Here is a 56,608-nt window from a genome sequence, read left to right as displayed (position 1 = left end):
CCCATTCGGGGGACTCGGTGAAGCTGGTCGAGGAGACGTGCATGGCCAGCAGCGGGGTGCCGCTCATGAGGAGTCGACGCAACCCGTCTCGGGCACTGGCCGTGGGCACCTCCCCGCCGTCGCGGGGAAGACCGAGGTTCACGACGAGCAGGTCGGGAGCGGGCGGATCCGAGCTCAGAGTGGAATCGACATCGGTGGCGACAGTTGATGCGAATCCCTCTTCCTCGAGGAGCCGCACCAGCTGAGCGGTGGTTTCCGCGAAGGGATGCCAGGGGTCTGCGTAGCGTCCGACGCCGTTGAGGACGAGGGCGGTGAGTGGGGCGGGCATGTCCCGGAGTGTAGGTGACGCTCGCGCGGAGGGGTCGAGGTGTGTTTGCATTCGGGTGTTCTTGTTCGAATGAGTCCGTTTGGAGTACGCCATGGTCGCCGCCGCCCGTCGGGATGTCATTCTGCGTGAACTGGAGCTGCGCGGTTCCATCACCAACGCCGCATTGGCGGCGAGGCTCGGCGTCTCGCAGATGACCTTGCGACGCGATCTGATCGCGCTGGAATCGAACGGGTTGCTGGTGCGGGTGCACGGCGGAGCGCTCTCACCGGGAGTCGCAGTCCAGCAGGAGCGCGCCGATCCGCGCGCATCACGCGCGAGCGAACGCCCCGTGGCGACCATCGGGATGATCGTGCCCACGAGCGCGTACTACTTTCCGGAAGTGATCAGAGGGGCGAGCCAAGCCGCCCGTGAGCTGAACTGTCGACTGGTGGTGGGCGCGACAAGCTATTCCGAGGCGGAGGAGCTGCGCCAGGCGCAGCGCCTCATCGATCGAGGCGTGGATGCTCTCCTGATCACGCCGCACGACACGATCCACGAGGACTCGCCTCTGCTTGAGCTCCTGGAGCGCGCGCCGGTCCCGATCGTGGTCGTGGAGCGCTCGATCGACGAGGCGATGGCTGGCCGATTGGAGTGGGTGCGCTCAGACCACAGCTATGGCGCGGAGATCGCCGTGCGGCACCTCGTGGATGAAGGACACGAACGGATTGCCCTCGCCGCCCGCCCCGTTGCCACGGCCACCGGACTGAACATCGGGTACCAGCGGGCGATGCGCGCAACAGGGAACAAGGCCGGCCGGATGCGGCGGGAGCTCCCCCATCCCCCGGCCGGCCAGAACGTGCTCATCTCCGAGCTCACGCAGCTGCTGGACGACTGCCTCGCCCAGGGCGTGACCGCGGCGATCATTCTCGGCGACGCGGATTCGATGGCGTTCACGGACCTCGTCATCGAACGAGGTCTGCGAGTGCCCGAGGACTTCGGGGTGATCGCCTACGACGACGAGATCTCGGCCCTCGCGGCAGTGCCACTGACGGCGGTTGCGCCGCCCAAGCACGAGCTCGGCCACACGGCGCTCCGCCTGGTCATGGACCGCCTTCGCCTGGGCGATGAGCGAGCGCGTTCTGTTGTGCGCATGATCCTCCTACCGAGTCTCATAGTCCGGGAGTCGACGCTTCGCACCAGAGATTCTGTGCGTTTGTGAGCGTTTGAGGGACGAACGCTTGGCGCGTGGGGGTGGAGCATCGATGATCGATCCACACCACCGTTGTTGTCTCAGAGGAGTCCCTCATGCGTCTGCGTCGTCTCCCGATCCCCGCTGCCATCCTGGTCACGGCGATCGCTCTCACCGGCTGCGCGCCGACCGGTTCCGCGCCTGCTGCCCCACCGGCCGGTCCGGCCACCGGCGAGGTCACCTTCTGGTCCTCACTGAGCGGCATGGCGGATGTCGCGGCCGCCTTCAACGCGAGCCAGGACGACATCACCGTCTCGTTCGAAGAGATCCCCAATGGCGCGAACGGCGGGTACACGAAGCTGGCGGCAGCGATCACCTCCGGCACGGGCCCGGATGTCGTCGGCATCGAGTACGACCGACTGCCCGGGTTCGTCGCTTCCGGCCAGGTGCTCCCGCTGACCGACCTCGTCGATGAGGAGACGCGCTCCGCCTACGACGACCAGGTGGAGAACCTGGTCACGTTCGGCGACGACAGCTACGCCCTCCCGTACGACGCGCCGCCCCTCGTGAACTGGTACCGCCAGGACGTTCTCGACGCCGCCGGAGTTGCCGTTCCGACGACCTGGGAGGAGTTCGAGGCGGCGGCTCGTGCAGTGAAGGCGTGGAACCCCGACGCGTACCTCGCGAGCTTCTTCACGAACGAGCCACCGCTCGCCCCCTTGTCCTGGCAGGCCGGCGGGAAGTGGTTCTCCGCGGAGGACGACCACTGGAACGTCGCCGTGGACGACGCAGCGTCGGTGAAGGTGGCCGACTTCTGGCAGCGGCTGATCGATGAGGACCTGATCAAGAAGCAGCTCGGCTACAGCGATGAATGGACCGCGGACCTCGGCAACGGCACCGTGAACGGTTGGATCGGCGGCTCATGGAGCGCATCCGGGCTGAAGACGCGCACCGAGGCCGCTGGGCAGGCAGGCAAGTGGATCGCCGCGGCACCACCGACGTGGGACGGCGAACCGACCGGCGCGCTCAACGGGGGTACCGGCTTCGCGCTCGCAGAGACGAGCGAGAACACCGCGGCCGCTGCAGTGTTCCTCAAGTGGCTGGCGACAACCGAGGAAGCCGTGCAGGCCCGTGGCGCCGTGGGAACTGCGTACCTCGCCTACCCCGGCTTGAACGAGGTCGCCGAATCCGTCGCCCCCGTCGACTACTACGGCAACGACATCTACCAGGTCTTCGACGACGCGTCCGCGAACCTCGCCCCGTGGGCCTGGGGCCCCAGCTACGACATCACGAGCACTGAGCTGAAGGAAGGCGTCACCAGCGCCCCAACCCTCGCCGACGCGCTCAGCAGCACGCAAACGGGAACCGTCGAAGGTCTCGAGGGGCTCGGGCTGGACGTGACCGAATGACACTCCTCAAGCGCGTTCAACCCAGGGCGCCGCGCCGCACCGGAGTGTCGGGCACGGGCGGGCGCACCGCCGCGATCTTCCTGGTCCCGTTCTTCGCCCTCTTCCTGGTCACCATGATCGCCCCGGTCGTCTACGCGATCGGCATGAGCCTGTTCGCCGAGTCCCGCTCCGGCCTGGGCTTCGGTGAGACGACAACAGAGTTCGTGGGACTCGGGAACTACATCTCCGTCCTCTCGGACCAGAGCTTCATCGAAGGGTTCGGCCGGCTGGCCATCTACTGCGTGCTCTACGTTCCCGTCCTGCTGCTGGTCGCGCTGACGCTGGCGCTGCTGCTGGACGCGGGCGTCACCTACGCGAAGCGCACCTTCCAGCTCCTCCTGTTCCTGCCTCACGCGGTTCCCGGCGTGATCGCCGCACTCATCTGGGCCTACCTCTACACCCCCGGTGTCAGCCCGATCGTGAAGGCGCTCGCCTCCGGCGGGATCGAGATCAACTTCCTCTCGGTCGAGCTGGTCCTGCCGTCCATGGTCAACATCGCAGTGTGGGAATGGGCCGGATACAACGTCATCATCCTCTTCACGGCTCTGCAGGCAGTGTCCCGCGAAGTGCTCGAGGCAGCCCGCATCGACGGCGCCGGCGGGATCCGCACCGCCATCTCCATCAAGACGCCCCTCATCGCCCCAGCCCTGGGAGTTGCGCTGCTGTTCACCGTCATCGGCTCGCTGCAGCTCTTCACCGAGCCCCGCATCCTCTCCTCCGCCACGACCGCAGTGACCAGCACCTGGGTGCCCAACATGTGGGCCTACGACGCGGCCTTCAACCGCAACAACCTCCCAGAGGCGGCCGCGGCCTCCATCGTGCTCGCAGCGCTCGCTGGAGTCCTGTCCTGGGCCGTGACCCGATTCACCTCGAAGGAGCCCACATCATGACCGCGACGCTCGACTCCGTTGACGCACCGACCGTCTCGACCGAGCCGCCCACGGCTCCGCCACGTCGCCGTCGCGCGCGGCGCCGCTCCGGTGGCGCTGCACTCACGGTCAACGGCCTGCTGATCGTCGGCACCGCCTACATGGTGCTGCCCCTGCTCTGGCTCGTCTTCGCGGTCACCAAGGACGCCTCCGGCCTGTACTCCGGAGACGCGTTCTCCATCGGGAGCGACTTCTTCGCGAACATGTCGCGACTCCTCACGCAGGACGACGGCATCTTCCTCCGGTGGCTCGCGAACAGCATCCTCTACGCCGGTGCGGGGGCGATCATCGGAGGATTCGTCGCTCTGATGGCCGGCTACGCGTTCGACAAGTTCATCTTCAAGGGCAGCAGACCCCTCTACGCCCTGGTCCTCGTCGGTGTCCTCATCCCCAACACGGCAACCGTCATCCCGCTCTATCTCCTCGCCGCGTCCGTCGGCGCGACGAACACGATCTGGGCTGTGCTCATCCCCGCCTTCTGCAACCCGTTCAGCGTGTACCTCGCCCGCGTCTTCAGCGCCGGCTACCTCCCCAATGAAGTCCTCGAGGCGGCCCGGGTGGATGGGGCTGGCCCCATCCGCACCTTCCTGCAGATCGGGTTCCCGATGCTGCTCCCAGGTTTCGTGACCATCGCCCTGTTCCAGTTCGTTGGCGTGTGGAACAACTTCATGCTGCCGCTGATCATGCTGCAGGACCGAAGCCTCTTTCCCTCCAGCGTCGGCATCGCGCTCTGGCAGAGCCAGGTGCAGCAGAACCCGGATTTCTCCACCCTGGTCATCGCCGGCTCCTTCCTCTCCATCGTGCCCCTCGTGATCGCGTTCGTGATGCTGCAGCGCTTCTGGCGCGCTGGCCTCAGCGCCGGGAGTGTGAAGTGAGTCCCCGCAAACGCGTCGCCTTCGCGATGACCACGGCCGCACTGAACCGCGTCTTCCCACCCCGGCAGATCGATGCGATCGCTGAGACCGCCGACGTCCTCGGGCACATCGTCGAGTTCGAGTCCGACCGGGCTCGGGGCATCCTCGCGGACGTGGAGGTGCTGATCACCGGCTGGGGCTCTCCTCGCGTCGACACCCGCGTCCTCGCCGCCGCCCCGAACCTGGAGGCGATCCTGCACTCTGCCGGCACCATCAAGCCCTACGTGAGCGAAGCTGTCGTTCACAGCGGGATCAGGGTGAGCACTGCGGCGGCGGCGAACGCCGTGCCCGTCGCCGAGTACACCGTCGCGATGATCGTCTTGGCCGCGAAACGCGTCCTGCCCATGGCGCGTCACTACCGGGACGCTCGACGAGCGTTCGACGTCGAGAGCAGCTACCCCCAGCTGGGGGCGTTCGAGAAGCGCGTCGGAATCGTCGGCGCGTCCACGATCGGCCGTCTCGTGATCGAGCTCCTGCGCGCCTACCGCTTCGAGGTCGTCGTCTACGACCCGTATCTCAGCGACGACGACGCGGCGGACCTTGCGGTCACGAGCGTCGGGCTGGATGAGCTGCTCGCCACAAGCGACGTCGTCTCGGTCCACGCCCCGTCCCTCCCCAGCACGCACAATCTCATCGACGCCCGAGGCATCAACCTGATGCGCGCGGATGCGACGCTCATCAACACGGCGCGGGGCGAGATCATCGACCAGGATGCCCTGACCGCTCGCGTCGTCGCCGGCGAGCTGTACGCGATCCTGGATGTCACCGTCCCCTGGATCCTCGAGGCCGAGCACCCCCTCTACGTGGCGGAGCGTGCCCTGCTCACGCCCCACATCGCCGGTTCGTACGGCACTGAACTCGGTCGTCTCGCCGAGTCCGTGCGGGAAGAGCTGGCGCGCCTCTCCAGCGGTGACGATCTCGCACACGGTCTCACGGCGGCACGGTTCGCGGTCACCGCCTGAACCCCAACCCCAGCAACAGCCCCGCGGGGCGCCCTCTTGTACCCGACGTTCTCATTCAGGGAGTCCCCATGTCTCAGATCTCTCGCCGCACCGTCCTCACCGCTATCGGCACGACCGTCGCGTTGGCCGCCTTCGCGACCCCCTCCTACGCTGAGGATGCCGCCCCTCGCGCACCGAGGATCACCTCGCTCGGCCCCGCCATAGAGCAGTACGCGTTGATGAGCAGCGTGCTGCTGGACGGCGTCGCCTACATCGGATCCCGGAACCTGGAGACCACCGGCGTCATCGCGCTCGACATCGCATCAGGAAAGGTCATCGCCTCCACCACGGTCGGCAACGGGCACAGCATCCAAGCACTCGGGCTCGACCCGATTCGGCGCTTGCTGTACATCGGAGTTCTGCAGAAGTCGGCCGGCAGCCAACCCAATGTGTTCCGGTGGGACCTGGACAGCCCGAACAGTCCGGCGACCGCGATCGGCGCCATCGGCGATCGCGATGTGCGTGCCCTCGCGGTCGCGCCAGACGGAGTGCTCTTCGCTGTCGGCGGGGGCGGGACGACAGCCCCCGCGCTCTGGCAACACGACCCCGCGGTCGGAGGCCTCGTGAGTCTCGGCGTGCCGGATGCGAAGGTCACCCTGGCACGGACGGTCGCAGCGACCGACCAGACTGTCTACTTCGGCGCCGGGAGCACCCTCGGTGGCGGCGGCAGCACCAGCCGCGCCGCCCTGTACGCCTTCGATCGAGCCGCAGCCCAGTTCTCGAACATCACCCCAGCGGAGATGACGAACGACCCGAGCATTCGTGATCTCGCCGTCGTCGACGAGCAGCTGCTCGTCTCCACTGCCGGCGCCGCAGAATCGAGCAAGATCGCCCGTCTCGAGCTGGCGGATCCCACTTCCTACTCGCTGGCGGCCTCCATCGGCAAGGTCGCCAAGAACTTCGCTGTCCTCGACGACACCGTCTACTGCGCCAACGAGACGGGCATCCTCTCCTGGGACCCCTCAGGAACGACCGTGCGACAGCTCGATCTCAAGGGGCTGGATCTCGGGGAGATCTGGGGCTTGGACGCTCTCGACGGGGCCCTCGTCGCGACCTCCGGATACGCGATCGTCGCCGTGGTCACGCTGCCCGATGCAGCCACGCGCGTCATCGACCTCGGTGAGGCGGGTGCCCCCATCGGACCGCAGGCCTGCATGGGCATCGCCGTCGGCGCTGGATACGCCTACGTCGGCGGCAATGGCGGTGTAGCCCGGCACAACCTCAGGACGGGGGACGTCTTCAACCTCACGATCCCTGGCGAGGCGAAAGACGCCGAGGTCATCGACGGCGTCCTCTACACGGGCCAGTACAGCGGCCAGGGCATCTGGGCGCACGACCCTCGAACCGGCACCACGACCCGGCGCGTGGCCAGCTTCCCGGAAGCTCAGAATCGCCCCCTGGACACCACCTGGGATGCCTGCAACGAGCTGCTCCTCGTCGCCGCACAGGCGGACACCGAGGGCGGTGGCTCCCTGTGGACCTACCAGCCCGCCACAGGGGTCGCGAGCATCGCGGTCAACCCGATCGACGACATCCAGCTCGTGCGTGCCGTCGCAACCGCCGACGGTGTCGCGTACCTCGGCGGGGACAACGCCCAGAAGACCGGGCCGCGCGGCACCATCGTCGCCTGGGACCCCACGCTGCAGAGCGAGCTCTGGCGGGTGGAGACGAACCAGGCCAATGGCATCGCCGCGCTCGCCGTCCAGGGCGAGCACCTGTTCGCGATCACCATCAAGGGCACGCTGATCGTCATCGATCGCACTGAGCGTGCCATCGTGCACACGTCCGACCAGCGGTCCCTCACCCCGGGCTTCGCGGCGATGACCAATGCCGGCGGCAGCGTCTACGTCGTCACGGACACGACCCTGTTCCGCATCGACCCGCAGACATTCGCGATCACGGTCGTCGTCGCCGGCATCGATGGCGGCTGGTACAGCGGGCCGCACCTCGCGGCCGACAAGCACGGTGCCATCTACACGCTCCGCTCCCGCGAGCTCGTCCGCATCGAAGACCAAGCCCGGTGACCGCGCCGACTCTGCGCTTCGTCGGCCTCGATGTCGGCGGCACGAAGACCCACGTTGCTTTCGAGGACACCTCGGGGCTGCGCGGGGAGCTCGTCGTCTCTTCCACGGAGTGGCGACGGGGCTCCCTCTTCTCCGACACAGGCAACCTCAAGCGCCTTGCTGGCATCGTCCACGACCACGGGAGCGTGGACGCCGAGACCAGCGTCGCAGCTGGCCTGAACGGTGTCGACACTCCCGAACAAGCCCGCCGTGCCGAGCGCGAACTCTCCAGCGCACTCGGCACGGGGCTCATCACCGTCTCCAACGACGCGGAACTCCTTGGTCATGCCCTGGGTCCCGAGCCCTCCCTGCAGCTGATAGTGGGAACTGGAACCGTCCTGGTAGGACGTGACCAGTCCGGCGCTCCACTGCGCGCAATGGGGTACGGCTGGCGGTTCAACGACTTCGGCAGCGCACCAGCGCTCGTCCGTGAAGCGCTTCGTGAGCTGCACCGCCTCGCTGATCACACGACTACCGGCCCAGACCCTCTCGCTGAGCTGCTGCAGGCTGCATACGGAGCAACGAACCTCACCGAGCTCACACTCGCGATGTCCGACCGGGCCAGCCTGACCGAGTGGGGAGGCCACGCGCCTCTCATCTTCGAAGCCGCAGATCTGGGCTCCCCCAGCGCCATCAGGGTGATCGCTGATGCGGCCGACTACATCGCCGCCGCCGTGCACGCACTGCGGCAGCGGGGTGCAGTCGGCGAACGCATCGTGGCGGCGGGCGGTGTCATCACCAACCAGCCCCGGCTCCAGGGCGCACTCCGGGCTGCGCTCACAGCGATCGGGGAGCCGTTGCAGCTGCTTGTGCTCGAACGCCCGCCGGTCACCGGAGCGCTTGTCGTTGCCGGTCTTCGTCTCTGCGATCTGCGCAGGGCCCCTGATGTCCCAGCGCCCTGCGCCCCACTTCCGTGAGGTAAGCACCTCTTCGAGGCCGCTCGAAGACGAGGAGCGCCCCGACCGCCGCGACACCAGCCAGGAGCGCGACCGCGAGCGGGAACGAGCCCACCGCAGCCGCGAGAGCGACCCCCGCAACCGGGGCGAGCGCGATCGATGCCGTGATCGGGGCGCTGAACACCCCGTTGAGCGTGCCGAGCCGTTCGGTGCCCCAGCGCTCGACGACGGCGGTGGCCTGCACGAGCGTCAACGCACCGCGGGCCGCCCCGGCGAGCAGCGCGAGGAGAACGAGCACGGCGAACGGACCCGAGATGAGCGCGAACGCCACGAGCGTGAGGCTCGCGACAGCGCCCACGAGCAGTGCGCGCAGCGGCAGCGGAACGACGCGGTTGAGGACGGTGAAGAGCACGCGGCCTACGACCTGCCCCACGCCCACGAGCCCGAGCAGCAGGGCCGCCGCTCTCGCGTCGATGCCCCGCTCGGAGAGCAGCGGGATGAGGTTGAGGGACACGGCGTAGACGCTGAACGAGAGGAGCGTCACGCCGAGGCAGAGCCTGATGAAGCGACTGCTCCTGACAACGACCGGATTCTCCATCCGCTCCCCGTTCGGCACCTGTCGGGGCACGGGGTCGCGTCTCGGCAGCAGGAGCGCGTGCAGCGGGATCGTGACGACGGCGAGGAGAGCACCGAGCACGAGGTAGGTGCCGCGCCAGCCGACAACCTCGGCGAGCAGTGTCGCGCCCGGCACGTACAGCGTCGAGGCGAGGCCGGCAACGAGGGTGACCACCAGGAGAGGTCTTCCGGCGGCTGCTCCGTAGCGGAGCCCGATGACCGTGAAGGCGGCCTGGTAGAGCACGCCCGCCTGCGCGACGCCGACCACGACCCAGGCGACGACGAACATGGGGAAGGTGCTGGCTGTGGCCACGAGCACGACGCCAGCAGTGGCGAGTGCCGATGACCACGCCATGACAACGCGGCCCCCGAAGCGGTCGAGCAGACCCCCGAAGCCGACACCCACGCCGGCCGAGACGAGAAGACCCGCGGAGAAGGCGGCCATGACGCTGACGAGACTCCACCCGGTGTCGGCGACGATCTCGGCGGCGACCGCGGGGAGGACGTAGTAGAGCGTGCCCCAGCTGATGAGCTGCGTCACGCAAAGGGTGACCAGCACCGGATCCGGACGCCACCGCGTCTTCTGTACTTCCGAGCGCTGAGGAGACGGGGCAGCCGAGGCGCTCATCTGGGGGTGACCGCCGCCTTGACCTCACGGGTACGCCGCTCGCCACGCGGGGCAGTCCCCGCGCCGCACGATGTCGACAGATCTATGCCGACACGTATGGGGCCCCCGGTGGCAGCCAGCGCGACGCCGTCTCCGAGACGCTCGAGGGGGAAGGTGGCCTCGACGAGTTCCGCGAACGGCCACCGGTCGGCGCTGCCTTCGACGAACTCGAGAGCCGCCGCCAGGTCAGCCGACGTGTAGTTGTGGACGCCGCGGACGGTCACGAGACCCCGGACGAGGGATTCGGGGTCGAGGGCGACGGGCTCGGTGGGGAAGACGCTGCCGACGAGGACGACGGCACCGCCGATCTCGACGGCGTCGAGCGCGGCGGATACGGCGGCTCGCGACCCGGAGGCCTCGATGACGATGTCCGGACCAGGCAGGCCGAGCCCCGCCCAGGTCTCGGCCGCGGCGCCGGGAACACCGGGATCGATGGCCGCGTGCGCGCCGAAGCGCGCGACGAGGTCCCGCCGTTTGTCGTCCGGGTCAGCGACGACGACCGTACAGCCTCGGTCGCGCGCGAGCGCCGCGACGGTGAGGCCGATGAGCCCGGCCCCGGAGACCAGCACCGCGGGCGAGTCGACCTCGACGACGCGGAGCGCGGCGCGCATCGCGGCGACCGCGGTCGCCGTGCCGCAGCTGACGGGGGCGAGGGCAGCAGCCGGCGTCGTCTCGTCGACGGCGACGATGCCCGTTCCCGACCGCAGATGCATGTGCGTCGCGAACCCGCCGCTCAGCTCCCACCTGGTGGTGAGGCGCTCGTGCCCGTACTTGAGCAGGCTCCGGCACTTCTGTGTCAGCCCTCGCGTGCAGCGGTCGCATTCGCCGCAGCTGGCCATCACCGACCAGACGATCCGAGCACCGGGCTCGAGGGCCTCCCCGTCGATGGTGCGGGCGCCGCCGTCACCGGTCGCGACGACCCTGCCCACGTACTCGTGGCCGAGCACTCCGGGCGCCGGGGACTGCCGGTGGCCGAGCATGGTGTGCACGTCGGAGCCGCAGATCGTCGCGAATTCGAGGGCCACGAGCACCTCGCCCGGCCCGAGCACGACGTCGGGCACGGCGACAGCCTCCAGCGGCCTCTCGACGCCGAGCCACACCATGGCCGTCGCGGCGGGCTGCAGGTGGATCCGAAGCGCAGACGGCTCTTCGACTCTCGGCGCCAAGGCCGACCTCACGATGCGGGCCGCTGGAACGCGGGCAGCTCGCGGAGCGCGGCGACGCTCTCGATGACGGCGTGGGCGCCACTCGCTTCGAGCGTCTCCTGGTCGTGGGCGCCGCTGAGCACGCCGACTGCGAGGCCGGCCCCCGCGTGAAGTCCCGATTGCACGTCGCTCGCGGTGTCTCCCACCACGGCGACGGCCGCGACGCTCGAGGTTCCGGTGCGCAGCACGGCGCTCAGCACGAGGTCGGGGGCGGGACGGCCACGGCCGACGTCTGCGGGCGACAGCGCGAGATCGACGAGCTGCTCCCAGCCGAGGGCTCGGAGGATCGCGTCGCGCGTGACCGGCGCGAAGCCTGTCGTCAACACGACCGAGAGACCGGAGCCTCGCAGGGACTCGATCGTCTCCCGCGCGCCCGGGATCTCCTCGACGCCTTCTTCCTCGACGAGCTCGGCGTAGGCGACCTCGAATGCGGCGGTCGCCTCCGCTGCGGCTGCGGTGTCTCCGTTCGCGAGGTGCGTGAAGACGTCGAGCTTCGATTGGCCCATCGTCTCGCGGACGTAGGCGAGCGCCTCGGGCCATGGGAGATGCGCGGCGACCCCCGTGCGGTTCGCGGCGCGCTCGAACGCGCGCTCCACGACGCCGTCGTCGAGCACGGTCGTTCCTGCCATGTCGAGCACCACGAGCTCGAGGGGCACGCGAACGGACGCGGCAGTCTGCGCCTGCGCGGAAGTGGTGAGGGTCGTCATCTCAGGCCTTTCGAAGGTGTTCGAGCGGACACGGCGTCCAGCTCGAGAGCAAGGTGGTGCTCGGCGAGGCCGAGCCCGGTGGTCATGCCGATGCCCGTGGTCGCCGCAATGGCGAGCACGCCCGGCTGCGGACGTTCGACGAGGAACTCGTCTGGTGCGGCCGCGTACACGCCCTGCCAGCGCTCCCGCACGCGCAGCGGCCCGATGTCGAGGAGCCGTTCGGCTTCGGCGAGCATGAGGTTCACGGCTGCCTCGGATTGGAAGGGCGACACCGTCACGCCACGCCAGTGCGTGTCGCCGACCAGCAGCGAGCCGTCTGGGAGCTGCGTGAACATCTGGTTGAGGTCGATCGCCGCGAGGTCCGGGCGTTCGCCGTGGAGGCGTTGGCGGACCGCCGAAGCCTCTGGGAGCCCGGCGAACCCGCGGTAGCGGATGAGCGACCAGCCGGTGAGGAGCGGGGCACCGAGCGGCCTCGCGAGCGGCGCATCCACTCGCAGCATGTCGAGCGCGCACCGTTCGACGGCGTTCTCCTCGGCGGCATCCGGGAGGAGCTGATCGATGTCGTGGTTGACGGCGACGACCACGAGCCCCGTGGCGATATCACCCCGGCTCGTCTCGACGACGCCGCTGCGGACGCGGCCGACGGCCGTGCGCATCCGGAACTCGACGCCCATGCTCTGCAGGCGCCGGATGATCGCGGCGACCGCGGAACGCGGATCGGTCTGCAGGTCTGCCGCCAGGAATGCGCCACCGGCCGCGACGCCGTGTCTCACCGGGGTGCGATCGGCGACCTCGGCCGCATCGAGCATCCGGATCTCCTCCCCGACGGGGAGTCGGTCGGCTTCACCGAGCGGAGAGCGCCTGGCAGCGTCGAGCAGCGCCAGTTCATCGTCGTGCCGAGCGACGACGACGGTGCCCGTCTCCCGAAGCCAGAACCCGGCATCGGTCGCGAGCTGCAGCCAGAGTTCCCGGGCCAGCACTCCGTACCGTCGGGCGTCGCCCGTCTGCGGCGTGAAGCACAGGTGCCCGAAGTTGCGGATGCTCGCACCGATCGGCTCGCTCGTGCGGTCGACGACGACAACCGACAGGCCTCGCTTGGCTGCAGCGTAGGCGGCACCGAGACCGACGATGCCGGAGCCGACGACGGTGACGTCGAAGCCGCGGCTCATCGGAACACCCGCCTCATCCACATCGCGAGGCCCTCGACCAGGAGCACGGTGACCAGGATCATGAGCACGATGGCCGTCACGAGCGGGTAGTTCGAGCCCTGTCCGGCGTTGAGGAGGTAGTAGCCGACGCCACCGCCTCCGACGATGCCGAGCAGCGTCGCCGCGCGGATGTTCGTGTCGAGCAGGTAGAAGGTGTGGCCGATGAGGGCGGGCATGCCCTGCGGCAGTGTCGCGCTGGCATAGGTCTGCAGGCGGGTCGCTCCGGTCGCTCGGAGTGCCGTCTCGGGGCCGCGGCGCACCTCCTCGAAGGAGTCGGCGATGAGCTTGCCAAGCAGGCCGATGCCGCCGATCGCCAGTGCGATCGTGCCCGCCTGCGTGCCGAGCCCCGTGATGATGATGAGCACGATCGCGAGGATCACCTCGGGGATGCCGCGGATGCCGACGAGCAGCAGGCGCATCCCTCCCTGCACGGTGCGGTTCGGCGCGACGTTCCGGGCCGCGAGGGAGCCGATGACGAGGGAGACCAGGAAGGTGAGGAGCGTTGCCGCGAACGCGATGGCGATCGTGTCGCGCATCGCCTCGAGCATGGTCGCGAGCTCGTAGACGCCGAACGACGGCGGCCAGAACTGCACGGCGATCTCGGGGATGCGGGCCCAGAATGTGAGGAAGTCGAGCCAGTTGATGTCGGCGAACGTGACGGCGGCCACCACGACGAGCGCTGCCACCCACCCCCAGACGACGTGGCTCACGCGGGTCGCGTTCCAGGGGCGGCGGATCGCTTCCGCCGGCGACCGGAAGCGCCGTGCGCCGCCGAGCTGGCCGCTCCGCGAGGTGCCTCGCGAGCCGCGCATCCGGTCGACGAGCCGGTCGATGGGGTTGCGGCTGCCTTCGTGACCGCCGAGCATCGCGGCGCGCACCAGGCTCGAGACCACCTCCATCGCGACGCAGAGGACGAAGATGACAAGCGCGATGCCGAGGCCCAGCGAGTAGTCGAGCGACTTGAAGGCGGTCGACATCTCGAGGCCGAGCCCCGCGACGCCGACGTAGCCGAGGATCACGGAGCCGCGAAGGTTGATGTCGTTGCGGTGGAGCACCGTCGCGACCCACGACGGCAGTACCTGGGGCAGCACTCCCGACGTGAACTCCTGCAGCTTGGAGCCACCGGCTGCGCGGATCGCGAGGCGCGGCCCCTCGTCGATCTGCTCGATCGCGTCGGCGAACATCTTCGAGATCATGCCGATCGAATGGATGCCGATCGCCAGAATTCCAGGAAGCGACCCGAGGGAGAACATGAGCACGAAGACCATGGCGAGGACCACGTCGGGAAGCGCGCGGGTGAAGACGCCGAGGAAGCGGGCGGCGGCGCGCCAGGACTGGCCTGGGGTCGTGTTCGCGGCCGCCAGGTACGCGACTGGAATCGAGACGACGGCGGCGAAGAGCGTGCCGCACAGCACCAGCCCCAGGGTGAGGCCCGTGAGCTCGAGCAGCTCGGGCCATTCCGGGAAGGCGAGTCCGCCGACGCGGGTGAAGAAGCGCTCGGTGTTGGACCAGCTCTCGAGCATCGCCGGCACGGAGATGTCGATCTCGATGAGCGCGGCGACCGCGATGCCCGCGAGCGCGAGGAGGGTGAGGACGGCGGCGATGCGCTCTGGGGTTCGGCGCTGGCGAGGAGCGCGAGCCTCGACTGCCGTCTGGTGAGGGGCGGATGTGCGCGGGGACGGGGGCGCAACGGTCGCGGTCATCGTGCCGCCTCCGCCGCGAGGAGTTCGTTCTGCACGGCCTCGAGCTCGGCGGTGCTGGTGGCGACCCGGCCGTAGATCTCCATGACCTCGGCCTTGGTGAGGCCTTCGACGGGGGTGTCCAGCACGACTGCCCCGTGGCGGAGCCCGACGATGCGGTCCGCCCAGGAGATGGCGAGGTCGACCTGGTGGAGGCTGCAGACCACGGTCAGGCCATCCGCGGCGGCGATCTCGCGGATGAGGCGCATGACCTGCTCGCTCGACTCGGGGTCGAGAGAGGCGACGGGCTCGTCGGCGAGGAGGATGTCCGGGCGCTGCATCAGGGCGCGCGCGATGGCGACGCGCTGCTGCTGGCCGCCGGAGAGCGTGTCAGCGCGCTGGTAGGCGCGGTCGAGCAGGCCGACCCGGTCGAGGTGGCCCAGCGCCTCCAGCTTCCTCGCCTTGGAGTAGCCGAACAGTCCGAGGCGCGGGCCGCGGATGGTGGCGAGCGCCCCGGTCAGCACGTTCTCGAGCACCGTGAGCGACGGCACGAGCTCGAACTGCTGGAAGATGAACCCCACCCTGCTGCGCAGCCGCCGGAGTGGGCGGCCGCGCAGTCGCGACACCTGATCGCCGAGGACGGTCACGTCTCCCGACGTGGGCTGCTCGAGCGCGTTCAGGTGGCGCAGCAGGGTGGATTTGCCGGACCCGGAGAGGCCGAGCAGCACGACCATCTCGCCGCGAGCGACCTCCAGGCTCACGCTATCGAGCGCGGTGGTCTCGCCGAAGCGCTTGGTGACGTCGGCAAGCGAGATCACTGGGGACGTGTTGTCAGCGGTGGTGCTCATGTCGGTGCTCATCTCGGGTCTCGGCTGATCAGACGGGGTCAGGCGTGGGTCAGCTCTGGCACTGCGTGGCGTTCGTCGCCTCGCAGATGTCGCGGACCGTGTCGTAGTACTGGTCGTCAACCGGCTTGGTCTCGAAGAAGACGCTGCGGAAGCCCTCGCTGTCTGCGCTCTCCACGCCGGCGGCGATGATGTCGTCGATCGTGACCTCGGAGAGGATGTCCCGGAGCTGCTGCTTCAGGTCGTCCGGCAGCTTGTCGGACTCGACGATGGGGGCACCGGGGACCATGGTCTCGGCGATGACCTTCACCTTGTCGGATTTCTCGACCTCGCTGTCTTCGGCGAAGCCTGCCTCGCACTCGACGCCTTCGCCCACCTTCTGCACGCTCACGTCGTGCTTGCCTGCCATGACGGGAGTGATGTCCGCTTCGGGGTCGATGCCTGCTTCGAGGAGGTTGTAGCTCGGGAAGAGGTAGCCGGAGGTGGAGGAGGGGTCGACGAAGCAGACCTTCTTGCCCGCGAGGTCTTCGATCGATGCGATGTCGCTGTCGACGGGCACGATGGCCTGCGAGTAGTAGCCGGGCTCCTGGCCCTCGGACGTCACGATGGAGGAGATCGGGGTGAGCTCGGCGCCGTTGTTCGTGGCGGTGACGTAGGTGAACCCGGAGAAGGACGCCACGTCGACCTTGCCGGCGATCGCGGCTTCGATGAGCGCCGCGTAGTCCGTGGACTCGTGGTACTCGACGGTCTTGCCCGTCTCGAGCGCGATGTAGTCCATGAGCGGCTGGTAGTTGGTCTCGGTGTCGACGGAGTCGGGGACGACGCCGAAGACGAGGGTGTTCGAGTCGACGGCGAAGCCGGAGGAGTCGGTGGATCCGGAGGCGTCTGCTGCGGGCGTGGAGCAGGCGGCGAGGCTGAGTGCGAGGATGCCGGCGCCTGCGAGGGCGATCGCGGGCTTGAGAGCGCGGGTCATGTGCTGTGCCTTTCGGGCGGGGTCTCGGAGCGGGACGTGAAGAGACTGCCAGAGACACCGCCAACCTGTATGCCTATCTTCGCACAATTCACGAGTTGTTCACCTATGTTGAAGACTTCGGCAACCAGGCTTCGCGAGAAAAGGCCTTTAAGAGCCCGGTTTCATGCTCCACCAGCACGCTGGAGGGCATGAGCAAGTAGTATGCCTATGTGACCGACGTTATGTACAAGCAGATCGCTGACGACCTCCGACGACGCATCGCCAGCGGTCAACTCGCACCCGGCGATGACGTCCCGTCCGAAGGGGAGCTCGCCGAGCGCTGGAGCACCTCCCGGGGCCCGGTCCGCAACGCGCTCGCGGCACTGCGCAGCGAGGGCCTCATCGAGACCGGCCGCGGTCGACCGGCCCGGGTCGTCGAGCGCAAAGCCCACCAGGCCGTCGACGTGTCCATCCCGTTCACGAAGTGGGCCAAGGAGATCGGCACCGTTCCTGGCGCCGAGACGCAGGAGGTGAGCCTGCGGCGTCCAGACCCAGCGCAGGCTGAGATCTTCGGGATCGACCCGTCCCAGCTTGTTGTGCACGTCCTTCGACTCCGCAGCCTCGACGGCCGGCCGACGATGCTCGAGCGCCTCACGTTCACGGAGGAAGTCGGACGCCACCTCTTCGAGGTCGACCTGAACACCGTGTCCATCACCGAGTTCCTCGACAGCCGCGGCTACGGCTACAACGACATCGACCACGAGATCGACGCGAAGGCCGCCGATGCACTGGACGCCAGGCTGCTGGAGATCGAGGAAGGATCCCCCGTCCTGCGCCTGCGCCGGGTGACGCGAGACAACGACGGCCGCGTCTTCGAGGTCTCCGACGACCGCTACCGGAGCGACATCGTGCGCTTCACGGTGTCAGCATCCGGCAGGTCGCAGCGGGGGACGCACTACGTGCGGCCGATCGCGTTCTGACCTTCGCCGGTCGGCATCCGAGGCCGCCGGTACTGCCATCTGCCGACCCCCTTGGGCCCGCCTGAACGGGCGCTGGCCTCACGCTTGTGTCAAGCGTGCTTGACGTGTATAACTATCTCGACAGTCAAGTTAGCTTTACACATGGGAGTGAGACATGGACACCGAGAGTTCTTCGTACACAGCGGACACTCGAAGCCGGTGGGGCCGAGTGAAGTTCGGTGGTCACTGGTCTGCACTCTGGCTGGCGATCCCCTCCGGCCTGCTCCTCGCCTGCGTCATCGCAACGATTCTGGTGCTGACCGGGTCCGCCGGCCCGCACCCACTCGTCGGGTGGTTTGCGACGGTACTGGTGTCGTTCTGGGCCTGTGCTGGCCTCGTGTGGGCGCTGTCCGTCGACCGAGACAGCCTCCGAGGAGCCACCCCGCGCCCCGAGCAGTCGGTGGAGTCGGCATGGATCGAACGCGCGACGAGCGGAGCGTTCGGCGACACCCTGCTCGTGACCGGACTCGGCACCGCGGTCATCGCGGTCGGGAACCTCGACATTCCAGCACTCCTGGCCCTGGTCGCCGTGATCGTCGTCGCGATGGGATCGGTGAGCATCCGGTATGGCCTCGAGCGAAGGCGAGGCTAGTTCGTGAAGAACGCGCTCCCCGACCTTCGCAAACAACGCGGGTGGTCGCAGCAGCGCCTCGCGGAGGAGCTCGGCGTCTCCCGCCAGACGGTCATCTCCATCGAGCGCGGCCGCTTCGACCCCTCGCTGCCCCTCGCGTTCCGCCTCGCGCGCGTCTTCGAGTGCCCGATCGAGAGCATCTTCGACGACGATGACGCCGACGGGGCCGACGACGCCGAGTGACGGGTCCCGCCTGACGACTCCCGCAGGCATCCGCGAGAAGGGCCGCGTCAGCCGTCGTCGCGCGAGCGTTCCGTCAGCCCGAGGAGGGCGATGACCTGCTCGGCGTGCGCGCGAGCAGCCGCCGCGCTCGGTGCGGGTGCCAGCCCGAGCAGGCGGCGGCGGTGCGGCTCACCGAGGAGCAGCCCGAACAGCGCCTCCGCCTCCACCTCCACCTCCACGAGACCACTCGCAGGAGAGAGGTGCTGCGCAAGCAGAGCCACGTACCCCCGTGGCCCGCTGGAGTAGAAGCCAGACGCGAGCTCCGGGAACTGCGCCGCTTCTCCGACCATGAGCCGGTGCAGGCCGACGGCGCTGTCCGAGTGCAGGACGAAGACGAGCCGCGCTGCCGTCTCGAGCAGTGACTCGGCGGTCGCCCCGTGGTTCACGAGGTCGCGAGCGCGGAACCGCTCGATCGCTGCAGTGAACACCTCTGCCTTGTCGCCGAAGTAGGTGTAGATCGTGCGCTTGGTGACCCGCGCCATTGCTGCGATCTCGTCAACGGTGACCTGGCCGTAGCCATTCGACACGAACAGCGCGACGGCGGCGTCCAGGATCTGGTCTCGGCGCTCCTCCCGCTCCTGGGCGGTCGGGCGGCCCCGCTTGCGGCTCGTGCTCGACACGGTCTCGCTCATCCCCAGTGCTCCCCACCTCGTGCCTCGCATGTCGACGCTCGACGACAACCATCCTATAATGAGACGTATTCGTTTCATTACACGCGTGGTCATCCCTCGCGGTCGATCGAGCCGAGCCCCAGAAGGGCCAGGCGAGAGGAGCTCCCAATGGCTGCACGCAGATCCACAACCCCGCGGAAGACAGCGTCGAATCCACCACCAGTGCACACGACAGCCCTCGACAGCGAGGGACTCGTCGAGTTCTACCGCCAGATGGTGCTGATCCGGCGGTTCGAGGAGCGCGCCGCCCGCTCGTACACGCAGGCGGAGATCGGTGGCTACTGCCACCTGAACCTCGGCGAGGAGGCGACGGTGGTTGGCCTGATGGCGGCGATGGAGTCCACCGACTACCTCTTCACGAACTACCGGGAGCACGGGTACGCGCTCGGTCGAGGCATCGCGCCAGGACGGATCATGGCAGAGCTCTACGGGCGCAGCGGCGGCGTATCGAAGGGGTGGGGCGGGTCGATGCACCTCTTCGACCTGGAGTCGCGCCTGCTCGGCGGGTACGGCATCGTCGGCGGGCAGGTGCCGCTCGCCACCGGTGCGGCCCTCGCGATCGACTACCGCAGCGGACAAGAGGCCGTGGTCTGCGTCATGGGAGACGGCACCACGAACATCGGGGCGTTTCACGAGTCGCTGAACATCGCCGCCTTGTGGGACCTGCCGGTCGTCTACGTGGTCGTCAACAACGGCCTCGGGATGGGCACCACGGTCGAGCGCGCCTCCGGCGAGCCCGAGCTGCACAAGCGGGCATCCTCGTACCGGATGGCGTCCGCCCGCGTTGACGGGAACGACCCCGTCGCCGTCCGGGACGCCGCGGCCAGCGCGCTCGCGAGCGCCCGGGCCGGCAAGCCGTTCCTGCTGGAGACGGTGAGCGAGCGCCTGAAGGGGCACTCGGTCGTCGACCCCGCGAAGTACCGCACCCGCGAGGAGGCCGAGGCCCTCAAGGCCGGTGACCCCATCGCCGCGTTCGCGGTTCGCCTCGCCGAGCGGGGACTCCTGACGGACGACGCGATCGCCGACATCGACGCTGCCGCCATGGCCGCCGTCGCCGAGGCCGTCGCGTTCGCCGAGGCGAGCCCGCACCCGTCGGTCGACACGCTCTTCGACTACACCTACGCCACGCCGGTTCCCAACGATTCCCGCAGGCTGCCCGGCCAACCGCTCTTCGAACCATCCCCCTCACCCACGATCGGAGCATCCGCATGAGCATGATGACCTACCGTCAGGCGCTCCATGACACCCTCCGCGCCGAGATGCTGCGAGACGAGAACGTGCTGCTCATCGGCGAGGAGATCGGCGTCTTCGAGGGCTCGTACAAGATCACCGCCGGCATGCTCGCGGAGTTCGGCGAGAAGCGCGTACGAGACACCCCCATCGCCGAGGAGGGGTTCACGGGAGCCGCCATCGGCGCTGCGATGCTCGGGCTGCGCCCGGTCGTGGAGATCATGACCATCAACTTCTCGCTGCTGGCCCTGGACCAGATCGTCAACCACGCCGCGAAGATCTACGGCATGTTCGGCGGTCAGGCCCGGGTCCCCCTCGTCATCCGCACCCCGGGCGGAGGCGGGCAGCAGCTCGGCGCCACGCACTCGCAGAACATCGAGCTGTATTACGCGTTCGTGCCAGGCATGAAGGTCGTCGCCCCGTCCAGCCCCGCTGACGCGAAAGCGCTGCTGCTGGCCGCGATCCGCGACGACGACCCCGTGCTGTTCCTCGAGAACCTCGCGCTCTACAACACCAAGGGCGAGGTGCCGGACGACGACACCCCCGCCGAGATCGGCCGGGCCGCCGTGACCCGCGAGGGTGCCGACATCACGGTGGTCGCTTACTCGCGCATGGCGGCCGTCGCCCTCGAAGTGGCCGAGCGGCTCGCCGAGACCGAGGGCATCGACGTGGAAGTGGTCGACCTCCGCAGCCTGCGCCCGCTCGACCGCGACACCGTCATCGCATCCGTGAAGAAGACCCACTGCGCCGTCGTCCTGGAAGACGACTGGCTCACCTACGGCATCGGCGCCGAGATCGCCGCGACCATCTCGGACGGCGCCTTCGACTGGCTGGACGCACCCGTGCGCCGGGTCGCGATGGCCGAGGTGCCCATGCCCTACTCCAAGCCGCTCGAGACCGCCGCGCTCCCCTCCGCGGACGACGCCGCCACCGCCATCCGGCAGACCCTCGCCGCGGTCTCCCGCCGCATCTAAGGACACCCCATGATCGATATCCTCATGCCCCGCCTCTCCGACACCATGCAGGAGGGCGCCATCGCCGCGTGGCACAAGCAGCCAGGCGACGCCGTCGCCGTTGGCGACCTGCTCGTCGAGATCGAGACCGACAAGGCCACCATGGAGTACGAGGCCTACGACGCCGGCGTCCTGCGCGACATCCTGGTCGCCGAAGGCGAGGTGGCAACCATCGGCACGGTCATCGCGCGCCTCGATGACGGCAACGACGACGCGCCCGCGAGCGCATCCGACGCTGCCGCGCCAGCGGAAGCAGATGCGGCTGGCGCGATGGGCGCACCCGACGCAGCGGCCGCGAGCGCGGACGCTCAGGCTTCGGAGGTCGCCTCCCAGGTCGAACCTCAGGGCGCAGTAGGACAGCGGCTGTTCGCGACGCCGCTCGCGCGCCGACTCGCTCGCGAGCACGAGATCGACCTGTCGGCTGTGCTGGGATCCGGCCCCGGCGGCCGGATCGTCCGCGCCGATATCGAGGATGCACGCGCACGTCAGGCCTCCCCCGAGGACACGGCCATCGCGTCGCCCGCTCGGTGCGCGTCGAGCCCGACGGCGGGCCAGGGCACCGGCGGCGCCACCAGCACCAGCACCAGCGCTTCCGATGCGCGACAGCCGACTGCCGTCCCGTTCGACAAGACCCGCGAAGTGATCGCTCGGCGCCTCAGCGAGAGCAGCAGCACGGTGCCACACTTCTTCGTCACGGCTGCGGCCGATGTCGAGGCCCTCATGGCGCTCCGCGCCGAGCTGAACGGCAGCCTCGAATCGACGGGGCGCCCGAAGATCAGCGTCAACGATCTCCTCGTGCGCGCATGCGCCATCGCGCTCCGCGAGCATCCGGGAGTCAACGCCTCCTACTCCCCGGAGGGCCGCGGAGAGACCCTGCTCCACGGGCGCGTCAACATCGGCATCGCCGTCGCCTCCCCGACTGGCCTCGTCGTGCCGGTGATCGGCGACGCCGACCTGAGCCCGGCGTCGCACATCGCGCGCGAGTCTCGGCGACTGGCCGGACTCGCCAAGGAACGCAAGCTCGGCCCCTCGGAGATGGCTGGCGGCACGTTCACGATCAGCAACCTCGGCATGTACGGCGTCGAGCAGTTCACCGCCATCATCAACCCGCCAGAGGGGGCGATCCTCGCGGTCGGCGCAGCGAGGCCAGAACCCGTCGCGGTCAACGGGGCGGTCGAGGTTCGCCACCGCCTGCGGTACACCCTCTCCGCCGATCACCGAATCATCGACGGAGCCCTTGCCGCAGCGTTCCTCGCCACGCTGACGGGGCTCCTCGAACGGCCCATGGACATCATCGCCTGAGCGCCTGGAATGGCGGTCGCGGGGGCGGTCGCACCCCCGCGACCCCGACCTGGTGATGGCGGTCCGGCTTCCCGGGCGGTGATCTCGTACTGTGGTGGGACCGTCGCTCGAACCGGAGAGCCCGGGCGACGCCCACTCCAGGTGGGAAGCTGAAGGAGGGACCACATGGGTCGACCGAGTCTTGTGCACGAGCGGCGCCCGCAGATCGTCGCGGCCGCGAAGCGAGTCATCGGGAAGTACGGGGTCGAGGGCGCGACCCAGGAGCGCATCGCCTCCGAGGCGCAGCTGAGCCGGGCGCACATCCGTCACTACGTCGGCAACCGCGACGAGCTCATCCAGCTCGTCTGGAACTCGACGATGGACCCGTACGCGCAGGAGATGCACGAACGGGTGCAGGCCGCGCGCTCCGGCCAGGGGCTCGAGGGGGTGCTCGACTTCCTCTTCGGCACCGGCGTCGAGGCGAGTCCAGACGATGCCGTCTTCGATGCGTTCCTGGCCTGGTCCCAGCACGATGAGCAGGTCAGGCGGCGCCTGCTCGACAGCTACGCGACCGTGGTCACCGAGGTTGCCGCGGCGATCAGGGCGACGTACCGGGAGATGGACGTCGCACGGAGCGAGGCGCTCGGCTACGCCATGCTGTGCCTCACCATCGGGTCCTCGAGCATGAGCGTGCTCCAGTTCCCCGACGCGCAGACCAGTCCGCTTCGCGACCTGGCCGCGTCGATGATCCAAGCGGCGGCGGCTGCCTGAGCGCCGCCGCTCGATCGTGGCTCAGCTGCGATCGGCGCTCGGCACCTCGAGACTGCGGGTGCTCTCGTCGTCGCCGACCTCGTCCTCCGATCGGATCTGCGCGGGCAGACGGCGGAAGCCCTTCGTCATGAAGCCGAGGTAGATCACGCCGATGATCAGCCAGGTGATGCCGAGCATCTTCGCTGAGGAATCGATGCTCACCCAGAGGGCGACATTGGTGGCGACGCCGATCAGCGGGAGGACGAGGTAGCGGATCACATCCATCCCTGAACGCCGGCGCAGGCGAACGAAGTAGTGGTTGATCACGGCGATGTTGACCATGATGAACCCCGTGATGGCGCCGAAGCTCGTGAGCGAGGTCGCCCCGAGGAGGTTGTCGGTGAAGAACACGGCGCCGAGCGCCGCGACGGAGACGAGCACGATGTTGTTGACCGGGGTTCCGAACCGCGGCGAGAGCTTGCCGAAGAACCGCTTCGGGAGCAGACCGTCGCGCCCCATGCCGTAGAGCACGCGGGAGACAGCGGCGACGGCGGCCATCGCGCAGAGGATGCTCGCGGCCTGATCGGCGACGAAGAACGTGATGTTCAGGGCTTCTCCCCCGATACGTGGCAGGAGCTCGAAGATGCCGGTATCCGGATCCTCGAACTCCGCGTACCCGGTGGGCCAGGCGATCTGCAGGAAGTAGGCGATCGTCGCGAAGCCGAGGCCCGCGCCGATGCACATGATCAGGATCGCTCGCGGGATCGTGACGGTCGGCTGGTGGGTCTCCTCCGCGAGCGTGGAGACGGCGTCGAAGCCGAGGAAGGAGACGGCGAGGATCGAGGCCGCCCACATCACGTTGCCGAAGTTGAACGTCTCGGGGTTGTAGATCGCCTCCGGCACGAAGAGGCCGCCAGCTCCACCGCCCTGCAGGACGTAGCTCGTGATGAGGCCGATGAGCACAACCGCGAAGATGATCTGCGCGGAGACGACGGCGATGTTGAGACGGCCGGAGACTCGTGCTCCGAGGATGTTCATGACCGCGCCGAAACCGGCCGCGAGCAGCACCCAGATGGCAGTCGGGATAGCGGGAACGTACTCCTCCATGTAGATCCCGAACAGCAGGTAGCAGATCATCGGGAGCAGCATGTAGTCGAGCAGGAACACCCAGCCGGTCGCGAAGCCGAGGTAGGGATGCACGCTCTTCTGCACGTAGGTGTACGCGGATCCGGCGACCGGGAAGGCCTTCACCATCTGCGCGTACGAGTACGCGGTGAAGAACATGACGACCAGCGTCACGAGGTACGCGAGGGCCATCATGCCCCCGCTGAGCTCGGTGGCGATGCCGTAGAAGTTGAAGATGGCCGTCGGGGCGAGGTAGGCAAGCCCGAACGCCAGGAGGTGACGCAGCTTGAGTGATCGAACGAACTGGGTGGCTTGACTCACGGGTGCTCCTCTGGGGGTCTCCGTCGACTGCACTGTCGCGTGGAGTGGGGCACGAAGCGTGCCTCTGGCGAATAGATTACCAACATTGCTAATTTATGCCAGACTGCATTTCCAAGTTGTTACGTCTCTACCCGCAAGGAGCGCTCATCGTGGACCTGATCTTGACGAACGGCAGATTCTTCACCGCCGACGAGGCCGCTCCGTGGGCGAGCGGAGCCGTCATCCGTGACGGCCGGATCGCGCAGATGCTCAGGGAGGAGGCCCCCCGCGCCCTCCCAGAGGAGGGGCTCCCCGTCTACGACCTGGGCGGACGACTCGTGCTGCCCGGTCTGATCGACGCCCACACGCATCCCAGCGGCGTCGCGAAGAGCGCCTGGCACGTCTCCCTTCCGCAGACGGACGACGTGGACGCGATCCTCGCCTTCATCCGCGAACACGGCGAGCGGCACCCCAAGGAGGAGGCGCCCTACCTCTTCTTCGAGTACTACCCGAGCACGCTGTTCGCGGGAGGCGCCCCGACGAAGGAGCTCCTCGACTCGGCGATCAGCGACCGCCCCGTGCTCTGCCAGGACTTCAGCGACCACGCGCACTGGGTCAACTCGAAGATGCTCGAGCTGCTCGAGGTCGACGAGCACACGCCAGACCCCGTGCCTGGCCTCGAGATGTTCGTCCGTGACGCACACGGCGTGCCGACGGGGCACATCCTCGAGTTCGCGCACCTCCGCTTCATCGACCGCCTGTACGACTCCATCGGGTGGCGCCCACCAGAGGAGCTGACCGCCGAGAGCCTGAAGCCGTTCTTCGAGTTCATGACGCGGCACGGCGTCACGTCCCTCTTCGAGGCGCTCATCGAGGACGAGGACGTGCTCCCCGCGCTCCGCGAGCTCCACCGACGCGGGGAGCTGCACACCAGGTACGAAGGCGCGGTTCGGTTCCGGACCCTCGCCGACCTCCCCGACGCGATCGAGCGAGCTCAGCGCCTCGACCGCGAGCACGGCACGGATCACATCCGCGTGCGAACGCTCAAGCTCTTCCTCGACGGCACGAACGAGAGCGGGAACAGCGCGGTCCTCGCTCCGCTGATCCACGACGACTCCGGTAGCCTCGGCGAGATGCAGATCGAGACCGACGAGCTCGTCAGCTGCCTGCTGCTGGCGAACGAGGCGGAGATCGACGTGCACATCCACATGGTCGGCGACCGCGCCTTCCGGGCTGGGTGCGATGCCGTCGCGGCCGCCAAGGAGTCGCTCGCCGAGACGGGCGGTGCCTGGCGGACGCAGGTGACGTTCGCGCACTGCGAGCTCATCGATCCGGCCGACATGCACCGGCCGGCCGAGCTCGGCATCATCGTGAACTGGACCAACCACTGGTCGGCGGGGTACTTCGGTGAGGAAGCGAAGAGCTACCTCGGGGACGAGCGATGGGATCGGATGTACGACTTCCGGGGCGTCCTGCAGGCCGGCGCCTCGATGACCTTCGCGAGCGACGTCGTGACGAACTTCGAGCTCCACCGGGGAAACCCGTTCTTCGGCATGCAGGTGGCCGCGACGCGGGTCGACCCGGAGCTGCCCCTCGATCCCGACCGCTACCCGGGGAGCGTTCGGCCGAGCCGCGAATCCCGCTTCGAGGTCACCGCACTGCTGCGCGGGCACACCATCGAGGCGGCTCGACAGCTCCGGATCGATGACAGAGTCGGGTCCCTCGAGGTCGGGAAGGACGCGAACATCGTTGTCCTCGACAGGGACCTCTTCGACGTGGAGCTCGACCAGCTCGGCCAGGTGAGCCCGTCGGCGGTCCTGTTCGAAGGAGAGCTGGCCTTCGGCTCGCTCACCTAGACCGATAGCGGTCTCCGTCCGCGAGGTCCTCAGCGAGATGTGCGCTTCGGAACGAGCAGAGTGATGAGGAGAACGGCGAGACCTGCGCCTCCGGCGACGAATCCCGCCATCTGGAGGATCCCGGCACCGATGTTCGCGTCGAGCGCGGTCGGGTCGGTGATGAGGACCGCCGAGGCGAGCGCGATGAATCCGATGGCAAGAAGAATCGTTCCGAGAAGTCGCATGCAGTGTTCCTTTGGTTGAAGCGCGGTTGGGTGTGGTCGTGATGCGTGCCTGGCTCAGCCCTCGTGGAGCGTGTACCCGACCCCGTAGACGGTGAGGAGCCTCGACGGCGTCTGAGGATCGGCCTCGATCTTGGCCCGGAGGTTCTTCACGTGGGTGTCGATCGTGCGGCCTCCGATCCAGCGATCTGTGCCGTGCAGGCGGTCGAGCAGGCGGGCGCGGCTGAGGACGATACCGGGGTGCAGGGCGAACTCCTCGAGCAGGTCGAACTCCGCGCGGGTGAGGTCGAGGAGCCGATCGGAAAGGGTGGCTCGACGCCGCTCCGGGTCGATCTCGAGGTCGCCGACGGCGACGACCCTCGTGGCCGGCGCCGTGCGGTGGACTCGCCGCAGAAGCGCTCGGACTCGGGCGACGAGCTCGCGCGGGCTGTACGGCTTGGCAAGGTAGTCATCGGCGCCGAGCTCGAGCCCGATGAGCAGATCGTTCTCGGTGGAGCGTGCGGTGAGCAGGAGTATCGGGAGCTCGAACTGCTCCTCGCGCAGCGTGCGGCAGACGGTGAGGCCATCGGCCCCGGGGAGCATCACGTCGAGGACAAGCAGGTCGGGCGCAGAGCGACGCACCTCGGCAAGCGCTTCGGCGCCGTCGGCCAGCACCGTCACGTCGTGCCCCTCGCGTTCGAGGTAGCGGCGGACGAGCTCGGACTGCAGCGCATCGTCCTCGACGATCAAGACTCTGGTCACGACCCAACCCTAAGCACGAGCCAGTCATGCGGTCTGGCTCTGCACTGAACGCTCACAAGTCCCTCACATCCGAGGACGAGCGTGGGTCACGGCCGCTCACGACACGAGGAGGACTCATGCTCCGCATCACCCACCGATCCCTGACCGCCGCAGCAGGCGCCATCGCGCTCGTCGGAGTGCTCGCCGCGTGCTCCGCGCCCTCAGCCGACCAGAGCCCTGAGGGTGGCACCGGCATCGCGACGTTGGAGACGGCCGCTCCGGCCCCGACCGAGGCCGCCGATGCGCTCATCGCGGAGTACGGCGAGCCGGTGCGCCTGCGGCTCGACATGTCGGATGAAGAGGAGGCGGACGCCTGGAAGGCGCGGGATCGCTGCCTCGAGGATCACACCGATGCACCGAAGGACGCCCCTGTGGGCGGCGGCGGAGACTCGGTCAGCGCCAGCGACGGTGGGGATCCGGCGAAGGCCGCCGAGGCCGAGGCCCTCTGCCTGCGCGTGGCGCCGCTGCCCCCGTGGGAGCTCGACGTGCAGAACCCGGATGCGCTGCGGTTCGCGCAGGGCGTGGTGGACTGCCTGCATGATCGCGGTGTCCGCGAGGTCGAGATCGCGGAAGCGGACCAGTTCGGCCGGATCAATATCGCCTTCGGCGGTGAGACGAACGATGCCACCTCGATCTCGCTCGGCATGCAGTACGTGGAGGCCTGCGTGGCATCCGAATCGGGTGGGAGCACTGCGTGACCCGGGGTCGCGGGCGCACCGCGCTCATCGTCACGCTCGCGGTCTGCTTCGCGCTCGCCGCGGGCGCCGGCGGTGCCGCCCTGGTGCTCCGGCCCGCGAATGACGCAGGCCCCGTGGAGGAGACAGCCGCGCCGGCCACCGCGGTCGTCGAGCGTGGCGAGCTCGTGCAGACCGCTCGCCTCGACGGTTCCGTCGGCTTCGGCGCCGCGGCCCCCGTGACGACGAAGGCGGACGGCATCATCACCTGGCTGCCCGAGGTCGGCGAAGTCCTCGATCGGGGGTCGGTGGCCCTGCGCGCGAACGAGCGCCCGGTGCCCGTGCTCATCGGCGAGGTCCCGCTCTACCGAGCGATCGACAAGCCGAAGATGGAGGGGGCCGATGTCAGCATGGTCGCGTCGAACCTGATGGACCTCGGCTATCTGTATCCCAGCGACATCGACACGTTCGAGACGGGGAAGCACTTCAAGCAGGCTGTGCGGGACTGGCAGGAGTCGCTCGGCGTCGAGCGCACCGGCATCCTCGGACCCGCCGACGTGGTCGTCCTGAGCGCGTCGAGTCGCGTCGCCGCCGTGAGCGCCCGCCTCGGCGACACTGCGGCTGGTCAGCCCTACACGGTGACGCTCACGACGCGCATCGTCGAGGCGTCCGTCCCGGCGCAGGACGCGGGGGTCATCGGCGCCGGTGCACGAGCCACGATCGAGCTGCCGGATGGACGCGTCGTCGACGGTTCCATCGACAGCGTGGACACGACCGGTGAGGGGGCCGAGGCGAAGGTCGACGCGATCGTCGCGATCGACGATCAGGCCGCCCTCGACGGCGTCGACGCTGCCGCCGTGACCGTCCGCATCGTCACCAGATCTGTGCAGGACGTGCTGATCGTCCCCGTGGCCTCGCTTGTTGCCCTCGCCGAAGGCGGGTACGCGTTGCAGGACGACCGGGGCGGACTGCACGGCGTCGAGATCGGTCTGATCGCGGACGACCGCGTCGAGGTCAGCGGCGAGGGAATCGACGCCGGCATGACGGTGGTGTCGGCACGATGACGACGACGCCTGCACTCGAGCTCGAGCGCGTCAGCCGCATCCACCCCGGCGGAGTCGTCGCCCTCGACGACGTCTCGCTGCAGATCGACCCCGGTGAGCTCACCGCGATCGTCGGACGCTCCGGCGCCGGCAAGTCGACGCTGCTCAACGTGCTCGGCACGCTCGACCGCCCCACGAGCGGTGCGGTTCGCATCGGCGGGACCGACACCCGAAATCTCACGGATCGCGGGCTCTCCACCCTGCGGGGCAGCACGATCGGGTTCGTCTTCCAGGGCTTCCACCTGAGCGACGGAGTGACCGCCGAGCAGAACGTCATGATGGCGCTCCTCTACAGCGGCGTTCCGAGGCGAGCGCGCCGCGATCTCGCCCGCGCGGCGCTCGAGCGCGTCGGGCTCGAGCACCGCATGGGGCACGCGGCGCAGGAGCTCTCCGGCGGCGAACGGCAGCGAGTCGCCATCGCCAGGGCGATCGTGACCGATCCGCTCGTCGTCCTCGCCGACGAACCGACCGGCGCCCTCGACACCGCGAACGGCGAACGCGTGCTCGGCCTGCTCGAGCGACTGCACGACGAGGGCACCACCGTCGTCGTCATCACCCACGACGTCGAGCTCGCCACGCGACTGCCGCGGCGCGTCGAGCTGAGAGACGGCCGCATCATCGCCGACACGAACACCGACACCACCACCGATGCCAGCGCCAAGGCGGTAGAGCATGCGTGAGCGCCGGAGACGTCTCGGCCTCCGAGACCTGCTCGAGGTGGGCACGGTCGGGCTTCGCACTCGGCCGCTGCGCGCCGTGCTGTCCACCATCGGCATCGCCATCGGCATCGCCACGCTGGTGACCGTCACCGCGGTGCCCGCGTCCTCGCAGGCCGCGCTCGACGAACAGCTCACCGCGCTCGGCGCGGACCTGCTGCGCGCCGACCCACGTGCAGGTGCCGACGGAGACCCCGTCCCGCTTCCGGCCGAGGCGCTCGGCATGCTGCAGCGCATCGGGGCCGTGACCGATGCCGCGACGGTCGGCAATGCCCACGCCCCCATTCGCAGCAACGAGCTCCGCGAGTACCCGGAGACCGGGTTGACGACGCTCGCCGTTCGCGGTGACCTCCCCGCGGTGCTCAGGGCGGAGGTGGCCTCCGGTCGCTGGCTGACCGAGAGCGACCTGCCCACAGCGGTGCTCGGCATCGACGCCGCTGAGCGGCTCGGCCTGTCCCAGCTCCCCGACCGTCCAGTCACGATCGACGTCGGCGGCGTCGCGTTCACCGTCATCGGAGTGCTCTCAGCGACGCCGCTCTCCGGCGACCTGCAGTCAGCTGTCCTCGTCGACGATGCTGCGGCGCAGCGCTGGCTCGGCTTCGATGGCGCACCGACGGTCGCCTACGTCACCGGTGACGAGGCGTCGATCGAGGCGCTGCGTCCGGTCGTCGCCGCGACCCTCTCCCCGGGGGCGAGCGGGCTCGTGCAGGTGAGTCAGCCCTCAGCCGTCCTCGCCGCGAAAGACGCCGCCCGTTCCAACTTCGATGGGCTGTTCCTCGCGCTCGCCGCGGTCGCGCTCGTGATCGGCGGCATCGGCATAGCGAACACGATGTTCGTCTCCGTGCTCGAGCGTCGCCGGGAGATCGGCCTGCGACGCGCGCTCGGCGCACACCGGGGGCAGATCCGGGCCCAGTTCCTCGTGGAGGCGATCCTCCTCTGCGCGCTGGGCGGCGCATCCGGAGTGCCGCTCGGGCTGCTCGGCACCGCAGCCTGGAGCGTCGTGCAGGGGTGGCCGCTGGTCGTTCCGGTGGAGACGATCGTGGCAGGTATGACAGCGGCGCTTGCGACAGGCGCTGTCGCCGGACTCGCCCCCTCGATCCGCGCCGCGCGACAGTCGCCGACGGCGGCCCTTGCCGCGACGTGAGCAGGCAGGGCGTCGACCGTGCGGATGCCATTCCGGGCAACAGCGATGAGAGCATGGCGGACGACATGAGCAGAAGCCGAAGAACCGGGGCCGCGGGCGCCCGACGTGTGCCCCGACTGCTCGCCCGCTACCTCGCGGCTGGAGTGCTGCTGGTCATCGCGTCGGCGGGCGGCACGATCTGGCTCGCGGAGACCTCCGAGTACCGCTACGACGAGCAGGCGTCCGGCGCCGCGCTCATGTGGGACGAGCAGGTGATCGACGAGCTCACGAACTGGGCTGGGAGCCACACCGACTGGAGCACCGTCGGGCCAACGCTGCTGCTCCTCAGCAACGAGACGGGGCGCCGCATCGCCGTCATCGACGCTGCGGGGACGGTCATCGCCGACACGGCGCCCGAGCTGCCCCGCCCAGCGAGCTCCACTCGGCTGCTCGACCCGCTCGAGCCTCTCTCCGACCCGGTGACGCTCGAGCCGCAGCTGCACGAGGGAATCACCGGGCCCTTCCTGCTCGATCAGACGCAGCGCGACCAGCTCACAGGGCAGGCGAGCGCGGTGGTGGAGTGCCTGGGTGACGCGCTCGTCGACACGACGGTGTGGGCGAGCGGTCGCCCCGTGGTCGTCGGCGGAAAAGACGCCCCAGATTGCGGCCGTGCGGCCCTGGACACGCCGCTGCCGAGCGAGCGGACCGCCCTCGACGAGCTCCGCGATCGCACGAACGCGTGCCTGCTCGCGGCAGATGCCCCTCTCGTCACCGACGTCGAGCTCGCCCTGCCCCCGTCGAACGACTCCGCGCGTCTCGCGCTGCGCGCCGTCCCGGCGAGCGGCGATACCGCAGACGAGTGCCTCCTGCAGGCGCGCATCGACCAGTCCGAGGCGACGACCGCGCCCGCGGTGCACGTGGTCCTCACCGACGAGCGAGGCGGCCCGCGGGGTCCGCTCGACGCGAGCCCAGGATCGATCGCCCGCTTCGGAGTCTTCATCGTGGTGCTGCTCGCGCTCCTGTCGGCAGCTGCCGCGCTCATCATCGGGCCGACCCTGCGGAGCGCGCGCCGACTCGAGACCGCCGTCGATCGCTTCAGCGCCGGTGACCGCGACGCTCGCACGGGGCTGCATGCCCGCGACGATCTCGCCGGGATCGGTGCGGCATTCGACCGCATGTCCAGCGAGATCGCCGGGCACGAAGCGTCCCGCCGGCGTCTGCTCGGCGATATCGCTCACGAGCTGCGCAGCCCGCTCACGAACATCCGCGGATGGGTCGAGGCTGCGGACGATGGACTCGGCCTCGATCATGCGGCGCTCCGCCGGCTCGTGCTCGACGAGGCCAGTCGCATGGAACGCATCACCGGCGACCTCCAGCTCCTCGCACTCGCGGAGTCCGGTGACCTCGCGCTGGAGCGCACACGGTGCGATGCGGCCGCCGTCGTGCAGGAGCTCGCCGAGGCGTACCGAGCCCGCGCGGCCACCGCAGGCGTCGAGCTGAACGTCACGACCCCCGAGCAGCTGCCGCTCACCACCGATCCCGCCAGATTGCGGCAGATCCTCGACAACCTCCTCTCGAACGCGCTCCGGCACACGCCGTCCGGCGGACGCGTCGACGTCGAGGCGGCGACAGCAGACGGCACGGTGCGCATCGCCGTGATCGACACCGGGACGGGCATCGCCCCAGCCGACCTTCCCCGCGTCTTCGATCGCCTCTGGCGCGGGGAGCCCTCCCGGGCCCGCGCAGGGCAGAGCACCGGCCTCGGCCTCTCGATCGCCCGCAGCCTCGCCGAAGCGCTCGGCGGCACCATCCAGGCGTGGAGCACCCTCGGCGAGGGCAGCCGGTTCGAGGTGTCACTGCCTGCGCTCAGGCCGCAGTGACGAGTTCCGCGTGCGGCGGGATCAGCCCTGAGCCAGCCAGAAGTCGACCTCCTGCTGGCGCGGCCTCGGGACGACCCTGGTCTCGTCGCCGAGCTCGAGGACGTGATCGGGAGAGGCCTGGAGCGTGGGCCAGGCAGGCCGCGCACCGCCGTTCGGGTTTCCAGTCGTGACGAAGGCCAGCCAGTAGCCGGTCATCTCGGCCTCGAGACGACGATCGATCGCCTCGTAGGCGACGTCCCCATCGGCCCCCAGATTGCCGTACGCGTACATGACCTCGGCCCCGTGGTACGCGCCGAATCGCTCGAGTGCGGGGTCCGGAGGCACCCGCGTGAAGAAGTACGGATAGACGTTCCCGGCACCCGTCGCCGCCGCGCTCACGCCCCACTCGTGGGTCGGACTGATCATGGATCTGTCGGTCTCCGCCCGCACGCGCGAGTCGAGCACCTGCTCGGCGGTCTCGCCCGGGTACAGCTGCAGGAAGGCATCCGCCTCCGCGCCGTAGGCCTCGCGGGCTTCCTGCTCGTAGGCGCTCGGATCCGTGTCCAGGCTCCCCAGCAACGACAGCGAGGCTTCGTCCGCGTTGCTGCCCAAGAGCAGAGGGACATCATTCTGCGCCCCGGCGGCGTAGATCTCGGTGGGCGAGGCGGGGAGCAGCTCGCCGTCGATGTGCGGCCACCAATGCGCCGACAGCGAAGCCGCAGCTTCCTGGATCGTCTCGGAGGGCAGTGCGCGCAGCTCGGCCAGACTGGCGACCCCGAGCGCTTCCTGCAGCGAGGCTGCGGCCGCGCGCGCGTTCTCCGCGGTGTCGTACAGGTCGCCGGCGCCTCTGTCACCGGCCGTTCCGAGACAGCTGCCGCTCTCGCCGATGAGGCCGTGGACGAGCCCCGCGGCGAGCGGGGAGACGCCGAGGATGCAGGCGCTGCCGGAACCCGCCGACTCCCCTGCCACGGTGACCCGGCCAGGATCGCCCCCGAACGCCGCGATGTTGTCCTGCACCCAGTGCAGCGCGGCGATCTGATCACGCAGACCCTGGTTGCCGCCGGCATCCCCCAGCTCCTCATCCGCGAAGAAGCCGAACACGCCCAGACGGTAGTTGATGGTGATGACGATGGCCTCGCCGCGAGCAGCCAGCGCGGCACCGTCGTATGCGGGAAGCGCCCCAGACCCACCGGTGAATGAGCCACCGTGCACGAACACCAGCACCGGAAGCCGCTCTTCGGGCTGCGCCGAACTGCTGCGCCAGATGTTGAGCCGCAGCGCATCCTCGTCCGTGGCGTAGCCACCGAGCAGGGTGTTCTCGAGCGGCACATCCATCACCTGCGTCGCCGCGCGGACGAAGAACGACGGCTCGGATTGGACAGCAGAAGGGCCGAAATCGTCCGCGATCAGGGTCTCCGCGCGAGGAAGCGCGGGCTGCGGCGCCGCCCACCGCAAGTCGCCGACGGGAGGGGCCGCGTACGGTATGCCGGCGAATGCCTCGACCCCGGCTTCCTCGTCGCGCACCCCGACCACCGCTCCCTGCTCGGTCGCCACGGCGGCGGTGTGCGCACCATCGATGGTCCGGGTCACGATCGGCGGACCAGCCGCGATGGCAATCGCTGCGACGAGGGAGGCGGACACCAGCCATGCCGGCACCTGCACGAACCACCGGCGAGAGCCCCACGTGTGCGCCGCGAGCGCGACGAGCAGCACGCTGGCGCCCACCAGCAGCCAGGCCCACCAGAGCCCTTGGTTGAGCCAGACCAGAACCCCGCCGAGGGCCGAGACCAGCGCAAGCGGCACCCACCACCTGGCGCCGACCTTCGGCGTCCGGGACGCGCGCGGAGTTCGCGGACTGCTCATGGTCTTCTCCTCGTTTCAGCTCTCAGATACCTCACCGCACCGCGACCTCCGCAAAGGCAGGATGCGCGACGATGACTCGCGTCGTGGTGGGTCAGTAGAGCTCGAGCGCCAGTTCCTGGGCGAGTTCCATGCTGCGCCAGCGCGCGGGCGAGAAGTCGTACGGCATCATCTGGACGGCCTCGGCGAGGCTCGTCCCGCGCGCTGCACGGGCGTCTTCGGCATCTTCGGCGGCGTCCTCGGCGTCCTCGGCGCCCTCGTCGTCATCGGCAGGAGCAGGAGCATCGGCAGGAGCAGGAGCGGGATGCGACTCCTCCCAGGCGTCGAAGCGGTCGTTGTCGGCCTGCGCGAGGCCGGAGCTCTCGATGACCCCGTTGAGGGTGGCCTCGAAGGCGGCCCGTTCAGCGGCCACCTCAGCCACGCGGGGGTCGTCGACGGCGACGGTATCGTCGAGCGCCTCCTCGGCGGCGTCGATGCGGTCGGCCTCCTCCCGCAACTCCGGGTGGGTGGCCAGGGCGATGAACCGCGATGCCTGGACGGAAGCACCGAGTGCGCCGAAGATCCGCTCGGTCACGAGCAGGGTGTCCAGGTCGTCCTGCCGCAGGGCCCCCTCTGGCAGCTCTGCCAGGCGGTCGCTCACGACATCGGAGAGCAAGCCCAACCTGCTGCCCTGCGCGCGCATGCGCTGCACCGCCGTCCGCTGCCGCTCGAGTTCGGCCTGCCGCGCGACGAGGGACTCCTCCAGCCGCTCGAGGATGCGCGCGACATCGCCGCCGCTGCCGATTGAGTCGGCCACGCCCGCGTCCGCGAAGGCATCGCGGATGTCGTCCAAGGCGATGCCGGCGTCGGCCATCCGACGGATCCACAGCAGCTGGATCATCTCGTCGTAACCGTAGCGGCGGCGGTCGTCGCTCCCCCGCGCCGGCTCCGGGATCAGCCCCAGCTGGTGGTAGTGGCGAATCGCGCGGGGCGTGGTCCCGACGAATTCGGCGGCTCCGCCGATCGTGACCTGGCGGGGCGGGATGAACGACGACAGCATGTGGGGCCTTCCTCGGGGGTGGCTGGATGCATCCACTGCACCACATGACGCTGCGGAAGGTGCAAGTCCGCCGTCGATCCGCGCGTGGGAAGACAACCGCCACAGTGAAGTCCGGGCCCCTGTCGAGTCAGATTGTCCCGAACCCGAAGCACTCCTCAGCGTTGTCGACAAGCAGGCGTTTGAGGCCATCTGCGTCCGGCACGATGTGCGTGAGCGCGTCGACGAGAGCCTCATCTCTTGGCACGAAACCGTGCGTGTTGGGGTGCGGATAGTCGCTGCCCCACACACATCTCTCCGGGAATGCTGCAGAGAGGCGCCGGGCAATCTCGATGCCGTCTCGCATGCTGGGCAGTTGGCGCGACATGCGGTCGATTCCGCTCAGCTTGACCCAGACATCGGGCCCTGCCAACAGCTCGGCCACCGTCTGGAAGCCGGGGCTCAGCACTCCGTCCGTGTTCTCGAAGCGTCCCATGTGGTCGAGCACGATGCGGATGGGGAGCCGGTGCAGGAGATCGGTGATCCCGCGCAGCGCGTCACCCATGGCATGAACCTCGAGGTGCCATCCGTACGGACCGACGAGGTCGGCGAGACGCTCGATGTCGGCTTCCGTCGGCCCCTGTCCCAGGTGCGGGGCGAAGTGGATTCGTGTCCCGCAGAACCCTGCCGCATCCAGGCTCGCGACTTCGGCCTCGGTTGTCGTTCGCGAGAGCAGCGCAGTCGCACGGTAGCGACCTTGTCCACGTTCCAGGGCGTCCAGAAGAACCGAGTGGTCGCTGCCGTGGGCTGCAGACTGAACCAGCACGGCCCGCTCGAATCCCAGCGTGCGATGCATCGCCTCGAGGTCTTCCAACGACACGTCCTCGGGCGTGAACGTTCGATCTGGCGCGAAGGGAAAGCGGTCGTGCGGCCCGAAGAGGTGCACGTGCGCATCGCAGCTGTTCTGCGGGAGAGGCACGCTCGGTGCGCGCGTGTCTCGGTGCGGGCCGGGAGTGGTGACCTCGAGGTCATGCATCGGAAGCCAGATTCCTTTCGTTGTGGTCGACGTGAGCGCTGCAGACCTAGCTGAAGACGACTGGCGCCCAGAGCCAGATGAAGAGCACGATCCAGAAGATGCCCATGATGCTGACGAAGAATCCGTTCCTGACCATTTCTCGGATCGTGACGAGTCCCGTGCCGAACATGATGCTGTTCGGTGGCGTGGCCGCTGGCAGCATGAAGGCGCAGTTCACGGCCAGGGTTGCTGCGAGCATGACCAGCAGCGGATCGTAGCCGAGCGAGAGGGCGAGCGTCCCCATGAGCGGCACGAACAGAAGCGCGGTGGCCGAGGTGGAGGTGAATTCCGTCATGAAGACGAGGGCGGTCACGATGAGGAGCACCGTGACGAGGAAGGGCAGGCCGCTCAGACCGAGGAACTGGTCTCCGACCCACTCGGAGAGACCGGTCTCGCTGAATGCCTGCGCGAGCGCGAGCCCTCCGCCCAGCATGATCAGGATGCCCCACGGCGTCTTCTTCGTGTCTTCCCAGACCAGGACCCTGGGGCTCTCTTGACTCTTCGCAGGCAGCACGAACAGCAGCACGGCGCCAAGAATCGCGATCATGCCGTCCGAGATATCCGCGACGAACGGATCGATGAGCCAGGGCCTTGAGATCCAGAGGAACGAGACGAAGAGACCGACGAAGGCGATCTTCTTCTCTTCGCCACTCATTCGACCCAGCGCGGCGTGCTCCTTGTCGACGATCTCCTTGCCGCCGGGGATGGTCTTGAACGACATCCGGTAGCGGATCTTGGTGAGGTAGAGCCAGAGGAGGATCAGGAAGGTGAAGGCGAAGGGGATGCCGAAGGCGATGTACTGCACAAACGAGACCTTGACACCGGCGAAGATCTCCGCCTGAGCCAGGAAGAGCGGAATGCTCGTGCCTCCCAGCACGGTGCCAGTCCCGGCAATGGTCGCTGCATAGCCGACACCGAAGATCAACGCGCGTTCGAACTTCTTCACGTCCGAGGTCTCGGCTTCGGTCTTCATGGTGTTGACCTGGGCGACGAGCGCCATGCCCATGGGGATCATCATCATCGCCGCCGCCGTGTTGGTCACGAAGAAGGAGAGGAAACCTGTCGCCAGCATGAAGCCGAGGATGAGGCGCTGGACAGAGGTACCCAATATGCGGATGATTCCGAGCGCAAGGCGGCGATGGAGCTGCCATTTCTCGAGCGCCCCGGCGATCAGGAAGCCTCCGAGGAACAAGAAGATGATGTTGTTCCCGTACGCCGAGAACGTGTCGCTCGCGGACATCGCACCGGTGAGTGGGAAGACGAGGATCGGAACGAATCCGGTGACCGGCAGTGGGACACATTCGCTGATCCACCAGATCGCCATCCAGGCAGTGACGCCGAGTACAGAGGCGGACATGTCGGACATGCCCTCTGGGCGGTAGAAGAGAGCGAGCACCGCGAAGGATGCAGGCCCCGAGACGAGGGCAATCCACTGCCAGAGCGAGAGCTGCCCGGGTGGGCGCTGCTGTTTCCCCTCGGCCTCGGCGGGGACGTGGATACTCCCGGTTTCTCCCCGCCCGGAGAGCGGGTTCATAATGCGCTTGAGGACGAGCTTCGTTTTATCGTGCTCGTTCCACATGCCCTGGTAGATGCTGATGACTGACATGTTCCTACCTGTCTTCTTTGACGTGGGTGTGGCGTTCGGCATCCGCCGCCGGTGCGGGGGCGGGTATCTCGTGCGCTGGAGCTCGCGGCCGATCAGCACCAGGCGCAACAGCGCTGATCAGCGGCGAGTGTCCTGGCTGGGGAGCGCACGAGCGTAGTCCGCGACCGCTCGAGCGAACGCCTCGGGCTGCTCGGGAAGCAGCGCGTGACCGGCATTCTCGATCGTCTGCACTGTGACCCGTTCTCCAAGCATCGGCCGATAGATGTTCGGGATGACAACCGCGTCGAACTCTGCCTGCAGGTCGAGGATGGGCTTTCCACCCGCTTCGAAGTACGCGTCAACGGGTGTCGCTTCCCTGGCATGGGCCTGCGCTTCGTGCGCGGGCTGCGACCAGCCGTCGAGCCAGACGCGGGGGTCGTGCCCAGGGGCGAAGAATGCCGCCGTGAGGCAGCGGATACGCTCTTCTTCGCTGAACCGCCGGTCGCCCGAACGATCGATCTCCTGACGCAAGCGCTTGTACGGCTGCTCCTTCGAACCGACCGGAACCTTCCCGGCCGACGCTGCGGCGAGGACGAGCGCACGCACGAGATCAGGGCGGAGCTCGGCGAGCATCCGAGCCGGCTGGCTTCCGAACGCATGACCGACGACGATGGCGTCTGAGATGCCGAGATGGTCAAGAGCGAGAGCGACATCCTGCGCCAGGTCGTGCATGGTCAGACCCTGAATCGGGCCGGTGCTGGCACCGACCCCTCGTGGCTCCGGCCTGAGGACGCGAAACCCATCTGCGGCCAACAAGCGCGCGACGACATCAAAGTCAGCGGCGCCTCGCCCGAGCGACGGCAGGAGCACGACCGCGGCCCCGGCGCCCTGGTCATAGACCTCCACGGAGACGCCGGCGGCCGTGGTGACAACGGCCGACTCAACGTCTGCGGCGGATGGTGAAGCGATAGATGACATTCTGCACCTCCATGTGCGGCATGGCCAACGAAGCGACCAATCGGCGTACAAACGTACGCATGACGTACGTTTTCATAAATCGAAACGGAGATCAACCCCCCTCGGACAGTCATCCACCGAATGCGGAGACAGGAGGGCTCTACAGTTGAGAGTTCCGGCGGGGCGTTCGCATGCTCCCCTCGGAACGAAGAATGACCTTTGCGATCGCGGGGCCGGCGCTGCCGCTTACGCTCGATATGGAGGCCACTATGGGCGGAACCGACGAGATCGGCGCGGTAGTCAAGGCGTTGAACGTGCTTCAAGTGTTCTCCTCCGAACTCCCAAGAGCCTCGATCAGCGAGGTTGCCGAGGCCAGTGGCTACACGAGGCCGACTGCGCGGCGCATCCTGATGACGTACGAGCAGCACGGCTTCCTGGCGACTGATGGCAAGTACTTCTGGCCAACCCCCAAGGTGCTGCGCCTCGGGTTCACGTACCTGTCCTCCCTGCCGTACTGGGACATCGCACAGCCCCACCTGCGTCTACTCGCCGACGAGCTGGAAGAATCGTGCTCCTTGGCGACGCTTGACGGCACCGAGGTGGTCTACGTCGCCCGCGTGGCGGTGCGGCGGTCTGTCATCCAGCTCAACGTCGGATCGCGACTTCCCGCCCATGCGACATCGCTGGGCAAGGCCATCCTGGCGTTCTCAACGCAAGCCACGCTCGATGACTACCTGGCGCATGCCACCTTCGAGCAGCTGACACCGAACACCGTGCCCGATCGAACACGCTTCTCCGAGCAGCTCGAGCAGGCACGCGTCGAGGGATTCGCCATCAACGACGGAGAGCGTGAGATCGGCGTCTCGTCCGTTGCGGCACCACTCCTGTCCCCGGCCGGCGTCGCCCTCGGGGCGATCAACGTGTCCGTGAATTCGCTTCGCGTTCCGTTCGACACGCTCAAGACGCAGTACGCGCCACGCTTGCTCGAGACCGCGCGGGCGATCTCCGAAGAGATGTCGTATTCAGGCCGGTAGCCCCGGCGGCCATCTCGGCCTGGACCTCTTGAGCGGGTGAACTCTGCCCCGCCCGCCACCGAGCCGATTCTGGGATCGGCTTGACGTGGCGCTTTGCCGTGCCTAAATTGTATGGCGTACACACGTACGCATGGCGGTCAGAGAGGACAGCATGGCAAGGATGCCGTATGTAAGCGACGTATCGGACGTCGATGACGAGATTCGCCAGCGACGAGGCGGCACCCTCCGCCCACTGGACCGGATGCTGCTGCACAGTCCCCCGTTCGCGAAGGGGTGGAATTCCTTCCTGGGTGCAGTGCGGGAACGAGGAACGCTCGATGGCGGGCTCCGTGAGCTGGTCATCCTCCGAGTTGCCGTGCTCAACGACTGCGCGTACGAATGGGACGCTCACGAACCGGTCGCGCGCCGCGAAGGCCTCTCCGACCAGAGCATTCAGCTGGTGCGCCTGCCAGACGCGCCGAGTTCGCTCACTGGCCTCGAGTCGAAGATCTGCACGTATGTCGACCAGATGACTCGCGACGTCGTCGTCGATGACAACCTCTTCGACGAGCTTCTCGATGAACTCGGCGAACGAACCATGATCGAGCTCACCGTCACCTCCGCTGCGTACAACATGGTGTCCCGCTTCCTCGTCGCGACAGATGTCGGCGAAACCAGGACGGCAGCGCCCAATCGAAAGGAACTCTGCAATGACTGATCGCCTCAAGGGAAAAGTTGTCCTCGTCATGGGCGCCGGGTCCGTCGGAGACGGCTGGGGCAACGGCCGCGCGACAGCGTTCGTCTGTGCCCGAGAAGGTGCCACGGTCGTCGGCGTCGACCGCTCCCCGGAAGCGCTCGCCGGGACCGCGGAAGTCCTGGAAGGCGCCGGCTATTCGATGTCCTCGGTGACCGGCGATGTGACCTCCGACGAGTCCGTTGCCAAGATCGTGGCGACCACGGTGGCCGAGCACGGCCGGATCGACGTCTTGATCAACAATGTCGGCGGTTCCGCCCACGGCGGTGCAACAGAGCTCTCGCCGGAAGCCTGGCAGCGCCAGATCGACCTCAACCTGACCAGCGTGTACCTCGCCCTCCGCCACGTGGTCCCCGTGATGAAGGAGAACGGCGGCGGCTCCATCATCAATACCGCTTCCACGTCAGGAGTGCGCTTCACCGGCTCTCCCCAGATCGCCTACGCCGCTTCGAAGGCCGCAGTCATTCAGGTCTCCAAAGTGAGTGCGGTGGAATTCGCTCCCTTCGGGATCCGAGTCAACACTGTCGTGCCCGGCCAGCTGCACACCCCCATGGTCGAGGCTCGCCTGGCCGGACAGCGAGCGGGGGGAGACGTCGACGCGCTGCTGCGGCAGCGCGCCGCCCGCACTCCCCTCCAGGTGTCCGGCGACGGCCGTGACACTGCGCACGCCGCCCTCTTCCTCGCCTCAGACGAAGCCAGGTTCATCACCGGCTCCGAAATCACCGTCGACGGCGGCATGTCCGTCCGTTGCAACTGACATCAAGAAAGTGACATCACCATGACCACTCCCCTCCTCCGTCGTGTCGGCAGCGTCGCCGCCGTGGCGGCGCTTGTCGGAACGCTTGCCGCTTGCTCATCGCAGAGCGAGCCGGGCGCGTACCCGGACGGGCCGATCACCTACGTCATCCCCTTCTCCCCCGGCGGATCCAGCGACCCGGTGGGGCGCGAGTTCGCGCGCATGCTCGGAGAAGAGCTCGGGTCGCGCGCCATCGTGGAAAATCTGCCAGGTGGCGACCAAGCCATCGGCATCGCCAACGTGCTCACCTCGGATTCCGACGGACAGACGCTCGGCCTCGCGACGACCAGCGGCCTGGTGGTGCAGCCCATCATCAACGACAACCTCGGGTACACGGGTCGCGACGACTACGACCCCCTCGTCAAGATGGTCACCGGGCCTTACGGGCTGTTCGTCCCGACCAGTTCTCCCTACGAGACGCTTGAAGACTTCATCTCCGCGGCCAAATCTCAGCCGGGTGAGCTTCGTGTGGGCACGACGGCACGGATCTCAGACAACTCCTTCGCACTCTTCACGCTCGAGGACGAAGCGGGCATCGAGACGACGATGGTCCCGTATCCCGGCGGTGCCGGCGAAGCTGTCCTTGGCGCCCTTGGCGGACAGATCGACGCGGTCGTGGCAACCGCATCCGGCCAGATGGGACTCGTCGAAGCCGGTGACCTTCGTCCACTCGCACACACCGGACCCACCGAGTACAACACCTTCCTCGACGGCACGCCCTCGTTCGAAGAGCTGGGCTACGACGTGCCCTTCGCGTCGCAGTTCATGACGATCGCGCCCCCTGGCCTCTCGGATGAGACCCGCCAGGCGATCACCGACGCCTCCCTTGCTGTCGTCAACAGCCCAGAGTGGATCGAGTGGTGCGAATCGCAGTCGATCCTTCCCGACAATCTCAATGGTGCAGAACTCGACGAGTTCCTCGACAAGGCCGACGAGGCGAGCGTTCGCGCCCTCGAACTCGCCGACAGCCGCGAAGGATGACCGTCACGAACGGCGGCGTCACCGAAGACACCGCCGCCGAGCACACGACACCGATCAACGTCGGCCGCTGGCGGGCGTACGCAGGCGGCTTCTGCTTCCTCCTCTTCGCGGGTTACCTTCTCGAAGCGACAACGCTTCCGACCGGCTCTGCGTCCTCCCCCGGCGCCGGCCTGTTCCCCCTGGTCGTGGGCATCGGCGGGCTCCTCGTCGCAGTTGTCGTCGTCATCGAGGGCCTCCGGAGCCGAGACGAGACCGAGACCCTCCCCAAGGGTCGCGAGCTTCGACATGTCCTCATGTTCGTCGGTACCCTCGTGCTTCTCGCGCTCGTCCTGCCGGTCCTTGGCCTCTACATCGCAGCTCCGCTCTATGCCGGAAGCATCGCGGCGCTGCTGACTGCCGGCAAGAGATGGCGCGCAGCGCTGATCGGCGCGGTCGTCGGGCTCGCCATCTCCGCGCTCTTCATCGAGGTGCTCGAGGTCCAACTGCCTCGCGGCATCTTCTGATCTCGAATCACTAGGAACAGCCATGAATCCCATCGAAGGCCTCATCTACGGCCTCGGCATGAGCCTCACCCCCGAGATCCTCATCGCGGCGGTCGTCGCAGCCCTGGTCGGCACACTCATCGGTGTGCTTCCCGGGCTCGGACCGGTCGCGGGAGCCTCCCTCGTCCTCCCCCTCACCTTCGTCTACGAACCAGCCATCGGCATCATCTTGATCGCTGGCATCTACATCGGAGCCCAATACGGCGGCTCTACGACCTCGATCCTGTTGAACATTCCTGGGGAAGCCTCCGCCATCCCCGCGACGTTCGACGGCTACCCGATGACGAAGAAAGGCCGCGCGGGCGCAGCACTCGTCATCGTGGCCGTCGGCGCCTTCATCGCCAGCACGATCGCGCTCGCTCTCCTGCTGCTGAGTGCTCCATTCGTGACCGGACTCGCTATCAGCTTCGGACCACCCGAGTACTTCGCGCTTACTGCCGGTGGCCTGTTCCTGCTTGCCCGTATCTCCGGCGCACGTGCCGGAGCTGGCATCGGAGTAAGTCTTCTCCCGATGCTGATCGGACTCGCCATGGCGACCGTTGGAACGGAGCCGACGCAGAACGTGCAGCGGTTCACGTTCGGCAGCCTGGACCTCACGCTTGGGCTCCAACTCGCCCCAGTTGCGGTCGGGCTCTACGGGATCTCCGAGATCATGATCATGCTCGAGGAACGCATCCGCGGACCGAAGGTGCCGAAGGTGCGCATCAAGGAGCTCGTCCCATCCCGCGCAGAGTGGCGGGAGTCGCTGGCTCCATGGGGCCGAGGATCCATCCTCGGATTCGTGTTCGGACTGCTCCCTATCCCCTCCGCCACGATGTCTGCCTTCGCCTCCTACCGCATGGAGCAGGCCATCTCGAAGCACCCGGAACGCTTCGGCAAGGGCGCTGTACCGGGGCTCGCAGGACCAGAGGCGGCCAACGCGGCTGCTGCCGTCGGGAGCATGGTGCCAGTCCTCATGCTCGGCCTCCCCTTCTCGGCCACCCTCGCCCTCGCCGTCTCGGCGATGACGGTGCAAGGCATCCAACCGGGACCACTCCTCATGGAGCAGCACCCGGACATCTTCTGGACCGTCATCGCGGCTCTGCTCATCGCCAACGTCGCCCTGCTCATCCTGAACGTCCCCCTAGCTGGAGTGTGGGTGCGCGTACTGCAGACGCCTCGGCACATCCTCGTGCCGGTCATCGTGATCCTTGCCATGATCGGTTCCTACAGCCTCAACGGCAACATGCTCGACGTCTACGTCATGGTCGCGATGGGACTCGTCGGGTACGTGATGCGGAAGATGGGATTCGGCCTCGCCGCGCTCCTCGTCGGCCTTGTCCTCGGACCCCTCATCGAGAAGTACTTCATCCAAGGAATGCTGATCAGCGGTGGCGCGACCTCGTACTTCGTGTCGACCCCCGTCTCCGCGATCGTCTGGGGCCTCGTGGTCTTCTTCACCGTCTTCTCGGGGATCCAGGCCATCCGGGGAGCCCGCAAGGCTCGCAGGGATCGTGCCGAGCTGAGCGCGACCACCGCGCGCGACCACGAACCCGTGGCTTGACACAGGGAGTCTCTGCGCGCGTGCACGCGCCGGGCGAGGGCAGCAGGACGTGAGCAAACGCGCGTTCTGGGCTGTCCTCGCCCATTGCCTTGTGGTCCACGTCCTGGTCTTCCTCATCCGCCCGGCGATCACCTACCAAGCCCTCGACCTGGGAGTTCCCGTCTCCAGGGTCGGCCTCATCGCCGCGAGTTTCGCTCTTCTTCCCCTGCTCCTGGCGATCCCAACCGGTGCTTGGACGGACCGCATCGGCACCAGGGCCATGATGTTCTGGGGCGGCGCGGTCGTTGTGGTCGCGAGCGCGATCCTCATCCTCGGCAACGGTTCGCTCGCGGGTCTTCTCGCAGGCAGCACCCTCCTCGGCGCCGGCCACCTGGCCTGCATGGTCGGCCAACAGGCTGCCGTCGGCGGCGGATCGACGGGCCGCGGCCTGGATTCGAACTTCGGCCGGTACAGTCTCTTCGCCTCGCTGGGGCAGGCTGTTGGCCCGGCCCTGCTTCCGGTTCTCGGCGGATCCTCCGTAGTACCCGACACCGCTCCCATGTTCATTGCGGGGGCAGGCGCGAGCGTTGTGCTCGTCGCCATCGCACCGTTCACCCCCAAGCCCGCAACGTCAGCATCGCGGCGCAGCGCGAGGGCCCGCCCAAAGCTCCCCCTCCGGGAGCTGTTCCGCATTCCAGGCGTGGCGAAGGCGATCATCACCAGCGCCCTCTTCATCGCCGCCGTGGACATCACCACCGTCTACATCCCCGCACTCGGCAACGAGTACGGGCTCTCTACCGCCGTCGTCGGCGGGCTGCTGGTGGCTCGGGCACTCTCATCCATGGCGGCACGATTCTTCATCGGGGCTGCTTCGGCGAAGTTCGGCCGTCTCACCGTCATCAGGGCGAGCGTCGTCATCGCCGCGATCTGCCTCCTCGCGCTCGCAGTTCCGATTCCACTCTGGCTCCTCTTCGCCACAGTGACGCTCCTCGGCGTCGGGCTCGGCTCCGGCCAACCGCTCACGCTCGCGTGGGTCACGCAGCAGACCCCCGCGGACCACCTCGGAAAGGCACTGTCGATCAGGCTCGCGGGAAACCGACTGAGCCAGGTCGCCATGCCAGCAGTGGTGGGGCTTGCAGCGGGAGCAGGTGCAGGCATCCCTCTCGCGGCTATCGGCCTGCTGCTCGCGTTGGCACTCGGACTCGTCCGCGACCCCAAGGACGGCCGTGCCTCGTGAGCGTGGTCACCACCCTCTATCGCTTGTGACAAGGGCTCGGGAGAACTAACCTGTACTCATCACGTACGTTTGTACGTATAGCGAACAAGCTCAAGGAGGAGTGATGATCGACAAGTCGATCGCGACGACGGACGAGGCGGTGTCAGCCGTGAATGACGGTGACACGGTCATGATCGGGGGATTCGGGATCGCCGGCCAGCCGGTCGAACTCATCAACGCCCTCATCACCCACGGCGCCCGAGATCTGACCATCGTCAACAACAACGCGGGCAACGGCGACACCGGCCTCGCCGCGCTGCTGGCGAAGCGACTCGTTCGCAAGGTGATCTGCTCCTTCCCACGCCAGCATGACTCCTGGGTCTTCGACGAGCTCTACCGGAACGGTGAGATCGAACTCGAGCTCGTGCCCCAAGGAAATCTCGCGGAGCGGATCCGAGCTGCAGGTGCGGGGATCGGCGCGTTCTACTCCCCCACTGGGGTCGGCACCGAACTCGCCGCCGGCAAGGAGATCCGGAACTTCAACGGTCGCGACTACGCGCTCGAGCTCCCGATCTCGGCGGATGTCGCCCTGATCAGCGCGCTCTCCGCTGACCGATGGGGCAATCTCGTCTACCGCAAGACAGCACGCAACTTCGGCCCGATCATGGCCAGCGCCGCCACCCTGACCATCGCGCAGGTCGACTCCATCGTCCCGCTCGGGGATCTCGACCCCGAGGCGATCGTCACGTCCGGCATCCACGTCGACCATGTGGTCGAGGTCGGCGAACGGAGCTGGGTGAACGACGGGGTCTTCATCGGCGGTACCGACCTGAACGGCGTCCGACTCACCGCAACGGAGGCAGCATGACCACTCGCATCTCGCGCCAGGAGCTCGCGGCGCGCATTGCCAGCGACATTCCGGAAGGAGCCGTCGTGAACCTCGGTATAGGTGCCCCCACTCTCGTCGCCGATGCCTTGCCGCAGGACAAGGAGATCATTCTCCACACGGAGAACGGCATGCTCGGCATGGGCCCTGCCCCCGCCGCCGACCACATCGACCCCGACCTCATCAACGCCGGCAAGCAGGCGGTGACCGCCCTGCCCGGCAGCTCGTACTTCCACCACGCGGATTCCTTCGCCATGATGCGAGGCGGCCACCTCGACGTCTGCGTGCTCGGCGCCTTCCAGGTGTCAGAACGCGGCGACCTCGCCAACTGGTCGACGGGAAAACCCGGTGCGATTCCCGCCGTCGGTGGCGCCATGGACCTCGCGATCGGGGCGAAGTCGGTCTACGTCATGTCGGACCTGCTGGCACGGGACGGCAGCTCGAAGCTCGTCTCCAGTTGCACCTACCCGGTCACCGGAGTCGCCTGCGTGACCAGGATCTACACAGACCACGCGATCTTCGACGTGACACCCGACGGCCTCACCGTTCGAGAGGCGTTCGGGGACAACACCGTCACGCAGCTGGAAGAGCTCACCGGATTGCGCTTCACCCATCACGAGTCACCCACCGACCAGGAGTCAGCCACATGACCGCAAGCTTCGTCTACGACGCAGTCCGCACCCCGTTCGGCCGCCACGGACGGGGCCTCGCCGACGTCCGTGCCGACGACCTCGCAGCCGTGGTCATGGCCGCAACCGTCAAGCGAACCGACATCGACCCCGCACGTATCGACGACGTGATCTTCGGCGACGCGAATCAGGCCGGTGAAGACAATCGCGACGTGGCGCGGTTCGGGGCGCTCCTTGCCGGCTTCCCGACGACCGTGACCGGGACCACCGTGAACCGTCTCTGCGGCTCATCGCTCGACGCAGTGTTCCACGGCTCCCGCGCCATCGAGTCGGGCGACGCTGAGCTCATCCTCGCGGGCGGAGTCGAATCCATGACCCGCGCCCCGTTTGTCGTCGAGAAAGCGCCACGACCGTTCTCCATGGCCAACCAGACGCTCTGGAACACGGCAATCGGCTGGCGCATGGTCAACCCCCGCCTCCCTGATGACTGGACCATCTCCAACGGCGAGAGTGCCGAGAAACTCGCGTCGCTCTACAGCATCAGCCGTGAGGAGCAGGATGAGTTCGCTGCGCGGAGCCACCGGCTCGCGTCGGAGGCCTGGCGTGATGGCGTGTTCCAGAACGAGATCGTCCAAGTCCCAGAGCACCACCTGGTCCGCGACGAGAGCATCCGCGACGAATCGACGGCGCAAGTGCTCGCTACCCTAAGACCCGCTTTCTCGCGAGACGGATCCGTGACAGCGGGGAACTCCTCCCCCATCAGCGATGGAGCCTCTGCGGTGCTCATCGGCCGCGAAGGCGCCCTAGACACTGAACCCCTCGCCCGCATAGCCGGCAGGGGAACGTTCGGGAACGACCCGGACGTCTTCGGCGTCGCTCCCGTCGAGGCGGCGAACCGAGCTCTGAAGCGCGCCGGCCGCGCATGGAGTGACGTCGACTTCGTCGAGCTCAACGAAGCCTTCGCAGCCCAATCGCTCGCCTGCCTTCGCCTCTGGGCTGACCTCGATCCCGAGATCGTCAATCGACACGGCGGCGCACTCGCCCTCGGACACCCCCTAGGCGCTTCCGGCGGACGCATCGTAGGACGCGCAGCACACGAGCTCGCACGCCGCGGACGTGGAGTGGCCGTCGTCGCCATCTGCATCGGAGTCGGCCAGGGTCTCGCCCTCGTCCTCGAACGCTGACCAGCTAGACGAACAGCCTGTCGATCGCCGCCTCGAGTCCCTGCGTCGGGCCGATCGATGGGTCGATGAGCCATTGAAGATTGAGCCCGTCGGCGAGCGCCATCAGATCCGAGGCCGTCGCATCCGGGTCCACGTCTGCGCGGATTCTCCCCTCCTACCTTCACGCAGTTCGTCATCGGCGCCGTCCTCATCGCTGCTGAGCGTGGCCTCTACCTCGCGATCGGGTGACGGTGACGGTGACGGTACTGTCCGACAAGAAGAAGGCGGCCAACTACCTGGGACTCATGCAAATCGCCACCAGTGGCCCGCAGATGCTCGCACCTGCCGTAGCGCCGCTGTTTTTCGCCATCGGCGCAGTCGGAACCAACTACGTCGCAGGCTTTCTCATCGCCGGAGCGGTCGCCCTCCTGGGTGCACTAGCTGTACTCCCCATCCGAGCGACTCGCTAGCCACGGGTCTCCCGAAACGGGGATACTCCTCGCTCGTCACAATCAGCGAAGCGCCAGACAGGAACCCCTGCCTGGCGCTTCGTCACACCACCTGCGCACATCCAGGACATTCGAGTCGATCCGAGCCAGAGAGAACACCGGTCCCTCATCCATAGGGCGGAGCGCAGAGGGCAGAGGCTTGCCGGTCTGTCATGCCGGAGACGGCGGGGTCTAGAATGAGAACTGTTCTGGTGTTATGGTGTTTATGTACAGTGGAGTTCGCATGCGGAAAGTACTGATTTCAACGAGCGCCTCGTTGCCCATCTACGAACAGATCAAGACGCAGGTACGGTCGGCGATCCTGTCCGGAGATGCCGCGGCAGGCGAGACGTTGCCTTCACTGCGCCAGTTGGCGGCAGACCTCCGAGTGAGTGTCATCACCGTGACTCGCGCGTACAACGACCTCGTCCACGAGGGCCTGGTCCGCAACGAGCACGGCCGCGGATTCGTCGTGCTGGAGGTCGACCCCACGATCGCCTCCGGAGCCCTGGAGGAACGAGTCGCCGCCGCACTGCACGAGCTGCTCATCGCAGCTCGAAGCGCCCACATCGACATCGACGAAATGCACCGACGCCTTGATGAGGCTTGGAGGAACAATGACTGACGACGCAGCGCAGATCTCAGACCTGCGCATCACTCGACCCGACTTCACGGTCGAGGACATCTCATTCAGCATCCCGCGCGGTTCCGTGGTCGGGCTCGTCGGCCCGAACGGAGCCGGAAAGACCACCATCATCCGCTCCCTACTCGGCCTGATCGCCCCTGACGCGGGACGCATCGAGGTCTTCGGGGGCCCAGCTGGAGCGAGCACGGCCCTCGCAAAGACGGGCATCGTCCTCGACCGGCCGACAGCCGCCGAGGACTGGCGCGTGACGTCGCTCGGCAGAAGGCTCGCACCGTTCTACCCGAGGTGGGATCATGCTCGCTTCGCGCAGCTGCTCGACCGGTTCAGCATCCCCGAGAAGCGACGAGTCGGCGAGCTCTCCCGCGGCCAGGGCGTGAAGCTCGCGCTCTCGTGCGCCCTCGCACAGCAGCCGGAGCTCCTCATCCTCGACGAGCCCTCAAGCGGACTCGATCCGGCATCGCGCCGGGAGATCACCGACGTGATCCGCGAGTTCATGGTCGACCCGCAGCACGCGGTGCTGTTCTCGACGCACATCACGACCGACCTCGACGAGCTCGCCGATGACCTCATCGTGCTCGTGGGCGGGCGCATCGCGCGCCGAGGCCCACTCCCCGACGTCAAGGAGAGCTACGCCATCGCGCGCGGCACAGGCATAGTGCCCGCGAGCGCACTCGGCCCCCAGCACACCGGCCAGGGGTGGTCCGCGCTCATCCGCGTCGACGACTCCCCACAGTACGGGCCCGAGGTCGTGATCGACGAGGCGACCATCGACGACATCATCATCCACCTGGCCGCCGCACACGAGGAGGCAACAGCATGACGCTCGCATTCACTCGATTCGACCTGATGTCCTGGGCCGTCAAGAAGCAGACGCTGCTGCTGCTCGCGTTCATCGCCCTGGTCGGCATCGTGCTCCCGCTACCGGGGATGGCGATCGCCGCATCCGCCCTCGTCACATCCCTGATCCTGTCCGCCCCGTTCCTGGGTGACGAACGCGATCGACTCGACACGCTGTACGGGGTGCTCCCGATCTCGCGGGGCGCAGTCGTCGTCGGGCGCGCGATCTCCGTGCTGCTCTACGGCCTCGCCGCGGTGGCCGTCGCGACAGCAGTGACCTTCGTCATGGCGTGGGTGCGCAACCGCGACCTCGCGCCCGAGCTGCTCCTCGTGAACTACGCGGCGGCGTTCGCGATCATCGGCCTGGCGGTCGGCGTGCAGCTCCCCGTGCTCTTCCGTGTCGGCTACACCCGTGGACGCTTCATGGTCTACGCCCCGGTGGCCGTCATCGCGGGCGGAGCTTGGGTGGGCCAGGCCACCGGCGTCCTCGGCGACGACACGTTCTCGACCCTGCCCCTCGAGGGAATCGTCGCGGCGTGCGCCGCCATCGGCATCATCGGCATCACCGTGGGCACCGGTCTCGCTGCACGCTTCTATCGGGCGCGCGAACTGCGCTGACCACGTTCCTGCGGTCCGGGGCGTCTGCATCAGACAACATGCTTTGCAATACCTTGCATTACAAAGTAAAGTGCAATGCATGACAACCTCAGTCGGTGCGCAACTCCGCAAGGGCGTCGTCGAGTACTGCGTACTCGGACTCCTCCAACAGGGGCCCATGTACGGGTGGCTGATCTCAGAACGACTGGTCTCCCTCGGGCTCATCGGCAGCATCGGAACGCTCTACCCGTTGATGACTCGACTGCGCGAGCGCGAGCTGATCGCCGCGCACGCCGACGACTCCGACTCGGCGCGACCCCGGAAGTACTACGCCATCACCAGTCAGGGACACGCCGAGCTGGAGCAGTTCAGGTCCCAGTGGGCGCCGTTCGCTTCCGCCGTGGAGGAAGTCACACAATCACGAACGACCACCACCACGACCGCGAGCGACAGCATCCGCTCACGCGACCAGACGGAAGCAGGAGACCGATGAAGCCTTTCGAATCGCAGAACGAAATCGCAGGCAGCTACCTGAAGGAGCTCCAAGCAGCGCTCCGCGACGGGGTGCCCCAGGTCCGGGACGAGGTGCTCAACGACATCGCGGACACGCTCCGCGGTCTCGACGCCGACGAGACTCGAGCCCGCATCCGGGAGCTCGGGGCGCCGAGCACGATCGCAGCCGACGCCATGGCGGAGACACCCTCGCTCGAAGCGCCCGGGCCGAGCCGCGCCTACCCGATCATCATGTCCATCGCCCTCATCGCCGGCTGGTACCTGGTGCCGGTGCTCGGCTGGGTGGCCGGACTCATCATGATCGGCGCGAGCCAGCACTGGTCGTCGCGGGTGCGCAGGAACGGCATCCTGGCGTCTGTCGCCGTGATCGCCGTCTCCACCATCGGCATCTTCGCGTTCCGCGGGACAGACGCGTGGGTCGTCGGCGTGGTCATCTTCGCTGTGCTGCCGCTCCTCGGCAACATCTTCGTCGCCGACTACCTCCGCCGCCGGTGGGCAGTGCCCAGCCAGCGGTAGAGCCCTTGCGCCGGCCCCAGGCCGTGCCAGCTCGACAGCTCCCCCCGGCGAGCCGTGACCCTCATCCTGCAGGAGAATGGCGGTATGCGCCCCCGTCGATTCACCCCAGCACTGCTGGTTCCCCTCGCGCTCGCAGCACTCGTTGGATGCTCGCCCACCGCACCAGCGGAACGGGAGCCGCCGAAGTTCGAGCTCTCCATCAACGAGGTGCGCGACGCCTCGAAGGAGGTCGCCGAGGGGATGATCGCGGAGTTCCCCGAAACGACCGGGCTCGTCGAAGCCGACCCCAACGTCTTCGCCTGCAGCGGCGAGGAACCCGGAATCGGCCGCTGGGTGTGGGCGACGACGTTCTCGTCCACTGACCTCGCGAGCACCATCACGGAACTTCAACAGGAGTACGGCGACGCCGTGACCTCCACAGGCACCGCGAGCGAGACCGTCGAGTATGCCGACGGCTCGACCTGGCCGGCGACAGGCGCACACACCCTGATCGAGGAAGAAACCGGCCCGTACCTCCTGAGCTACCCAGCAGGAGCCGAAGGCCAGGTCCTGCTTCGCGTGGTCACCGCCTGCGGCGTGGTGCGCTGAGCGCCCCACCATCGGGACGATTCGGAACCCACGGGTCTCACGAATCTGGGCGCTTGCGCCTCCCTGCCGTGTCCCTCAGACCCTGCCAAACCCTGCTAAGTTAGGGGCAATCGTTCAGCCCGCCCGGTCCACCGGTGTGGGCTGGATTTTTTTGTCCGAGAGGATGCCGAGCGTGTCACCTTCACCGAAGAAGTACCTCACGATCGGAGAGCAGGCTCAGCTCCTCGAGAGCCGGGGCATGGAGCTCGACGGCAACCCCGAGCAGTGGCTGAAGTCGACCAACTACTACCGGTTGAGCGGGTACTGGTACACGTCGCGTCGACTCGAGACAACCGCTGAGGGCGCGCCCTCACGATCCGATCAGTTCCGACCGGGGACCAAATTCTCAGAGGTTGCGGCACTGTACGAGTTTGACCGCAAACTTCGCTCTCTCGTGCATGTCGGGCTCGAGCGGGTCGAAGTAGCACTCCGCAGTCAGGTCAGCTACGTCCTCGGGCGCTACGGCCCCTTGTCCTACGAGGACAAGTCCTTGTTTCGGGATGCCTTCAACCACTCGTCGTGGGTCGACAAGACGCACGAACGGGTGAAGCGGGCGGCCCGCAGATCGATGTTCATCAACCATCACATGCAGAATCATGCTGGGGTGATTCCCATCTGGGTGCTCGTTGAGGTCCTCGACTTCTCGGACGTATCGATGCTCTATGACGGAATGCGCGCAACAGACCAGTTCGATGTGGCTGAAGGCATGGGTATTTGTCTCCGACTTGACCGGTTATCGCAGAGGCAACGCGGCAAAGCCGTCAAGCATCATCCGTTCGCCCGGTGGCTCGAGCAGCTGACGGTTGTTCGCAATATCTCTGCCCATCATGGACGCCTTTGGAACCGCTCCCTCGTCCCGGCTGCGACAGGGGCGATGAGGACGATCGAAGAATTGGAGAGCCTTCCTCCTGGACAGAGCGAAGATCTCTACGGAGCACTCGCGGTCATCGCGCAGATCTTGACAGCTGCCGCGCCCGACTCGAATTGGGCACTCAAGGTCGCGTCGGAAGTCGAGCGCGGGTTCGCGGCGCTGCCCGGGCGGGATGTCAGTGAGATGGGCTTTCCCGGCGATTGGCGCGATGTCGACGTCTGGAGGGCCTGAGAAGCGCACGGTCCGCGGTGGTTCGTTTGCGCAGGATTTCCTGGGTGGGCCACACCTATCTGGCCGGGCACGCTCGCGGAGCGTCCCCTCGGAACCGGTGACCCGATCAGCGATAGCGTGAGCGCATGACAGGCAGCATTCTGCGTTGGGCGACCGAAGCTGACGCGCGGGGAGTTGCCGTCGTACACGTCGACTCGTGGCGGGCGGCGTACGCGGGTCTCATCCCCTCGGAGGTGCTGGCTGCCCTGAGCGTCGAGCAGCGCACCGCCGGCTGGACGCGGTGGATCGCCGCCTCGCTGCGCGGTGATCCGACGGACCTCGACGCCGCGCGCCCGCATCGACTGCTCGTCGCCGAGGACGGGGAACGCATCGTCGGCTGGGCCGCGTTCGGGCCTGGGAGAGACCCCGACGAAGGGCACCGAGGGGAGCTGGGCGGCCTGTACGTGCATCCAGACCACTGGTCGACGGGGGTCGGCGCTTCGCTCATCCGTCGCGTCGAACAAGAACTCCGCACGGCCGGCCACGCGAACGCCTACGTGTGGGTGCTGTCGGGCAACGAGCGGGCGATCGGCTTCTACGAGCGACAGGGTTGGCATCCGGACGGCGCCAGCAAGATCGCGGACGAGGGCAGCGCTCGCGCGCTCGTCGAGCTCCGACACACGAGGCCGCTGACGTAGGACGCGCCTCGGACGGCGGCGCTGCCCCCGCAGCGAAGTCCACTGTCGGCGACAAGAAAGCCGCACCGGTTAGCTCTGCAATTGCCGTTCGACTACGATCCTTGCTCGGAATTGCCAGCCATGTCACGAGGGTCGCCTGACACCTCGTGCCGACCGAGCAAGGAGCCGGCCGTGCAGTCGCCCGAGTCAGAACTCACCCCAAGCAACTACGGCGCAGTCCGCCGGACGACCAAGGGAGAGAAGACTCCCCGGATCACGCAGAGCTATGGCGCAGTCTCGAAGGCGATCCGTGGGCAGGGACTCCTCGATCGCACGCTCGGGTTCTACGGCGCCCTCGCGGCAGGCCTTCTCGTCGCGCTCGCCGCTGCGATCGCCGGTTTCATCCTGCTCGGAGACAGCTGGTTCCAGCTGCTCATCGCTGCCGCCCTCGGGGTCATCTTCACGCAGTTCGCGTTCCTCGCTCACGAAGCCTCCCACCGCCAGGTCCTGACCTCGGGGCGGGCGAACGACCGGCTCGGTCGTTTCCTCGCGGCCGGCATCGTCGGGATGAGCTACAGCTGGTGGATGACGAAGCACACGCGTCATCACGCCAACCCCAACAAGAAGGGGAAGGATCCCGACATCGACTTCGACACGATCTCCTTCACGGAGGAGTCGGCGAGCGAGCAACGGGGCCTGCTGGCACTGATCACCCGCAAGCAGGGCTACCTGTTCTTCCCGCTGCTCACCTTCGAGGGCTACAACCTCCACTTCCGGTCCATCAAATCGCTCTTCTCCCGGGAGAAGATCACGGGTCGGTGGGTGGAGCTGACGATGATCGCGGTCCGCTTCGCGATCTACCTCGGCGCGATCTTCTGGATGCTCCCGTTTGGTCTCGCGGTCGCGTTCGTCGCCGTGCAGATGGCGGTCTTCGGGGTGTACATGGGGGCGTCGTTTGCGCCCAACCACAAGGGAATGCCGCTCATCCCCGCCGACGTGAAGCTCGATTTCTTCAGCAGGCAGGTCCTCACCTCCCGCAACGTGCGGGGCGGCTGGTGGGCCAGTGCGCTCATGGGCGGACTCAACTACCAGATCGAGCACCACCTCTTCCCGAGCATGCCGAGGCCGCACCTCGCCCGCGCTCGCGAGATCGTGCGCGCCTACTGTGAAGAGCAGGACGTGCCGTACACGGAGACCTCGCTCCTGGAGTCGTACCGCATCGTGATCGAGTACCTCAACCGGGTGGGGCTGCACGCTCGCGACCCGTTCGACTGCCCCGTCGCCGGCGACTTCCGACGCCGCTAGGTGTATTGACCTGGGACGTTGTGAACGTTTGATGGTTTGAGGGAAGCGAAAACCTCCGTGAGGATGTGGGTTACCACACTCGCATCGCAACACGGAGGTTTTCGTGACCCACGCTAACGCACCCCTGA

57 protein-coding genes (1 of these 57 cut by a window edge) are annotated in these 56,608 nt (G+C 67.7%); 39 read left to right on the top strand and 18 right to left on the bottom strand.

Features of this window, described 5'->3' with window-relative positions:
* Window positions 1-328 carry the start of a ThuA domain-containing protein gene (locus tag GV007_RS17030; RefSeq protein WP_160074722.1) on the bottom strand. Its footprint begins 335 nt before the window's first position, so the window shows 328 of its 663 coding nt (coding positions 1-328); its start codon is at window positions 326-328; its stop codon lies off the left edge, out of view.
* 91 nt (window positions 329-419) lie between these two features.
* On the opposite strand from GV007_RS17030, the gene GV007_RS17025 reads away from it, so the two are divergent.
* The 7 genes from GV007_RS17025 to GV007_RS16995 all read left to right on the top strand — a co-directional run bounded on the left by GV007_RS17025 (window position 420) and on the right by GV007_RS16995 (window position 8,768).
* Window positions 420-1,526 (top strand): substrate-binding domain-containing protein, encoded by a 1,107-nt coding sequence (locus tag GV007_RS17025; RefSeq protein WP_160074720.1) that lies wholly within the window; start codon window positions 420-422, stop codon window positions 1,524-1,526.
* A gap of 86 nt (window positions 1,527-1,612) precedes the next feature.
* Window positions 1,613-2,905 carry an ABC transporter substrate-binding protein gene (locus GV007_RS17020; RefSeq protein WP_104301230.1) on the top strand — a complete coding sequence of 431 codons (1,293 nt, stop codon included), beginning with the start codon at window positions 1,613-1,615 and terminating at the stop codon, window positions 2,903-2,905.
* The gene (locus GV007_RS17015) at window positions 2,902-3,834 is read left to right on the top strand and encodes a carbohydrate ABC transporter permease (protein WP_160074718.1); all 933 of its coding nucleotides are present in this window, start codon (window positions 2,902-2,904) and stop codon (window positions 3,832-3,834) included. The genes GV007_RS17020 and GV007_RS17015 overlap by 4 nt, the downstream gene beginning before the upstream one ends.
* Window positions 3,831-4,748, top strand: a complete 918-nt coding sequence (locus tag GV007_RS17010; RefSeq protein ID WP_160074716.1) for a carbohydrate ABC transporter permease — start codon at window positions 3,831-3,833, stop codon at window positions 4,746-4,748. The genes GV007_RS17015 and GV007_RS17010 overlap by 4 nt, the downstream gene beginning before the upstream one ends.
* A complete protein-coding gene (locus GV007_RS17005; RefSeq protein ID WP_236558607.1) occupies window positions 4,745-5,749 on the top strand; it encodes a hydroxyacid dehydrogenase in 1,005 nt (334 codons plus the stop codon). Before GV007_RS17010 ends, GV007_RS17005 begins: the two co-directional genes overlap by 4 nt.
* A gap of 68 nt (window positions 5,750-5,817) precedes the next feature.
* Complete coding sequence (locus GV007_RS17000) at window positions 5,818-7,812, top strand: DUF5074 domain-containing protein (protein ID WP_160074714.1); 1,995 nt, start codon at window positions 5,818-5,820, stop codon at window positions 7,810-7,812.
* A complete protein-coding gene (locus GV007_RS16995) occupies window positions 7,809-8,768 on the top strand; it encodes an N-acetylglucosamine kinase (protein ID WP_160074712.1) in 960 nt (319 codons plus the stop codon). The genes GV007_RS17000 and GV007_RS16995 overlap by 4 nt, the downstream gene beginning before the upstream one ends.
* Here the strand turns inward: GV007_RS16995 and GV007_RS16990 are convergent.
* The 7 genes from GV007_RS16990 to GV007_RS16960 all read right to left on the bottom strand — a co-directional run bounded on the left by GV007_RS16990 (window position 8,680) and on the right by GV007_RS16960 (window position 16,646).
* Window positions 8,680-9,903, bottom strand: a complete 1,224-nt coding sequence (locus GV007_RS16990; protein WP_160074710.1) for an MFS transporter — start codon at window positions 9,901-9,903, stop codon at window positions 8,680-8,682. The two genes, GV007_RS16995 and GV007_RS16990, sit on opposite strands and share 89 nt — an antisense overlap.
* Before the next feature lie 83 nt (window positions 9,904-9,986).
* Window positions 9,987-11,195 (bottom strand): zinc-binding dehydrogenase, encoded by a 1,209-nt coding sequence (locus GV007_RS16985; RefSeq protein WP_236558606.1) that lies wholly within the window; start codon window positions 11,193-11,195, stop codon window positions 9,987-9,989.
* An 8-nt stretch (window positions 11,196-11,203) separates the two neighbouring features.
* A complete protein-coding gene (locus GV007_RS16980) occupies window positions 11,204-11,941 on the bottom strand; it encodes a phosphonatase-like hydrolase (protein WP_160074708.1) in 738 nt (245 codons plus the stop codon).
* Entirely contained in the window at window positions 11,938-13,110 is a 1,173-nt protein-coding gene (locus GV007_RS16975; RefSeq protein ID WP_160074706.1) for a TIGR03364 family FAD-dependent oxidoreductase, read from the bottom strand. The genes GV007_RS16980 and GV007_RS16975 overlap by 4 nt, the downstream gene beginning before the upstream one ends.
* The gene (phnE, locus tag GV007_RS16970) at window positions 13,107-14,852 is read right to left on the bottom strand and encodes a phosphonate ABC transporter, permease protein PhnE (protein WP_160074704.1); all 1,746 of its coding nucleotides are present in this window, start codon (window positions 14,850-14,852) and stop codon (window positions 13,107-13,109) included. Before phnE ends, GV007_RS16975 begins: the two co-directional genes overlap by 4 nt.
* The gene (gene phnC / locus GV007_RS16965) at window positions 14,849-15,676 is read right to left on the bottom strand and encodes a phosphonate ABC transporter ATP-binding protein (RefSeq protein WP_160074702.1); all 828 of its coding nucleotides are present in this window, start codon (window positions 15,674-15,676) and stop codon (window positions 14,849-14,851) included. Before phnC ends, phnE begins: the two co-directional genes overlap by 4 nt.
* A gap of 49 nt (window positions 15,677-15,725) precedes the next feature.
* Entirely contained in the window at window positions 15,726-16,646 is a 921-nt protein-coding gene (locus tag GV007_RS16960; protein ID WP_160074700.1) for a phosphate/phosphite/phosphonate ABC transporter substrate-binding protein, read from the bottom strand.
* Between the two features lie 209 nt (window positions 16,647-16,855).
* Between GV007_RS16960 and GV007_RS16955 the strand changes: the two genes are divergently transcribed.
* The 3 genes from GV007_RS16955 (at window position 16,856) to GV007_RS16945 (ending at window position 18,458) form a co-directional block, all read left to right on the top strand.
* The gene (locus GV007_RS16955; protein ID WP_236558605.1) at window positions 16,856-17,605 is read left to right on the top strand and encodes a GntR family transcriptional regulator; all 750 of its coding nucleotides are present in this window, start codon (window positions 16,856-16,858) and stop codon (window positions 17,603-17,605) included.
* Between the two features lie 154 nt (window positions 17,606-17,759).
* Complete coding sequence (locus GV007_RS16950) at window positions 17,760-18,236, top strand: hypothetical protein (RefSeq protein ID WP_160074698.1); 477 nt, start codon at window positions 17,760-17,762, stop codon at window positions 18,234-18,236.
* 3 nt (window positions 18,237-18,239) lie between these two features.
* A complete protein-coding gene (locus tag GV007_RS16945; protein WP_160074696.1) occupies window positions 18,240-18,458 on the top strand; it encodes a helix-turn-helix transcriptional regulator in 219 nt (72 codons plus the stop codon).
* Window positions 18,459-18,505: 47 nt separating this feature from the next.
* Here the strand turns inward: GV007_RS16945 and GV007_RS16940 are convergent, their stop codons facing one another.
* On the bottom strand, window positions 18,506-19,129 hold the full coding sequence (locus GV007_RS16940) for a TetR/AcrR family transcriptional regulator (protein WP_160074694.1): 624 nt from the start codon (window positions 19,127-19,129) through the stop codon (window positions 18,506-18,508).
* Window positions 19,130-19,330: 201 nt separating this feature from the next.
* Between GV007_RS16940 and pdhA the strand changes: the two genes are divergently transcribed.
* From pdhA to GV007_RS16920, 4 genes are all read left to right on the top strand, one after another.
* Window positions 19,331-20,380, top strand: coding sequence for a pyruvate dehydrogenase (acetyl-transferring) E1 component subunit alpha (gene pdhA / locus GV007_RS16935; RefSeq protein WP_236558603.1), 1,050 nt, complete (start codon window positions 19,331-19,333; stop codon window positions 20,378-20,380).
* The gene (locus GV007_RS16930; protein WP_104301204.1) at window positions 20,377-21,372 is read left to right on the top strand and encodes an alpha-ketoacid dehydrogenase subunit beta; all 996 of its coding nucleotides are present in this window, start codon (window positions 20,377-20,379) and stop codon (window positions 21,370-21,372) included. The genes pdhA and GV007_RS16930 overlap by 4 nt, the downstream gene beginning before the upstream one ends.
* A gap of 9 nt (window positions 21,373-21,381) precedes the next feature.
* Window positions 21,382-22,713 carry a dihydrolipoamide acetyltransferase family protein gene (locus tag GV007_RS16925; protein ID WP_160074690.1) on the top strand — a complete coding sequence of 444 codons (1,332 nt, stop codon included), beginning with the start codon at window positions 21,382-21,384 and terminating at the stop codon, window positions 22,711-22,713.
* 165 nt (window positions 22,714-22,878) lie between these two features.
* Window positions 22,879-23,463, top strand: coding sequence for a TetR/AcrR family transcriptional regulator (locus tag GV007_RS16920; RefSeq protein WP_160074688.1), 585 nt, complete (start codon window positions 22,879-22,881; stop codon window positions 23,461-23,463).
* 21 nt (window positions 23,464-23,484) lie between these two features.
* On the opposite strand, the gene GV007_RS16915 is transcribed toward GV007_RS16920, so the two are convergent.
* Complete coding sequence (locus tag GV007_RS16915; RefSeq protein WP_160074686.1) at window positions 23,485-24,888, bottom strand: APC family permease; 1,404 nt, start codon at window positions 24,886-24,888, stop codon at window positions 23,485-23,487.
* 149 nt (window positions 24,889-25,037) lie between these two features.
* Here GV007_RS16915 and GV007_RS16910 point away from each other — a divergent pair, with 149 nt between their 5' ends.
* On the top strand, window positions 25,038-26,723 hold the full coding sequence (locus GV007_RS16910) for an amidohydrolase (RefSeq protein WP_160074684.1): 1,686 nt from the start codon (window positions 25,038-25,040) through the stop codon (window positions 26,721-26,723).
* 29 nt (window positions 26,724-26,752) lie between these two features.
* On the opposite strand, the gene GV007_RS16905 is transcribed toward GV007_RS16910, so the two are convergent.
* Together GV007_RS16905 and GV007_RS16900 are read right to left on the bottom strand one after the other, a co-directional pair.
* Window positions 26,753-26,947, bottom strand: a complete 195-nt coding sequence (locus GV007_RS16905) for a hypothetical protein (protein WP_104301194.1) — start codon at window positions 26,945-26,947, stop codon at window positions 26,753-26,755.
* Between the two features lie 54 nt (window positions 26,948-27,001).
* Window positions 27,002-27,685, bottom strand: a complete 684-nt coding sequence (locus tag GV007_RS16900) for a response regulator transcription factor (protein ID WP_160074682.1) — start codon at window positions 27,683-27,685, stop codon at window positions 27,002-27,004.
* Window positions 27,686-27,801: 116 nt separating this feature from the next.
* Here GV007_RS16900 and GV007_RS16895 point away from each other — a divergent pair, with 116 nt between their 5' ends.
* The 5 genes from GV007_RS16895 to GV007_RS16875 all read left to right on the top strand — a co-directional run bounded on the left by GV007_RS16895 (window position 27,802) and on the right by GV007_RS16875 (window position 33,220).
* Entirely contained in the window at window positions 27,802-28,422 is a 621-nt protein-coding gene (locus GV007_RS16895) for a hypothetical protein (protein WP_160074680.1), read from the top strand.
* Window positions 28,419-29,462 carry a peptidoglycan-binding protein gene (locus tag GV007_RS16890; protein WP_160074678.1) on the top strand — a complete coding sequence of 348 codons (1,044 nt, stop codon included), beginning with the start codon at window positions 28,419-28,421 and terminating at the stop codon, window positions 29,460-29,462. Before GV007_RS16895 ends, GV007_RS16890 begins: the two co-directional genes overlap by 4 nt.
* On the top strand, window positions 29,459-30,181 hold the full coding sequence (locus tag GV007_RS16885) for an ABC transporter ATP-binding protein (RefSeq protein WP_160074676.1): 723 nt from the start codon (window positions 29,459-29,461) through the stop codon (window positions 30,179-30,181). Before GV007_RS16890 ends, GV007_RS16885 begins: the two co-directional genes overlap by 4 nt.
* Window positions 30,174-31,361: an ABC transporter permease gene (locus GV007_RS16880; protein ID WP_160074674.1), complete on the top strand. Its 1,188-nt coding sequence runs from the start codon at window positions 30,174-30,176 to the stop codon at window positions 31,359-31,361. Before GV007_RS16885 ends, GV007_RS16880 begins: the two co-directional genes overlap by 8 nt.
* Window positions 31,362-31,426: 65 nt before the next feature.
* Window positions 31,427-33,220, top strand: coding sequence for a sensor histidine kinase (locus GV007_RS16875; RefSeq protein WP_160074672.1), 1,794 nt, complete (start codon window positions 31,427-31,429; stop codon window positions 33,218-33,220).
* A 21-nt stretch (window positions 33,221-33,241) separates the two neighbouring features.
* Here GV007_RS16875 and GV007_RS16870 read toward each other — a convergent pair whose 3' ends face one another.
* The 5 genes from GV007_RS16870 to GV007_RS16850 form a co-directional block, all read right to left on the bottom strand.
* On the bottom strand, window positions 33,242-35,062 hold the full coding sequence (locus GV007_RS16870) for a carboxylesterase family protein (RefSeq protein WP_160074670.1): 1,821 nt from the start codon (window positions 35,060-35,062) through the stop codon (window positions 33,242-33,244).
* A 91-nt stretch (window positions 35,063-35,153) separates the two neighbouring features.
* A complete protein-coding gene (locus tag GV007_RS16865) occupies window positions 35,154-36,098 on the bottom strand; it encodes a MerR family transcriptional regulator (protein ID WP_160074668.1) in 945 nt (314 codons plus the stop codon).
* A 127-nt stretch (window positions 36,099-36,225) separates the two neighbouring features.
* Window positions 36,226-37,110 carry an amidohydrolase family protein gene (locus GV007_RS16860; RefSeq protein ID WP_236558601.1) on the bottom strand — a complete coding sequence of 295 codons (885 nt, stop codon included), beginning with the start codon at window positions 37,108-37,110 and terminating at the stop codon, window positions 36,226-36,228.
* A 46-nt stretch (window positions 37,111-37,156) separates the two neighbouring features.
* On the bottom strand, window positions 37,157-38,755 hold the full coding sequence (locus tag GV007_RS16855) for an SLC13 family permease (RefSeq protein WP_160074666.1): 1,599 nt from the start codon (window positions 38,753-38,755) through the stop codon (window positions 37,157-37,159).
* 117 nt (window positions 38,756-38,872) lie between these two features.
* A complete protein-coding gene (locus tag GV007_RS16850; protein WP_160074664.1) occupies window positions 38,873-39,712 on the bottom strand; it encodes an alpha/beta fold hydrolase in 840 nt (279 codons plus the stop codon).
* Between the two features lie 191 nt (window positions 39,713-39,903).
* On the opposite strand from GV007_RS16850, the gene GV007_RS16845 reads away from it, so the two are divergent.
* From GV007_RS16845 to GV007_RS16800, 10 genes are all read left to right on the top strand, one after another.
* Window positions 39,904-40,725, top strand: coding sequence for an IclR family transcriptional regulator domain-containing protein (locus tag GV007_RS16845; protein WP_236558599.1), 822 nt, complete (start codon window positions 39,904-39,906; stop codon window positions 40,723-40,725).
* 130 nt (window positions 40,726-40,855) lie between these two features.
* The gene (locus GV007_RS16840) at window positions 40,856-41,422 is read left to right on the top strand and encodes a carboxymuconolactone decarboxylase family protein (protein ID WP_201297760.1); all 567 of its coding nucleotides are present in this window, start codon (window positions 40,856-40,858) and stop codon (window positions 41,420-41,422) included.
* A complete protein-coding gene (locus GV007_RS16835) occupies window positions 41,415-42,215 on the top strand; it encodes an SDR family NAD(P)-dependent oxidoreductase (protein WP_160074662.1) in 801 nt (266 codons plus the stop codon). The genes GV007_RS16840 and GV007_RS16835 overlap by 8 nt, the downstream gene beginning before the upstream one ends.
* 21 nt (window positions 42,216-42,236) lie before the next feature.
* Window positions 42,237-43,235 (top strand): Bug family tripartite tricarboxylate transporter substrate binding protein, encoded by a 999-nt coding sequence (locus GV007_RS16830; protein ID WP_160074660.1) that lies wholly within the window; start codon window positions 42,237-42,239, stop codon window positions 43,233-43,235.
* Complete coding sequence (locus GV007_RS16825; protein ID WP_160074658.1) at window positions 43,232-43,738, top strand: tripartite tricarboxylate transporter TctB family protein; 507 nt, start codon at window positions 43,232-43,234, stop codon at window positions 43,736-43,738. Before GV007_RS16830 ends, GV007_RS16825 begins: the two co-directional genes overlap by 4 nt.
* Window positions 43,739-43,760: 22 nt before the next feature.
* Entirely contained in the window at window positions 43,761-45,320 is a 1,560-nt protein-coding gene (locus tag GV007_RS16820; RefSeq protein WP_160074656.1) for a tripartite tricarboxylate transporter permease, read from the top strand.
* 49 nt (window positions 45,321-45,369) lie between these two features.
* Window positions 45,370-46,536: an MFS transporter gene (locus GV007_RS16815; protein WP_160074654.1), complete on the top strand. Its 1,167-nt coding sequence runs from the start codon at window positions 45,370-45,372 to the stop codon at window positions 46,534-46,536.
* A 103-nt stretch (window positions 46,537-46,639) separates the two neighbouring features.
* Window positions 46,640-47,383, top strand: coding sequence for a 3-oxoacid CoA-transferase subunit A (locus tag GV007_RS16810; RefSeq protein WP_160074652.1), 744 nt, complete (start codon window positions 46,640-46,642; stop codon window positions 47,381-47,383).
* Window positions 47,380-48,051, top strand: a complete 672-nt coding sequence (locus tag GV007_RS16805; RefSeq protein WP_160074651.1) for a 3-oxoacid CoA-transferase subunit B — start codon at window positions 47,380-47,382, stop codon at window positions 48,049-48,051. Before GV007_RS16810 ends, GV007_RS16805 begins: the two co-directional genes overlap by 4 nt.
* Window positions 48,048-49,214: a thiolase family protein gene (locus GV007_RS16800; RefSeq protein ID WP_160074649.1), complete on the top strand. Its 1,167-nt coding sequence runs from the start codon at window positions 48,048-48,050 to the stop codon at window positions 49,212-49,214. Before GV007_RS16805 ends, GV007_RS16800 begins: the two co-directional genes overlap by 4 nt.
* Before the next feature lie 4 nt (window positions 49,215-49,218).
* Here GV007_RS16800 and GV007_RS16795 read toward each other — a convergent pair whose 3' ends face one another.
* A complete protein-coding gene (locus tag GV007_RS16795; protein WP_268893497.1) occupies window positions 49,219-49,359 on the bottom strand; it encodes a TetR family transcriptional regulator C-terminal domain-containing protein in 141 nt (46 codons plus the stop codon).
* Window positions 49,360-49,958: 599 nt separating this feature from the next.
* Here GV007_RS16795 and GV007_RS16790 point away from each other — a divergent pair.
* The 9 genes from GV007_RS16790 (at window position 49,959) to GV007_RS16750 (ending at window position 56,480) form a co-directional block, all read left to right on the top strand.
* Window positions 49,959-50,306 carry a GntR family transcriptional regulator gene (locus GV007_RS16790; protein WP_228496687.1) on the top strand — a complete coding sequence of 116 codons (348 nt, stop codon included), beginning with the start codon at window positions 49,959-49,961 and terminating at the stop codon, window positions 50,304-50,306.
* Window positions 50,299-51,147, top strand: a complete 849-nt coding sequence (locus GV007_RS16785; RefSeq protein WP_160074645.1) for an ABC transporter ATP-binding protein — start codon at window positions 50,299-50,301, stop codon at window positions 51,145-51,147. Before GV007_RS16790 ends, GV007_RS16785 begins: the two co-directional genes overlap by 8 nt.
* Entirely contained in the window at window positions 51,144-51,782 is a 639-nt protein-coding gene (locus GV007_RS16780) for an ABC-2 transporter permease (RefSeq protein WP_160074643.1), read from the top strand. The genes GV007_RS16785 and GV007_RS16780 overlap by 4 nt, the downstream gene beginning before the upstream one ends.
* Before the next feature lie 79 nt (window positions 51,783-51,861).
* A complete protein-coding gene (locus GV007_RS16775; protein ID WP_104239880.1) occupies window positions 51,862-52,254 on the top strand; it encodes a PadR family transcriptional regulator in 393 nt (130 codons plus the stop codon).
* Entirely contained in the window at window positions 52,251-52,790 is a 540-nt protein-coding gene (locus tag GV007_RS16770) for an HAAS signaling domain-containing protein (protein ID WP_160074641.1), read from the top strand. The genes GV007_RS16775 and GV007_RS16770 overlap by 4 nt, the downstream gene beginning before the upstream one ends.
* A gap of 84 nt (window positions 52,791-52,874) precedes the next feature.
* Window positions 52,875-53,378: a hypothetical protein gene (locus tag GV007_RS16765; protein ID WP_160074639.1), complete on the top strand. Its 504-nt coding sequence runs from the start codon at window positions 52,875-52,877 to the stop codon at window positions 53,376-53,378.
* A 172-nt stretch (window positions 53,379-53,550) separates the two neighbouring features.
* Entirely contained in the window at window positions 53,551-54,519 is a 969-nt protein-coding gene (locus tag GV007_RS16760) for an Abi family protein (RefSeq protein ID WP_236558597.1), read from the top strand.
* Window positions 54,520-54,644: 125 nt separating this feature from the next.
* Window positions 54,645-55,196 (top strand): GNAT family N-acetyltransferase, encoded by a 552-nt coding sequence (locus GV007_RS16755; RefSeq protein WP_160074637.1) that lies wholly within the window; start codon window positions 54,645-54,647, stop codon window positions 55,194-55,196.
* A gap of 171 nt (window positions 55,197-55,367) precedes the next feature.
* Window positions 55,368-56,480 carry a fatty acid desaturase family protein gene (locus GV007_RS16750; RefSeq protein ID WP_236558596.1) on the top strand — a complete coding sequence of 371 codons (1,113 nt, stop codon included), beginning with the start codon at window positions 55,368-55,370 and terminating at the stop codon, window positions 56,478-56,480.
* Window positions 56,481-56,608: the final 128 nt, after the last annotated feature.

The organism is Pseudoclavibacter sp. 8L (genome assembly GCF_902506465.1).
GTDB lineage: Bacteria > Actinomycetota > Actinomycetes > Actinomycetales > Microbacteriaceae > Pseudoclavibacter.
Note: the sequence above shows the minus strand (reverse complement) of the source record. Positions and strands in the feature narration are given on the sequence as shown.

Excerpts from the sequence above, each read along its gene's own strand:
- GV007_RS16830 (WP_160074660.1), top strand. The coding sequence starts at position 42,237 with ATGACCACTCCCCTCCTCCGTCGTGTCGGCAGCGTCGCCGCCGTGGCG.
- phnE (WP_160074704.1), bottom strand. The coding sequence starts at position 14,852 with ATGACCGCGACCGTTGCGCCCCCGTCCCCGCGCACATCCGCCCCTCAC.
- GV007_RS16780 (WP_160074643.1), top strand. The coding sequence starts at position 51,144 with ATGACGCTCGCATTCACTCGATTCGACCTGATGTCCTGGGCCGTCAAG.
- GV007_RS16870 (WP_160074670.1), bottom strand. The coding sequence starts at position 35,062 with ATGAGCAGTCCGCGAACTCCGCGCGCGTCCCGGACGCCGAAGGTCGGC.
- GV007_RS16805 (WP_160074651.1), top strand. The coding sequence starts at position 47,380 with ATGACCACTCGCATCTCGCGCCAGGAGCTCGCGGCGCGCATTGCCAGC.
- GV007_RS16835 (WP_160074662.1), top strand. The coding sequence starts at position 41,415 with ATGACTGATCGCCTCAAGGGAAAAGTTGTCCTCGTCATGGGCGCCGGG.
- GV007_RS16755 (WP_160074637.1), top strand. The coding sequence starts at position 54,645 with ATGACAGGCAGCATTCTGCGTTGGGCGACCGAAGCTGACGCGCGGGGA.
- GV007_RS16930 (WP_104301204.1), top strand. The coding sequence starts at position 20,377 with ATGAGCATGATGACCTACCGTCAGGCGCTCCATGACACCCTCCGCGCC.
- GV007_RS16960 (WP_160074700.1), bottom strand. The coding sequence starts at position 16,646 with ATGACCCGCGCTCTCAAGCCCGCGATCGCCCTCGCAGGCGCCGGCATC.
- GV007_RS16800 (WP_160074649.1), top strand. The coding sequence starts at position 48,048 with ATGACCGCAAGCTTCGTCTACGACGCAGTCCGCACCCCGTTCGGCCGC.
- GV007_RS17015 (WP_160074718.1), top strand. The coding sequence starts at position 2,902 with ATGACACTCCTCAAGCGCGTTCAACCCAGGGCGCCGCGCCGCACCGGA.
- GV007_RS16885 (WP_160074676.1), top strand. The coding sequence starts at position 29,459 with ATGACGACGACGCCTGCACTCGAGCTCGAGCGCGTCAGCCGCATCCAC.
- GV007_RS16925 (WP_160074690.1), top strand. The coding sequence starts at position 21,382 with ATGATCGATATCCTCATGCCCCGCCTCTCCGACACCATGCAGGAGGGC.
- GV007_RS16860 (WP_236558601.1), bottom strand. The coding sequence starts at position 37,110 with ATGCATGACCTCGAGGTCACCACTCCCGGCCCGCACCGAGACACGCGC.
- GV007_RS16920 (WP_160074688.1), top strand. The coding sequence starts at position 22,879 with ATGGGTCGACCGAGTCTTGTGCACGAGCGGCGCCCGCAGATCGTCGCG.
- GV007_RS17020 (WP_104301230.1), top strand. The coding sequence starts at position 1,613 with ATGCGTCTGCGTCGTCTCCCGATCCCCGCTGCCATCCTGGTCACGGCG.
- GV007_RS16905 (WP_104301194.1), bottom strand. The coding sequence starts at position 26,947 with ATGCGACTTCTCGGAACGATTCTTCTTGCCATCGGATTCATCGCGCTC.
- GV007_RS16950 (WP_160074698.1), top strand. The coding sequence starts at position 17,760 with ATGGACACCGAGAGTTCTTCGTACACAGCGGACACTCGAAGCCGGTGG.
- GV007_RS16785 (WP_160074645.1), top strand. The coding sequence starts at position 50,299 with ATGACTGACGACGCAGCGCAGATCTCAGACCTGCGCATCACTCGACCC.
- GV007_RS16825 (WP_160074658.1), top strand. The coding sequence starts at position 43,232 with ATGACCGTCACGAACGGCGGCGTCACCGAAGACACCGCCGCCGAGCAC.
- GV007_RS16770 (WP_160074641.1), top strand. The coding sequence starts at position 52,251 with ATGAAGCCTTTCGAATCGCAGAACGAAATCGCAGGCAGCTACCTGAAG.
- GV007_RS16875 (WP_160074672.1), top strand. The coding sequence starts at position 31,427 with ATGAGCAGAAGCCGAAGAACCGGGGCCGCGGGCGCCCGACGTGTGCCC.
- GV007_RS16845 (WP_236558599.1), top strand. The coding sequence starts at position 39,904 with ATGACCTTTGCGATCGCGGGGCCGGCGCTGCCGCTTACGCTCGATATG.
- GV007_RS16975 (WP_160074706.1), bottom strand. The coding sequence starts at position 13,110 with ATGAGCCGCGGCTTCGACGTCACCGTCGTCGGCTCCGGCATCGTCGGT.
- GV007_RS17000 (WP_160074714.1), top strand. The coding sequence starts at position 5,818 with ATGTCTCAGATCTCTCGCCGCACCGTCCTCACCGCTATCGGCACGACC.
- GV007_RS16840 (WP_201297760.1), top strand. The coding sequence starts at position 40,856 with ATGGCGGTCAGAGAGGACAGCATGGCAAGGATGCCGTATGTAAGCGAC.
- GV007_RS16850 (WP_160074664.1), bottom strand. The coding sequence starts at position 39,712 with ATGTCATCTATCGCTTCACCATCCGCCGCAGACGTTGAGTCGGCCGTT.
- GV007_RS16940 (WP_160074694.1), bottom strand. The coding sequence starts at position 19,129 with ATGAGCGAGACCGTGTCGAGCACGAGCCGCAAGCGGGGCCGCCCGACC.
- GV007_RS16810 (WP_160074652.1), top strand. The coding sequence starts at position 46,640 with ATGATCGACAAGTCGATCGCGACGACGGACGAGGCGGTGTCAGCCGTG.
- GV007_RS16865 (WP_160074668.1), bottom strand. The coding sequence starts at position 36,098 with ATGCTGTCGTCGTTCATCCCGCCCCGCCAGGTCACGATCGGCGGAGCC.
- GV007_RS16820 (WP_160074656.1), top strand. The coding sequence starts at position 43,761 with ATGAATCCCATCGAAGGCCTCATCTACGGCCTCGGCATGAGCCTCACC.
- GV007_RS16775 (WP_104239880.1), top strand. The coding sequence starts at position 51,862 with ATGACAACCTCAGTCGGTGCGCAACTCCGCAAGGGCGTCGTCGAGTAC.
- GV007_RS16855 (WP_160074666.1), bottom strand. The coding sequence starts at position 38,755 with ATGTCAGTCATCAGCATCTACCAGGGCATGTGGAACGAGCACGATAAA.
- GV007_RS17025 (WP_160074720.1), top strand. The coding sequence starts at position 420 with ATGGTCGCCGCCGCCCGTCGGGATGTCATTCTGCGTGAACTGGAGCTG.
- GV007_RS16880 (WP_160074674.1), top strand. The coding sequence starts at position 30,174 with ATGCGTGAGCGCCGGAGACGTCTCGGCCTCCGAGACCTGCTCGAGGTG.
- GV007_RS16765 (WP_160074639.1), top strand. The coding sequence starts at position 52,875 with ATGCGCCCCCGTCGATTCACCCCAGCACTGCTGGTTCCCCTCGCGCTC.
- GV007_RS16895 (WP_160074680.1), top strand. The coding sequence starts at position 27,802 with ATGCTCCGCATCACCCACCGATCCCTGACCGCCGCAGCAGGCGCCATC.
- GV007_RS16980 (WP_160074708.1), bottom strand. The coding sequence starts at position 11,941 with ATGACGACCCTCACCACTTCCGCGCAGGCGCAGACTGCCGCGTCCGTT.
- phnC (WP_160074702.1), bottom strand. The coding sequence starts at position 15,676 with ATGAGCACCACCGCTGACAACACGTCCCCAGTGATCTCGCTTGCCGAC.
- GV007_RS17010 (WP_160074716.1), top strand. The coding sequence starts at position 3,831 with ATGACCGCGACGCTCGACTCCGTTGACGCACCGACCGTCTCGACCGAG.